43 protein-coding genes and 1 pseudogene (2 of these 44 running past the window's edge) are annotated in these 57,671 nt (G+C 48.5%); 9 read left to right on the forward strand and 35 right to left on the reverse strand.

Annotated features, from left to right (window positions below; all coding sequences use genetic code 11):
- Positions 1 to 360 carry the beginning of an aminotransferase-like domain-containing protein gene (locus SK066_RS20740; protein WP_320542834.1) on the reverse strand. It extends 1,083 nt beyond the left edge of the window, so only the first 360 of its 1,443 coding nucleotides appear in the window; its start codon is at positions 358 to 360; its stop codon lies off the left edge, out of view.
- A gap of 333 nt (positions 361 to 693) precedes the next feature.
- On the opposite strand from SK066_RS20740, the gene SK066_RS20745 reads away from it, so the two are divergent.
- The gene (locus SK066_RS20745) at positions 694 to 1,686 is read left to right on the forward strand and encodes a DMT family transporter (protein WP_320542835.1); all 993 of its coding nucleotides are present in this window, start codon (positions 694 to 696) and stop codon (positions 1,684 to 1,686) included.
- 112 nt (positions 1,687 to 1,798) lie between these two features.
- The gene (locus SK066_RS20750) at positions 1,799 to 3,085 is read left to right on the forward strand and encodes a hypothetical protein (protein WP_320542836.1); all 1,287 of its coding nucleotides are present in this window, start codon (positions 1,799 to 1,801) and stop codon (positions 3,083 to 3,085) included.
- 308 nt (positions 3,086 to 3,393) lie between these two features.
- Here SK066_RS20750 and SK066_RS20755 read toward each other — a convergent pair whose 3' ends face one another.
- The 5 genes from SK066_RS20755 to SK066_RS20775 all read right to left on the reverse strand — a co-directional run bounded on the left by SK066_RS20755 (position 3,394) and on the right by SK066_RS20775 (position 12,897).
- Positions 3,394 to 7,134 (reverse strand): DUF5695 domain-containing protein, encoded by a 3,741-nt coding sequence (locus SK066_RS20755; RefSeq protein ID WP_320542837.1) that lies wholly within the window; start codon positions 7,132 to 7,134, stop codon positions 3,394 to 3,396.
- Positions 7,135 to 7,848: 714 nt separating this feature from the next.
- Complete coding sequence (locus SK066_RS20760) at positions 7,849 to 9,012, reverse strand: glycoside hydrolase family 88/105 protein (RefSeq protein WP_320542838.1); 1,164 nt, start codon at positions 9,010 to 9,012, stop codon at positions 7,849 to 7,851.
- Positions 9,013 to 9,452: 440 nt separating this feature from the next.
- Positions 9,453 to 10,304: a carbohydrate ABC transporter permease gene (locus tag SK066_RS20765; RefSeq protein WP_188776050.1), complete on the reverse strand. Its 852-nt coding sequence runs from the start codon at positions 10,302 to 10,304 to the stop codon at positions 9,453 to 9,455.
- Between the two features lie 51 nt (positions 10,305 to 10,355).
- A complete protein-coding gene (locus tag SK066_RS20770) occupies positions 10,356 to 11,255 on the reverse strand; it encodes a carbohydrate ABC transporter permease (protein ID WP_320542839.1) in 900 nt (299 codons plus the stop codon).
- A gap of 343 nt (positions 11,256 to 11,598) precedes the next feature.
- Positions 11,599 to 12,897: an ABC transporter substrate-binding protein gene (locus tag SK066_RS20775; protein WP_407673714.1), complete on the reverse strand. Its 1,299-nt coding sequence runs from the start codon at positions 12,895 to 12,897 to the stop codon at positions 11,599 to 11,601.
- 450 nt (positions 12,898 to 13,347) lie between these two features.
- Here SK066_RS20775 and SK066_RS20780 point away from each other — a divergent pair, with 450 nt between their 5' ends.
- On the forward strand, positions 13,348 to 13,833 hold the full coding sequence (locus SK066_RS20780) for a copper amine oxidase N-terminal domain-containing protein (protein WP_320542840.1): 486 nt from the start codon (positions 13,348 to 13,350) through the stop codon (positions 13,831 to 13,833).
- A 103-nt stretch (positions 13,834 to 13,936) separates the two neighbouring features.
- Complete coding sequence (locus SK066_RS20785) at positions 13,937 to 14,383, forward strand: copper amine oxidase N-terminal domain-containing protein (RefSeq protein WP_320542841.1); 447 nt, start codon at positions 13,937 to 13,939, stop codon at positions 14,381 to 14,383.
- 191 nt (positions 14,384 to 14,574) lie between these two features.
- Here SK066_RS20785 and SK066_RS20790 read toward each other — a convergent pair whose 3' ends face one another.
- From SK066_RS20790 to SK066_RS20830, 9 genes are all read right to left on the reverse strand, one after another.
- Positions 14,575 to 14,760, reverse strand: a complete 186-nt coding sequence (locus SK066_RS20790; protein WP_320542842.1) for a hypothetical protein — start codon at positions 14,758 to 14,760, stop codon at positions 14,575 to 14,577.
- Between the two features lie 252 nt (positions 14,761 to 15,012).
- Positions 15,013 to 16,572, reverse strand: a complete 1,560-nt coding sequence (locus SK066_RS20795; RefSeq protein WP_320542843.1) for a response regulator transcription factor — start codon at positions 16,570 to 16,572, stop codon at positions 15,013 to 15,015.
- Positions 16,547 to 18,328 (reverse strand): cache domain-containing sensor histidine kinase, encoded by a 1,782-nt coding sequence (locus tag SK066_RS20800; protein WP_320542844.1) that lies wholly within the window; start codon positions 18,326 to 18,328, stop codon positions 16,547 to 16,549. Before SK066_RS20800 ends, SK066_RS20795 begins: the two co-directional genes overlap by 26 nt.
- A gap of 571 nt (positions 18,329 to 18,899) precedes the next feature.
- Complete coding sequence (locus tag SK066_RS20805) at positions 18,900 to 20,318, reverse strand: SGNH/GDSL hydrolase family protein (RefSeq protein ID WP_320542845.1); 1,419 nt, start codon at positions 20,316 to 20,318, stop codon at positions 18,900 to 18,902.
- A gap of 169 nt (positions 20,319 to 20,487) precedes the next feature.
- On the reverse strand, positions 20,488 to 20,766 hold the full coding sequence (locus SK066_RS20810; protein ID WP_320542846.1) for a hypothetical protein: 279 nt from the start codon (positions 20,764 to 20,766) through the stop codon (positions 20,488 to 20,490).
- 245 nt (positions 20,767 to 21,011) lie between these two features.
- Entirely contained in the window at positions 21,012 to 21,872 is an 861-nt protein-coding gene (locus SK066_RS20815; RefSeq protein ID WP_188775692.1) for an inositol monophosphatase family protein, read from the reverse strand.
- 157 nt (positions 21,873 to 22,029) lie between these two features.
- Complete coding sequence (uvsE, locus tag SK066_RS20820) at positions 22,030 to 23,031, reverse strand: UV DNA damage repair endonuclease UvsE (protein ID WP_320542847.1); 1,002 nt, start codon at positions 23,029 to 23,031, stop codon at positions 22,030 to 22,032.
- Positions 23,028 to 23,357: a hypothetical protein gene (locus SK066_RS20825; protein WP_188775694.1), complete on the reverse strand. Its 330-nt coding sequence runs from the start codon at positions 23,355 to 23,357 to the stop codon at positions 23,028 to 23,030. The genes uvsE and SK066_RS20825 overlap by 4 nt, the downstream gene beginning before the upstream one ends.
- Positions 23,358 to 24,404: 1,047 nt before the next feature.
- The gene (locus SK066_RS20830; RefSeq protein WP_320542848.1) at positions 24,405 to 25,496 is read right to left on the reverse strand and encodes a D-alanine--D-alanine ligase; all 1,092 of its coding nucleotides are present in this window, start codon (positions 25,494 to 25,496) and stop codon (positions 24,405 to 24,407) included.
- 452 nt (positions 25,497 to 25,948) lie between these two features.
- Between SK066_RS20830 and SK066_RS20835 the strand changes: the two genes are divergently transcribed.
- Positions 25,949 to 26,563, forward strand: a complete 615-nt coding sequence (locus SK066_RS20835; RefSeq protein WP_320542849.1) for a hypothetical protein — start codon at positions 25,949 to 25,951, stop codon at positions 26,561 to 26,563.
- Between the two features lie 497 nt (positions 26,564 to 27,060).
- A complete protein-coding gene (gene acnA / locus SK066_RS20840; RefSeq protein ID WP_320542850.1) occupies positions 27,061 to 29,790 on the forward strand; it encodes an aconitate hydratase AcnA in 2,730 nt (909 codons plus the stop codon).
- Positions 29,791 to 29,983: 193 nt separating this feature from the next.
- Here acnA and SK066_RS20845 read toward each other — a convergent pair whose 3' ends face one another.
- The gene (locus SK066_RS20845; protein ID WP_320542851.1) at positions 29,984 to 30,568 is read right to left on the reverse strand and encodes a hypothetical protein; all 585 of its coding nucleotides are present in this window, start codon (positions 30,566 to 30,568) and stop codon (positions 29,984 to 29,986) included.
- Positions 30,569 to 31,198: 630 nt separating this feature from the next.
- Positions 31,199 to 31,942 (reverse strand): IclR family transcriptional regulator, encoded by a 744-nt coding sequence (locus tag SK066_RS20850; RefSeq protein WP_188775700.1) that lies wholly within the window; start codon positions 31,940 to 31,942, stop codon positions 31,199 to 31,201.
- 293 nt (positions 31,943 to 32,235) lie between these two features.
- Here SK066_RS20850 and SK066_RS20855 point away from each other — a divergent pair.
- Positions 32,236 to 33,213 (forward strand): annotated as a pseudogene (locus SK066_RS20855) (alpha/beta hydrolase); the annotation flags it as partial.
- A gap of 1,095 nt (positions 33,214 to 34,308) precedes the next feature.
- Here the strand turns inward: SK066_RS20855 and SK066_RS20860 are convergent.
- From SK066_RS20860 to SK066_RS20900, 9 genes are all read right to left on the reverse strand, one after another.
- Positions 34,309 to 34,479, reverse strand: coding sequence for a hypothetical protein (locus SK066_RS20860; RefSeq protein WP_188775701.1), 171 nt, complete (start codon positions 34,477 to 34,479; stop codon positions 34,309 to 34,311).
- A 185-nt stretch (positions 34,480 to 34,664) separates the two neighbouring features.
- The gene (locus SK066_RS20865; RefSeq protein WP_320542852.1) at positions 34,665 to 35,567 is read right to left on the reverse strand and encodes an SDR family oxidoreductase; all 903 of its coding nucleotides are present in this window, start codon (positions 35,565 to 35,567) and stop codon (positions 34,665 to 34,667) included.
- 111 nt (positions 35,568 to 35,678) lie between these two features.
- A complete protein-coding gene (locus SK066_RS20870; protein WP_320542853.1) occupies positions 35,679 to 36,824 on the reverse strand; it encodes a GNAT family N-acetyltransferase in 1,146 nt (381 codons plus the stop codon).
- Positions 36,802 to 38,190, reverse strand: a complete 1,389-nt coding sequence (locus tag SK066_RS20875) for a F390 synthetase-related protein (protein ID WP_320542854.1) — start codon at positions 38,188 to 38,190, stop codon at positions 36,802 to 36,804. The genes SK066_RS20870 and SK066_RS20875 overlap by 23 nt, the downstream gene beginning before the upstream one ends.
- Positions 38,187 to 39,263, reverse strand: coding sequence for an MBL fold metallo-hydrolase (locus tag SK066_RS20880; protein ID WP_320542855.1), 1,077 nt, complete (start codon positions 39,261 to 39,263; stop codon positions 38,187 to 38,189). Before SK066_RS20880 ends, SK066_RS20875 begins: the two co-directional genes overlap by 4 nt.
- 39 nt (positions 39,264 to 39,302) lie before the next feature.
- Positions 39,303 to 40,307, reverse strand: a complete 1,005-nt coding sequence (locus tag SK066_RS20885; RefSeq protein WP_320542856.1) for an NAD-dependent epimerase/dehydratase family protein — start codon at positions 40,305 to 40,307, stop codon at positions 39,303 to 39,305.
- Positions 40,308 to 40,309: 2 nt separating this feature from the next.
- A complete protein-coding gene (locus tag SK066_RS20890) occupies positions 40,310 to 41,947 on the reverse strand; it encodes an ATP-grasp domain-containing protein (RefSeq protein WP_320542857.1) in 1,638 nt (545 codons plus the stop codon).
- A complete protein-coding gene (locus tag SK066_RS20895; RefSeq protein WP_320542858.1) occupies positions 41,937 to 42,935 on the reverse strand; it encodes a beta-ketoacyl-ACP synthase III in 999 nt (332 codons plus the stop codon). The genes SK066_RS20890 and SK066_RS20895 overlap by 11 nt, the downstream gene beginning before the upstream one ends.
- A gap of 120 nt (positions 42,936 to 43,055) precedes the next feature.
- Positions 43,056 to 43,916 (reverse strand): lipoate--protein ligase family protein, encoded by an 861-nt coding sequence (locus SK066_RS20900; RefSeq protein ID WP_320542859.1) that lies wholly within the window; start codon positions 43,914 to 43,916, stop codon positions 43,056 to 43,058.
- Between the two features lie 761 nt (positions 43,917 to 44,677).
- Between SK066_RS20900 and SK066_RS20905 the strand changes: the two genes are divergently transcribed.
- Both SK066_RS20905 and SK066_RS20910 read left to right on the forward strand, forming a co-directional pair.
- Positions 44,678 to 45,832: a serine hydrolase domain-containing protein gene (locus SK066_RS20905; RefSeq protein ID WP_320542860.1), complete on the forward strand. Its 1,155-nt coding sequence runs from the start codon at positions 44,678 to 44,680 to the stop codon at positions 45,830 to 45,832.
- 78 nt (positions 45,833 to 45,910) lie between these two features.
- Positions 45,911 to 46,759 (forward strand): MurR/RpiR family transcriptional regulator, encoded by an 849-nt coding sequence (locus SK066_RS20910; RefSeq protein WP_320542861.1) that lies wholly within the window; start codon positions 45,911 to 45,913, stop codon positions 46,757 to 46,759.
- A gap of 153 nt (positions 46,760 to 46,912) precedes the next feature.
- Here SK066_RS20910 and SK066_RS20915 read toward each other — a convergent pair whose 3' ends face one another.
- The 9 genes from SK066_RS20915 to SK066_RS20955 all read right to left on the reverse strand — a co-directional run.
- Entirely contained in the window at positions 46,913 to 47,080 is a 168-nt protein-coding gene (locus tag SK066_RS20915; RefSeq protein WP_188775710.1) for a hypothetical protein, read from the reverse strand.
- Between the two features lie 428 nt (positions 47,081 to 47,508).
- On the reverse strand, positions 47,509 to 48,033 hold the full coding sequence (locus SK066_RS20920) for a phage tail protein (protein WP_320542862.1): 525 nt from the start codon (positions 48,031 to 48,033) through the stop codon (positions 47,509 to 47,511).
- Between the two features lie 33 nt (positions 48,034 to 48,066).
- A complete protein-coding gene (locus SK066_RS20925) occupies positions 48,067 to 48,570 on the reverse strand; it encodes a phage tail protein (RefSeq protein WP_320542863.1) in 504 nt (167 codons plus the stop codon).
- Between the two features lie 22 nt (positions 48,571 to 48,592).
- Entirely contained in the window at positions 48,593 to 49,132 is a 540-nt protein-coding gene (locus SK066_RS20930) for a phage tail protein (RefSeq protein ID WP_320542864.1), read from the reverse strand.
- Positions 49,133 to 49,286: 154 nt separating this feature from the next.
- The gene (locus SK066_RS20935; RefSeq protein WP_320542865.1) at positions 49,287 to 49,739 is read right to left on the reverse strand and encodes a GNAT family N-acetyltransferase; all 453 of its coding nucleotides are present in this window, start codon (positions 49,737 to 49,739) and stop codon (positions 49,287 to 49,289) included.
- A 201-nt stretch (positions 49,740 to 49,940) separates the two neighbouring features.
- Entirely contained in the window at positions 49,941 to 55,415 is a 5,475-nt protein-coding gene (locus tag SK066_RS20940; protein WP_320542866.1) for an Ig-like domain-containing protein, read from the reverse strand.
- Between the two features lie 710 nt (positions 55,416 to 56,125).
- The gene (folE, locus tag SK066_RS20945; RefSeq protein WP_188775716.1) at positions 56,126 to 56,722 is read right to left on the reverse strand and encodes a GTP cyclohydrolase I FolE; all 597 of its coding nucleotides are present in this window, start codon (positions 56,720 to 56,722) and stop codon (positions 56,126 to 56,128) included.
- 52 nt (positions 56,723 to 56,774) lie between these two features.
- On the reverse strand, positions 56,775 to 57,053 hold the full coding sequence (locus SK066_RS20950) for a YneF family protein (protein ID WP_229685766.1): 279 nt from the start codon (positions 57,051 to 57,053) through the stop codon (positions 56,775 to 56,777).
- A 146-nt stretch (positions 57,054 to 57,199) separates the two neighbouring features.
- Positions 57,200 to 57,671, reverse strand: partial view of an HD-GYP domain-containing protein gene (locus tag SK066_RS20955; protein ID WP_188775717.1) — the end only. It continues 563 nt past the right edge of the window; only the last 472 of its 1,035 coding nucleotides appear in the window; its start codon lies off the right edge, out of view; it ends in the stop codon at positions 57,200 to 57,202.

The raw sequence follows: 57,671 nt of genomic DNA on the forward strand, positions 1-57,671 counted from the left end.
CGCAGTTCCATACGTGAATAGCTGATCTCGATACAGCTTCATCGCTTGATTCAAACAGCCCTGAAAATCATCGAATGGAAACAGCTCTGCCGCCGGTGCCGCTGAAGCGATATCGATCTGCTCCCCTTCTGCAATCGCAGGCGCAGTCTGATGCTGAGCGGCAACATAATACCCACTACGATCAACCACATACACAAAATGCTCGCGAATCAGCTGCTCATAGGCGCGAATCACAGTCGCGGCACTGCACGAATGCTGCTCTGCCATTTTCCGAATCGAAGGCAAGCGTGCCCCTGCTGGACGAATACCGGACACGATCTGGCGCTGTAACAATGCGGCTAGCTGTTCATGTTTACTCATAGTTGGTTCCTCCCTTGAAGTCGGCTTTTAATGAAATGGGCTTTTATATCACATCGAACAAACTAACGCCGAATCCGTTCTATTTACGCTTATTATAATTCTTTTACATGCTGATCTGCTCACTACAGTTCACATTCTGTACCGGTACAGTTTCAAAATAAAGCGGTTGTTGCCTCCTTGTTACAACGACTATATTGAGAAGGAATCAACACCCGGCAAGCAAACACATTGTGCACATGTGCTATGTTTCCGTTATCCAATTAATTATCTATATAGCACGGAGCATCGTACAAAAATCGATACGCTTCCGTCGTAATGGAGGGATATCACATCATGACAACCGAAGCTTCAACCCAGCGCTCTGCATCCAAGCAGACGCTTCATTCATCCGACTCCTCAGCCAGCCGTTCTCGTGGATGGGCTTACGCTGCGGCGCTCGCTTACGCGCTCATTATTGGCTTTTCCTTTTTATTCGTTAAAATTACTGTTGCCGTTGCCCTGCCACTTGATGTGCTCGCTCATCGTTTTCTACTTTCCGTACTCGTGATGGCAATTCCAGTAAGTCTGGGCTGGATTCGCGTGTCGATTCGGCTTGCTGATCTGAAGCGCATTTTACCGCTGGCCTTATTATCACCTGTACTCTTTTTTAGCTTCCAAATCTTCGGCTTACTGCATGCATCATCCGCAGAGGCGGGTATCATTCAAGCGACGGTGCCGATCTTCACGATGCTGCTTGCTGCCTATTTTCTCAAAGAACGCACACGGCTTATGCAAAAGCTCTCCCTGCTTCTTTCCGTGTCTGGCGTCGTGCTCATCTTCGCACTGCAAGGTGGTGCAGGCTGGTCAGCCGATCATCTCGGCGGCATGCTGCTGCTAATGGGCTCAGCATTATCGTTTGCAGGCTATGGCGTGCTGGCACGTCCACTCACGCGCATGTACAATCCGCTGGAGCTAACGTGGGTAACGATGATCGTCGCTGCGGTGCTATTCAATATCGCCGCTGGTACCATGCATCTGGTGCAGGGTGATATGAGCGGCTACATCAAGCCGCTGGCACAGCCAGATTACTGGATGTCACTGCTCTATCTGGGCGTACTGTCCTCACTGGGCACGACACTACTGTCCAGCTATGCGCTGTCCATTCTCAAAGCAACACAGATGAGCGTATTTAGCAATTTTGCTACGATTACTTCGATGATTGCTGGAGCCGTCATTCTGCATGAACAGCTTCGGTACTATCATGTGATCGGAGCGCTTCTAATCATCATCGGTGTGCTCGGCACGAACTGGAATCGTCAGCGCCGTCAGACAAAGCCCACTAGCTAACGATGTATAGACTTCCTTTCTCCCTGCTTCCGAATCGGGTATAGTAGAGATAGAATTATATTGTATACCTAAATAAATCTCCATATTCCCGATTCGGAAAGGAAGAAGATAGATGAAGCCATCTCATTCACGCGTCCTAGCCCCAGCCTTATGGACGCGGCTGCTCATCGTTCCGCTATTACTTTCCAGTGTTCTGCTGCCAGCAGGTAACTATGCTAATGCAGCTACGATAACTGGAACATCAGATGTAATGGAACACGCTACCGCTTCACATACAACCGCACAGCAGCTAGCTTTGAGTACCGTAACCAATGGATCGTCAAGCCACTCAGCCACACAAGCGACCGATGCGCCGATTATTAATTCCAGACCGATCACAACGGAGCAGCAACAGCTTTCTTTTCCCCAGGACTTCTGGATTGAGCAGGATATCGTAGCGCTGCCTCAGGATCGTGTTCTATTCGTGGATCGCTTAACCGGTGATATCTATCTAAATGATCTGCAAACAGGAAGCAATCTGTGGTCGCATCAATACGAGCATATTTACAGCTATCGAGCGCTGCCTTCAAGCGGCAAGCTGGTGCTAATCATCCAAAATAAGCAGCATTTGCAAAAGCTTGTGCTCGGCTCTAAAGGCGAAACGCTATCCACCTTCAACTATCCTGCTTCGCTGCTAGGCTCCTTATCCGATCATCAGCTCTCGTCATATCAGATCAGCTGGTCGGCTCCCTTACAGCAGGGGGAAAAGGAACGGATCGCCATTCAGCAACAGGATGAGGTTCGCATCTATGAATCTCCCTGGAAAAAGCCGCTTCGTACCTACAAGCTCAAGGCGGTACAAAGCAATACTGCGGAGGACATCCATAGCACGCATATGGAGTATCAATCCGACCGACTGGTCATTCAATATGCAGCAGGTAGCTTGATGCAGACCGAACAGATTTTTGAAATGCTGAATACGAGCAGTACATCGTACCAGGGCAAAGTCGTCGAGATACCGTGGAATCTACAAAGCGACTTTCAACTGGAAAATGGACAGGCTGTCATTTACAGCTACAACACGAAACGTCCACCACTTGGTCCGAATGGAGCGACTTCTTATCCGATCTATCGACGTTATGATGTAGCAACAGGGAAGTTACTGGTCGAGAAAACGTATGTCTTTAAGGCTCAGGAGCCGCTCTGGACCACCGAATACAGCAATGGTCAGCTGCTGCTATCGGATCGTGATGAAAACCGTATGTCTTTGTATGACAAGCATGGTAAGGAGCTGTGGCAGCTACCACAACTATCCGATGACATCAGACTGCGACTGATCAAATATGAGAATAAACTGCTGTATCTACTGATCGAAACGAAAGATCGTCAATTCAAGCTGGTCAAGCAGCCTTTAATCTAGCATGTACGGTTATCGATAAGCGGATCGTGGATCGCCTGTCATCTTCACCTCTTTTCACTGGTAGGTCTTCATTTATTAATGGAAGAGTGCAAAAAGAGAAGGTTGAAAACGAACAGAAGAAGCGATACTCACGCTTGATCCGCTTTAATGTACATGCGGTTACCCCTTGGATTGGTAGCAATCATTCATCATTGTATGGAGTAGCAGCGAATGGGACGTACCTGTGATACGGTCGCTCATTCGCTGCTTTTGTATGCTATGAAAACAGAATCGTATCGTGTGGCTGATGGGCTTGGCGTCTACCTCAGTTACTGCCGCTTGCTATCTGAATGTGCCAGAGCTGCGATTTCTCTAGCATCCAGTGCGCGGCTATACATACGGAAATCATCCAGCAGCCCATGATACGGCGGATCATCGTAGCGCGTTTTGCCCATATAATTTTTTGTCGTATGGCCAAATGTGGCAGGGTCAACGGTAATCTGCTCATTCCGTCCTACCTCTACCCCGTTCACATATAAAATGGCGGTAGAGCCAGACAGCGTGACGGCGACATGATTCCATACGCCTGTCTGCATCACAGGTGCCTGAATCGTCTGCTCTCCATTGGAACCGTTATTCGTAATGCCAAATTGCATATGTCCTTCTACCTGTGGTGCCAGATATAGATACAGGAACTGATTCGGACCGATATCGAACAGCGAGCTGTAATCCTGTAATGATTCTGCTTTTGTCCATAACGAGAGCGTCAGATCATGACTGCCACCGAGCACATCATCCGGTAGCTGTACATAGGCTCCCTGTCCATTTAGCGATACAGCGTTACCATGTATGCCCTTTGCCCATGCGGCTCCATTTTGTAAAGAAGCCGGCTTCTTGCTACCATACGTATTCGCTGCCACCGTTCCGCTACCCTCATCAAATGGATAATCCGCAAGTAGCTTCGGTAATGCGGGTGGAGCGTACACTTGCACTGTCACCGTATCGCTGCTGCTCAGACTACCATCGGTTGCAGTTAAACGGAATGTATACGCACCATAGGTGCTTGTCGTAACGGTAGTACGCGCTGCATCGGCATTATAAAATGTAGCCGTTGCATCCTTCGGTGCAGCTACAACGCTCCAGTGTGCACGCGGCGGGCCAGCTGGCAGTCCATCATCTATCACGGTTCCTGTTAACGAGACTGGCTCTCTTGCTACCCCACTTTGATCGGCTCTGGCATCGACCTGTGGAGCTACATTACTACCTGATGTCGTTGCCGCTAGCTCAATCGTATAATTCGCCTGTGCAGGTGCATATACGTTCAAGGTTACGCGATCTGCAAAGGCATTTAGCGTTCCAGCCGCCTGACCGTTCACCTTGATGCTGTAAGCAGAACGCTGTAGCCCGCTTAGCTCGATCGATGTCGGATGAACCTGAGACGGGAACGTATTGGTCATTTGAAGTCGCAGACTGCGCTTGTCCTTACTGATCTCGGCTGCCCGGTATTGATCTCGTGCCAGCTCCATATTGAAGCCGAGCGGTAAAATATGCAGCTTCCTATACACTCCGTCCGTTGGAGTGATCTGATATGTTCTTCCGGTATCCTTCACCTCTGCGCCATAACCGATCAGACCGAAGATAGGGTCATCTGCCACATCTGCGCTAAGTATACGCAGCGCACCGAACAGTCCCAGATCCGCTTCACCGGTCATGCTGCGCCAGCCGTTCATCAGTGGCACATCGTGCCCACCGCCTGTACCGTTGGTGCCTTGATTCCCCTTTTCCGCTTGATACGTCCACGAAGCAGCGCCAATATTAGCAGCATCTGTACTCATCTGTCCGCTATTGATCGCGCCCACATTGGCAAGCTTGGAGGCATAGGCTAGACGCAGCTGCTCGGCAGCAAGTGTCGGCTGATCAGCGACCAGATGCTGACGAATCCAATCATCCATCGTATAGCCTGCCAGTGAGGTAGTGTACTGAAAGTTAAACCAGTTATCCCCCGTATTCGTCACCGGATCAGCGTAGTAGTACCAGACTGGCATTTGCCCACGGCTGGCTCTCGTTTTCGAATTGATCTCGCTCATCATACCCAGTGCCTTATCGGTATTCTTCCCGGCTTCCCATTGGGAACGAGCGAGTGTGTACACCTCTTCTTCGCCTGTATTGTCATAGGAATATTCAGAGCCATACGGGTACTTATTACTGCTAAAATTCGCGAATTTACGCTCCATCTTATCTCGGATATCATCCGCTTCCTTCACATAGCCTTCGCGATCCAGTGCAGCGATTAGCTCTGGCGTCGTCTGCCCACCCATCAAGCCTGTAGCCAGACTATAATTCACTGGGCCATCATAAAGGGTCTTCATCATATGATAGGCACGCAGCAAATACGTGTCTGGATCGTGCTTGTACGCGATCAAGCCCGGATAATCACGAGCAATCTGATACATATCAAAGTACGTATTGTACACATGCGGATACGCATAGCCGCGATCGGTCAGTGTCGCTCCCTCGTCAGCCGTCAGGAAGTTGCGCACCAGATAGTCGTCATGATGATCCTTCATTAGCTTGTTCCAGACTACAGTCTCCAGATAATCATCCAGCGACTGCACCTGACGCGCGACCGGCTGTAATCGATTTTGTTCGGCAAGGAAAAGACCATGCGTCAATCCCCAATCATCGCCCCAACCCCAGCCCCACGGCTCCGGTGTATCAAACACATTGCCGTTAAAGGCATTGCGCTTCTGCTTCGTGTGCATCATCCAGTCATCGTACACCTTGTCCCGCAGATCGCCCGGTGCATTCCACTGCATATGATCAACCATAAAGCTGGCATGTGCGGACAACGCCTTATCTACAGGATCAATGCCATAAAATTGCATCACCGTTCGCTTGCCATTACCATACTGAATCGTGACATTTTGCGGGCCCAGCTGATCCAAACACCAGCGGTATAGATGATGATCTCCCGTCTTTGTTCGATCCAATGCAATGGTACGCCCCTTGCCATCCTTCACGCTCCGAATCGGCTGACGGGTACGCAGGTCAAATTGAATCGGCTGATTAGTCGGCACGATCATTCCTGGTACAACGGTCATATCGATCAATCCATGCTCGTATAGCGTCTGCTTCATCTGCTGCTCGTCCTTCACCGCTGCAAATGTAAATCCATATCGACTGCTTGCCTGCGGATTCAGCACCAGACTCGTATTGGGCAAGTATCCTCGATTCGTAGAACGAATAACCGCCGAATGCGGGTAAAAGACGTTCAGTCCTTTGATCCATTTGCCTTCATTCGCTGGATTCCATGCCCACTTGCTGCCAGGATGCTCCTCAATACGCCAGCGATCCTGATACTCTAGCCCTGCCCCTGTATCTGCATCCGGCATAAAGAGCAGATACGGCCCTAATCCACTCGGACGACTCGCCGTCAGATACGAGCTATCGTTAGCGATAAAGGCATGGGTGACGACCCGTGTCTCATAAATCTCGTCTCCATAATTCCACTGCTCGTTAAATGGCATCGGTAGACCGTAATCACCGATCTCCAGCTTCTTACCGCTCGTATTCTCAATGCCAATCGTCCAGCCGAGCGAGCCATCCGACTTGATCGCATACGTCTCCGTCAGGCGAAAATCACGAATGCCCTCAGCATGACGGGAATGCTCATACGTAACCTGTACCTGCTGTCCGCTCTGCTGAATGTGACGCACATCATCTGATTGGTTGGTCGATGCCCTGCGCCATTCGCCCCCATCCAGACGATAGGTGAATAACAGCTCACCCATCCACTGATGATCATATGTATCCTGTTCAGGGGTGACCGTTTTGTTCATCACATATTCCGTCGGGAACAGATCATTGGTCAGCTTGAGCGAGGATATCTCTCCATATTGCCCGATCTTCACCTGCACCTGACTTCCTGATAACGAGATGCCTGTTGAATCTGTTCCTTCATCTGCGGCATAGGTAAAGGTAGGTAGCTGCACGAATAACAGCAGCAGGGCACAGCATAGAGCCCATCCTTTCTTCCCGATTGTTCGCCATTGTACATCATCATTCATCATGTTGCGCCTCCTCAGCTCATATCGTTTTTGTCATGTGGATGGTCTCTTATATGCTGTACATAGCAGTACAGTTCTAGCATACGAATCGACAAAAACAGCCCCTTGATTACAAAACATATCGTATTAAAAATAGCTTGTTAGACGAATAACAACCTCGATATCTTTGTTGTTGGTACATTCGTTATCTAACGCTTTGCTGCTCTGCATGCTGCGACATGCCCCATCATGACGCGTTATCGACTCGCTACTCACCTGATTTCAGATCGCATTTGGGCAATCGAATACTTGTCATTAACAAGCAATTTGCTTATTCGCATTGGTTATAGCATCCATATCACAAAATGACAAGTCCTTATTTTAGGAATCAAAAAAGAGGTACTTTGGATACAAAGTACCGGTTACGCTCAATCTATTTCATGACCAGATCAGATCGGCACGGCAAAAAGCCGCTTTATCCATAAAGGAGTAAAGCGGCCTGCAACATGTACAGTATCTCAACTGATTTGCGTAAAACCTAGTGGATAGTGAGCAGATTCCACTTCGGTAAGGAAGATGGGAACGGAATCCCCTCTCGCGCAGGAATCCATGAAGCAGTAGAACATGCAGGTTCGCGTGCTACTCATAACATACGTATTAACGTAAATTGACATGCGTTCATATTCTTTTATACTGATCGGTGCAATATAGCTTGCGGTGCGGACTACCCATGCGTGCTTAATGCGTCTCGATTCCTGCTTCATCGGGAGCGTTAGTCGTAGCCAGCTCATCGCGCCCGGAGGTATGCCCCGAGACGGACTCAGTATGGGATGAAGCCTCGATATCGCCTGTCGTTTTGCTCGTCATTTGTCCGTATACATCCTGTTTGGTACGCAAAAGCTGCGCGAGAAAAGCGAGTGTCAGTCCCTGTCCCCAGCCCTGAATGCGCTTCTCAGGAACCTGACGGTAGCCATCGATATCGTTCATCACCGCGGTTCCTGCGGATACACCGGTGACTGTGCCATCCTCTTTAATACGTGCAAGAATGCCGTCGATCGCCTTTTGCGAATATTTATTATACAGTCGTCCTCTCATAAGCAGTGCCGTGGCAATACCTGCGGAGCCAGACGTTTCCAAATAGGATGTCTCATCATCTAATACCGTATGCCATAGCCCTTCCGGTGCTTGCAGACGCACGAGCGCACTTAGCTGATCCCGTAACGAACCATCGATCATCATATAGGATGGATGCTGCACCGGGACATATTGCAGTGCCTTGGACATCGTTAATGCCGCCCAGGAATTGCCACGCGCCCAGTAGATTGAGGACATATGATTCCCCTGCACATTGTCCCAGCCATGATAATACAGATTCGTATCTGCATCCTGTAGCAGCTGCTCATGCCCATGATACTGGCGTAGTCCATCCTCAAAGTAACGCTCATTCCCGAGCAAATGCCCGATACGTAGCAGATAATAGCCCGCCATAAACATCGTATCCACCCACGCCTGCTCCGGGAAAATATCTGTCTCCGAGTTAACGGTATGCTGGAATACTCCCTCAGCAAAGCGCTCTGCCTTCGTATCCAGAAACTCTGCCATTTCCTTCGCGATCTGCAAATATTGCTCTTCTCCTGTCGCTTCGTACAGGGTGAGTAGTCCGTGACCAATCGATACACCATTCACCGACAATGGCGGCAAGCCATCTGCAATATTCTCGTCTACCCATTCACGCAGCTTGTCCAAATATTCACGCTTGCCTGTCGCTTCATATGCTTCACATACGCCGTAAAAAGCTACGCCACCGGGCCAATCCCAGTTGAAGTCCATATTAAAGGTGCGTTCTACAACGCGGTCGATGATTTGCTTGATGTGTTGCTCGTCGAAATGCAGTGCTGGCATGGTGGAGCCTCCTTATTTTGATGGTTTGTTTGTGTAGGACGTAGGTGGGGTGAGCAGAATCCACTCCGGGAAGGAATAAGGGGATGGACTCCCCGTCTCGCACAGGAATCTATGAAGTAGTAGAACATGTAGATTCCCGTGCTCAAAAGTCCGTCCATTTCCCTTATTTCCTTCCCTCCGTTCCGTGCTGCTCATAACATACGTCTTTACGCAAATTTTTAGTGGCATTTTTGAAAGATTTTTAAGGGCTTTTAAGAGCTTTTTGTAGGTCTTTTTAAATATTTTAGGTTGTTTTGAAAGTCTTGTTGGACTGGGCTTTATCTACTCATCTTCTGCTCTTCCTAATCCATAGATTCCTGTGCGAGACAGGAGTCCGTCCCCCTATTCCTTCTCGAAGTGGTTGATGCCCTACAACAACAGTTTGCTCAACCGCTCATCAATCACCCTTTAATCCCACTACTACTAATCCCTTCAACGATATGCTTCTGGAACAGGAAGAATACAAGAATAACCGGTAACAGACTTACCATGGACATGGCGAACATGCCGCCCCAGTTGGATGCGGATTCGCTGTCTAGGAACATTTTGAGGCCCATCGACACGGTGTATTTGTCCGGTGAATTAAGGTACAGTACTGGGCCGAGCAGGTCTTCCCATCTCCAGTAAAAGGAGAAGATTGCTGCGGTAGCAAGCGATGCTTTAATCAGTGGCATGATGATTTGTAGAAATAATCTGAACTTGCCGCAGCCGTCGATGGTGGCGGCTTCATCGAGTTCTTTTGGAATAGTACGGATAAATTGCACCATTAAGAAAATGAAAAATGGTGCGCCGAAAAATTGCGGTACGACAATCGGCCAGATCGTATTGAGCCAGCCAAGCTTGGTGAAAATGATATATTGCGGCACCAGCACCACATCATGTGGTAGCATCAGCGTGACCATCATCACACCGAACCAGAACGTACGGCCGACGAATTGAAGACGGGCGAAGCCGAAGGCGATCAATGCAGATGAAAGGACGACACCGAGCGTGGACAGTACGACGATAACGAGTGAGTTCCAGATATAATGTCCAAATGAATAGCCGCCAATGCCCTTCCAGCCTGTTACATAGTTCGTCCAGATCCATTCTGCTGGTAGCAATGTAGTCGCTGTTGTGAAGATCGTGCGACTTTCCTTGAATGAACTGAAAAACATCCAGATGATCGGGTACAGCATCAACAGGGCGAGCGCACCAACAAGGATGTGGTAGAGTGGCCATTTAACACGACGCCACAAGGTGCCGCGCTGCATGCCTGTACCTGCAATCGTGCTATATTGCTGTGCTTTTGGTCCATCCATCGCTTAACGGCCTCCTTCCGACTCGTAAAATACCCAGAGCTTTGAGGTTTTGAACAAAATGAAGGTGATCACACCGATGAAGATCAGCATAATCCATGCCATCGCAGACGCATAACCCATATTGTTAAACATGAACGCCTGACGGAACAGATAGAGCGAGTACAGCATCGTGCCATCCAGTGGGCCACCCTCGCCTTTGGAAATGATATAAGCAGGCACAAACGTCATAAATGCACTGATCGTCTGCATGATCAGATTGAACAAAATAATCGGGCTGAGTAGTGGCAGTGTGATGCTGAAAAATTTGCGAACTGGCTTTGCACCGTCCACACTTGCCGCCTCGTACATTTCCCCGGAAATATTTTTAAGACCTGCGAGGAAGATAAGCATAGACGAGCCAAACTGCCATACCGACAGTGTAATCAGCATACCGAGTGCTGCATTGGGATCGCCAAACCACTGAATCGGTGCAGCACCAAGCGCCATTAGCATGCCGTTCACGATCCCCTGCTCACTGAAAATATTACGCCACATAATCGATACCGCGACGCTACCGCCGATGATCGATGGCAGATAATAGATCGTACGATAGGTACCGATCATGCGTGAGCCTGTGTTCAGAATCATCGCGACAAACAGGGCAAAGGTCAGTCGCAGCGGCACACCGATAAACACGTAATAGAGCGTGACCTTGACGGAATTCCAATACTTCGGATCATTCGTAAACATCTTCTCAAAGTTAGACAATCCGACCCAGCGTGGCGGGCTAAACAGGTTGTAGCTCGTAAAGGATAAATACAGTGATATGAACATCGGAATCAGCGTGAACGCCAGAAATCCGATAATGAACGGACTAATAAACGTATAGCCGGTCAGATTGGCTTTGAGCGAATGGTTTCGCATACGTCCATGCACCTCCCGTAATAGATAGCGTTGGTTTAAAATAACGCAGCCTGCTCCAACATCCGAGACTATGCGGCGGCTGGTATGAAAGGCTGCGTTGATGACGTGTTAAGATGGTTGTTGATACTTGTTGATGGTTGAACTGATCGGTTGGAGCAGACCCAACTTTGAGAAACACTAAGCGAACGGACTTGATGCAGTGACGCAAAATCACTTGTATCGCTCCCCGTGTTAGAGTATCCCTAATATTTGAAATCATCCTTTTCCGTTCGCTTTTTCCTTCGCCGGGTTCCTCTGCTCACGATAAGGCTTACCGATCAAACAGCCATCCTGCTCACAGTGATTATGGCTGGTTATTCGATAGAATCGAGTTCGCATCTGCACGGAATTTGGTAGCAGCATCGGCGGCTGTGATCTGTCCGAAGTTAATCTGTTCCACATAGTCGGACAGACTGGCGATTACCTCAGCAGAGCCGACTGGCGGTGGTGGACTCATTGGCGAAGCGATCGGCTCCATTTTGCTAACAAAATCGAATACCTGCTTCTCGGCATCGGTCAGCTCTGGCGTGATTGCTTCTTTGATCTTGGAGGAGATCGGTACACCACGCTCGCCCTTGATCAGCTTGTTGGCTTCTTCGTTGTTAATCCAGAAGTCGATGAATTTAGCTGCTTCATCCTTGGATTGGGAATTTTTCGAGATCGCCCAGTACATACTTGGCTGCATGTAAATGCCTTTTTCCATATCAGGTCCGAGCATTGGGGCGAGTGCCATCGGGCGATCCGATACCTTTTGCAGCGCGACAAACTGGTTTGACCACTGCCATGTACCGATCGCTGTTCCTTTGACCACCGCAGATTCCTCCAGAATGCCTTTGTTCTGGCTCAATGTTTCCTGCGAAGGGGTAGCGCCTTCCTTCATCAGCTTGGCTAGACGACCAAAGAAGTCAGCGAACAGTGCATCATCCTCATAGCCAAGCCCAGTGCCCTGCGCATTGTAGAGCGAAGCGCCTTTCGTTCTCAGGTAGTAGTTGAAAAATACATCTGCCGTCATCGACTCATCAAAGTAGATGCCTTTATCCTTCGCTTGCAGAGCAAGCTTCTCATAATCGTCCCATGTCCAATCGGCTGGCAGCTCGTTAATGCCCGCCTTTTTCAGCAGCTCTGGATTGTACTGGTAACCCAGCACGTTCACACCTGCCGGAATCCCGTACTGTGTGCCGCCGATCATGCCTGTGCTAATGACGCTCTCGCTCACATCGTCCAGCTTGATGCCGTTACCGATGTATGGCTTCAGGTCTTCCAGCTGACCATTTTTCGCATACTGGCTAATGTAGGAGATGTCCATCTGAATAATGTCGGGTAATTGATTCGCTGCGGCTTGCGGAGCAAGCTTTTTCCAGTAGTCATCAAAGGAAGCATACTCCACATCAATGTTCACGCCCGGGTTCTGCTTTTTGTACAGATCGATCACCTGCTGCGTATAGCTATGACGCGTATCCGAACCCCACCAGGCGATCCGAATCGTCTTGCCTCCCTGATCGCCACCGCTTGCGCCTGTACTGCTACCGGAATTACCACACGCTGTAATCATCAGCAAAATGGCTACCAGTACGGCGATCGCTGCTGTCTTTTTCATCTTCATGCTTGTTATCCCCTCTCGTTATGAACCATCTAATCTAGCGATGAGTCTGATGTAGAAGTCGTTACTATGTGTTTTTGTTAACGCTTACATTATGATCGTGTTTTTATTTTCGCAGATGCGCAGTGTCAAATGAATACACAAATCCGAGGTTTTGGTGTAAAAAACAGAGGCGTGGGGTAGCAGAATATGTACGAGAAATCCCTTAAACCATGATAAATTGTACTGTACTCCTACCTAACTGTTCGGAAAAAAGCACATTTCAATCCTTCATCGTATGTTGACTTTTTCATAATGAGATTGTAATTTGATTCATGTAATTACAATAAAAGGAGGGTTGTTTGTTTTACTATGCCGTTTATTTTTAGTAGCCTTTAGACAGCAAAAAAGCTCGAAACTACTTTATAACTACTTAACCTAGCAGTTGATTAACAACATGATGGAGGCCAAAAAATGAAGCTTTTCAAATGTTTATCTTCTCTTGCAATTGCAGCAACCCTTCTACTCCCCATTTCCAATATTGCCAGTGCTTCTCGTGACTTTCCTAAGATTTATGTCAATCATGAGAAATTAGATATTTATGCTGCTGTTGCAACAATAGGTGTTACGTATGTCCCTTTTCGTCCGATCTTTGAAAAGCTACAAATGACCGTAAACTGGGACAATATTAAAAAATCAGTGACTGCTACGAATGGAACGACAACGATTATACTAACAAATAATTCTTACATAGCCTACGTAAACGATAAAGAAGTGCAATTGCTTAATCCGCCATCCTATAATCCTGAGGACGGCATCTTCTACGTCAACCTGCGTTTTGTCGCTGAATCGACAGGGGCTACCGTCAACTGGTCCAAGGACGATCAAACAGACAGCGCCACGATCAATATTACCGACCCCAATCTGTCCAAGCTCCCATCCGATACGACCAGCCAATAATCCATTGCAGCTACGCTCCATTTTGGTCTCCATCTGTTCATTTTCGAGTCACAGTGTATACTATAAGCGTATAACCATGAGATTGAACAATGGAGGCTACTACATGAAACTCAGTAAATCCATATATATTCTGGCAGTTCTAATGCTGTGTATGCTCCTACATGCCCCTCAGGCACACGCATCCCTAGAACAGCCAGAAGTGTATGTAAATAACGAAAACGTAGACATGCACGCCGTTGTCTCGGCAGCAGGCATCACCTACGTTCCCTTTCGTACCGTATTCGAAAAACTACATATGAACGTCGATTGGGACAACACCAAAAAATCCGTGACCGCCACCAACGACCATACCGCCATCACACTAACCGCCTATTCCGACAAAGCCTATGTCAATGGACAAGAATTCGACCTGCTCGAACCCCCAATCTACAACCAGGACGACCAGCTCTTCTACGTCAACCTCCGCTTCGTAGCCGAAGCCTCCGGCGCCCAGGTCACCTGGATCACAAAAGACTATAACGCTCGCATCTATATTAAAATTCCAAATTGAGACACCATCAAACTAAGATGATCGATCACCACAACAAACGCTTATCTCCAATTCGAGTTCATTTGGAGATAAGCGTTTGTTTACTGCTTCTTCCCCCACAGGAGCAAATGCCTACCCCCCTCCCAGTGATCCAGTGATCGCATCAAGCCTCTTTTCCTTGTTATCATTTGTGTTTTCAATGCTCTTAAAACTTATACCATTCTAAATGCTCTTCTTGCTTTTAATGCTTTTAATGCTTTTAATGCTTTTAATGCTTTTAATGCTTTTAATGCTTTTAATGCTTTTAATGCTTTTAATGCTTTTAATGCTTTTAATGCTTTTAATGCTTTTAATGCTTTTAATGCTTTTAATGCTTTTAAAAATGATGCGATTAGCACGGAACGCAGGCAAGGAAATAAGGAAAAAGGACGACTTTGGAGGGGCGGGAATCTTCATTTTATCCTACTCCAAAAGATTCCCGCGGCTCCACCCGAGTCCGTTCCCTTATTCCTTGCCGGAGTGCTTGATGCCCCATCCCAACAAACTCCCTAAACATTCCACGCAATTCAAAAATTTAGAGATTTAAAGATTTAGAGACTCAGAGATTTAAAAATTTAAGAGCACAAACCACTTCACTCCCCCCAGGCATCTTACTCCCCACACCTACGATATTCCGTCGGCGTCATCCCCGTCACCTTCTTAAACACCTGACTAAAATACTGCGAATTCCCTCCAAACCCAAACAGCTCCGCCAATTCAAACACCTTCACATCGCCACTGCGCCGAATATGCTCCATTGCCCGCTCGATCCGATACCGATTCACATAATGTGAGAAATTGTCTCCGGTCACCTTTTTGAAAATTTTACCGAGATAGTCCGGGTTCATATACAGCATCTGATTGGCTACACCGTTCAGCGATAGCTCGGCATTCACATAATTCTCCTCGATAATCCGTAGCATTTTATTCACGACCGATGACTGGCGGTTCATATTACTGCGGTAGTATCCACCCGTTAGCTCCACAGCAGCCTGGCGGATAAAGTCATGCAGCCCGGTCAGTGTATCCAGTCGGGACAGCTCCGCCAGCCTTGCGGTTGGCGCGCTTCGTTCATCCTCCGGATACAGACGCAGCATCACCGCATACAGCTGTAGCACATACGAGCGTGTCACCGCGATATCATGGCGTAGCTCGCCTAGTGTAGCGAACAGTCCAGCAATCTCTGCCTCCACCTCCTGCACCTGCCCTGACCTGATCATCATCGTGAATTGCTCTTCATCCAGCTCAAAGCCGCTATGTTCCCGTCCATCGCTCAGCGCCACATCCTGACGTGTGATCAGACTGCCGCCGCCCACATAGAAGCGCTGGGTCATATACTGACGCGCATTGCGATACAGCCGCCGCAGCTCCTCCATCCGTCCAGCCTCGCTAACGGCTGCCGTGAGCTCTAATTTATAAAAGCCTGCGAATATATCCTTTACTTGATTTAGCCCCTCCATCAGCCCGGTCACCTCACCGGGATCATCCATAAGCAGCAATAGCTCATCGTGAAGCTGAATCGTCGTTCCCATGAGCACGCCCTCCAGCACATCCTCAGCGATATTTTTGAGGGCAAATAAGTGCTCGTACTCGTTGGAATTCTCCGCACGTAGCAGCACCAGGCGCACGCTGCGATTACTAAGCTGCATATGGAATAAGCGCTCATAATAGGCAAGATCGCGACTACCATACATTTTATTAGAGATAAATTCCTTCAAAAACTGTTCCTTTACCTGAGGTAGCATCCGGCTAAACTGCTCGCGCATCCGACTGACGAATAGCTCGCGCTCCTGCTCAGCCGCACGCTCCGACAGCAACTCCGCAATCGCCGCTTCGATCTGCTGCTCATTGCATGGCTTGACCAGATAATGCTTTACGCCATATTGCATCGCTCGTCTGGCATAATCAAAGTCCTTATAGCCCGACAGCATAATAAAGCGTACATCTGGAAATTGCTCATACGTCTTCGCCACCAGCCCAATCCCATCCAGACCCGGCATGGAAATATCGCTAATGACGATGTCCGGCCGCTTCTCGGCAATCCGCTCATACGCTTCCAGCCCGTTACGTGCCGTGCCGACCAGCTCTGTTCCGCTCGCCTGCCAATCGACCACACTGGAGATACCCTCCAGAATCATGCGCTCATCATCCACCAACAGCACTTTGTACATCGTATAGCTCCCCTTTGTTATATGGAATACGAATATGGAACGCCGTGCATACATCAGGCTCACTCTGAATCTGTAGCCCATAGTCCGAGCCAAAGGTCAGGCGAATCCGCTCAATAATATTCGTTAGACCGATGCCTTTCCCACGCGTCTGTACCTGCCCCTGATGCAGACGCTCCAGAAATTCTACCGTCATACCTGGCCCATCATCCTCTACCACGATATGCACCGCATCCTGCTCCCTCCATGCTCTGATGCGAATATGGCATGCCTCGATCTTAGGCTCCAGTGCATAATGGATCGCATTCTCAACGAGCGGCTGTAGCGTCAGCTTAGGGATCAGCGTATCTCCTAACTCAGGCGGCACCTCAATCATAAAATTTAGCCGTTCTTCAAATCGCATCCGCTGAATCGTGACATAGCTGCGCACGATGTCCAGCTCATCCTCCAGCCGAATGACCTTGTCCGTCATATTGACCGAGCTACGAAGCAGAAAGCCTAGCGCCTCGACCATCCGCGAAATTTCCGGTTGCTTGTTCATTTTCGCCATCCAGTTAATCGACTCCAGCGTGTTATATAGAAAATGAGGATCGATCTGCGCTTGCAGTGCCTTCAGCTCGGTTTCACGGATGACGAGCTGCTTGGCATAATTTTCATCAATTAGCTCCCGAATACGGCGCAGCATTCGATTAAAGGTACGATGTAGCAGCCCTACTTCATTTTGCGCTCTTGTCGTCGCTGGATCAGCAGGTAGCTCGCCCAGTTGATCCAGATTGCCCGTTTCCACGGTACGCATCTTTTGTAGCAGTCGTTCCATCGGATGGGTGATGCTACGAGATAGCTTCGTACCGAGCAGCAATGCCAGCAGGAAAATACCGATAAATACAAACGTCACTAATTGCTTGATCCAGATCACACGCTGGAACATCGAATCAAATGGCGTCATATGCAGATACGTCCAGCCCGTATACGGGGACTGAATGCGCGCGGAGAAGTAGCTTTCCGAGTTCCCTGCGATCACACCGTACGGCTTGCTGCCTCCTAGTCCCTCGTCGATTATCGTGCGACTGAGCGGAAGCTGCTCGGGATAGAGAATTTTCCCACCATCTGAGATGATCAGCTGACTGCCTGAGCTACTTTCCACCTGCTCCTGTACGATGCGATCGATCCGTACTCGAATCATAATCGTGCCCAGATCATGCAGCGTAAAGGTGGAGCCACTGAACTGCTTGAACTGACGAACAGCGATTAACTCGCCCTTATCTCCGGCATACCAGGCATTTGAGCCGCTATGCTGCTGTGCTAGCCGAATCAACTCAGGGCGCATGCCTGCTGGTACACCTTCTCGATTGCCAGCAAACATCAGCTCACCTTCACGATCTAGTGCTAGCATCGAATATACGAACTTCTCCGAGCCAGCGAAGGCGACCAGCCGATTGGTGATTTTTTTGCGAATGACGTTCTTTTCGTAAATGGACGTCTCCTGCTGAAGCTGGAATAAATAGCGCTGGAGTTGCTCATCGGTTACAACGCGAAAAGATAAGTTCTCCATATCCTTGAGCTGATTTTCGATCTCAAATGAAGACATATTGAGCAGCTCCGATGTCTTCTCATACATCTGATTGTCGTACGTGTTATACACCATATTCAGCACAAGCAAATAGGAGGCAAAGCTGCCCAGCATGAGAGCCGAGATAAGCAGCAGCATCTGACGATGAATGCCCAGATTAATGTAAGCGCTTTTAAATCGAGCCAGCATATGATCTTCCCCCATAACCGGATTGGGATTGGTGGTATGTTCACCGGATTACGTGACTGTAGTGCTTAGTACATTAGTCACTAGTATATTAGCAATTGGTACGTTAATGATTGATGCGTTCATAAATGCGACTTTCTTGATGACGTATCTATATAATCCTGATGGAGCTGTAATCACAACATATTGCGATAGCGCGGAGAGAGATGAGAGGCATGAATGGATTGTAATTTAATGTATATTATAGCGAGGATTATTGAAAAATACAGCGATTTTAATGGAAAAGAGTCCTGACCCATAGCGAAGAAAGCGTGTATCACAATGCCAAATAGCCGAGATGCAGAGGGGACTCTACTGCATTTCGGCTGTTTGAATGAGACATCAATTTATCCATTTTAATTCAGTGATGAAGGTATCAACAAATGTGCAATACAGGCGGTGATAGTACTCGTACTATTGTCCATAGTCCATACTACAGCTCGCACACTTCTATCAGCTCGATACATTCGCTACATCTCCACTAACCGAATACACTGACAATTCTATGCTTACTATTACTGGCGCAAGATTGCTATTACTGACGCACAAATACCGCTTTCCAGCGCTTCACATATTGCACATCATAACCAAGACCGTCTGCGAGTATAGCCAGCGGCACATAGGTTTTGCCTTTTTGGACAAAGGCAGGGGCATCGGTCGGAACATTTTGTCCATTTACCCGAATCGCGTTACCGTTAAGTGGAATGATGACCTTGCTGCTTCCCGTTACCGTCGCTTGCTTCGTCTGCTCCGACCATACAACACGCGCTCCCAGTGCAGTAGTTACATCGCGCAAAGCCACATAGGTACGACCATTACGGACAAGCGGTGGTGTAGAGCTATTCAGCAGTCGTCCATTCGTATAAACGATGGTACGATCGGTAGCATTAACCGAGGTAGGGGGCGTACGGTAGCCATTTTCACCCCAGATTGCACGGCTAAAAGCAACTGCAATCGACTGGTAGCCGCTCGCATTCGGATGAATATCACCCTCGGCAATATGTGTCATGCTCAGCTCATTACCTTTGAATGCTTCAGCAATATGGGCGACGCGAACATCCTTGCCCTGTGCCTTATAGCTGGATGCCGTCTGACTTACAATCTCACTGAATTGAGCAGCCAGAGCATTCAGATTGCTATACAAGCCTGCACCGGACACGGCAGGTACAGGTTGGTATTGGTCAGCGATCACAATCGTTGCCGATGGATTCAGCGCGATCAACTGATCAACAATTGCCTTGAGGTTCGTTTCATAGCCGCTAATAACTGGCTCCAGATTCAGACCGGACAGATCCTGTGGCAATGCGGTCAGTGAGCCGAGTGCATTGAGAAAATCATTACCACCGATCGTAATCGTGATCAGGTTGGCGCTGCGAATCTGCTTCGCTACACTCGCACCATCCAGCGTACGTGCAGCACCCGGCAGATTGCTCTGAATATCGCTTGTGCTGACCTTCTTGCCTGCGGTGATTGCATTCAGATAGTTATGCAGACCACTGCTCGTTAAGCCGAGAATCCCTTCATTATCGACTGTCGCTCGCCCGCGGAATAGCTCCTGCTCCTTCAAACGAACGGTAAAGCCATCATAGCTGGACGCCTTGCGATCTGGCTCATAGCCTACAGTCAGCGAATCGCCTAAGAAGACGATATTAGGATATGCTTGGTTGCCACCTTTGGCGATGGTAGAGCTTGGTATAGACGAAGTGCTGGCAGCGGTGACCGTTGCTGCTCCGTTTATAGCACCTGCTCCATGTGCGATAGAGACTGGAAGAGTGCTACTGCCCAACAGCAATGCAGTCACAGCACCGGAAAGGAGCATGTGACGCCACATCTTTCTTTTATTCTTCATTACTGTTAAAGACGAGATGTGGTCGGTTACGGTTCGTTGCTGACGAAACATTGACGGTGACTGGGTAGCATCGTTACGGTGGGGCTCAGGCTTTATTTTATTCATAAGTCGCTCCTTTTTCGCTGTTCGCCTAGTCTATTGAGGTGGTCAACATCTATACAAAAAACTAAAAAACGGCTGCGGTAGCCAGATTGCGGACTACGGCAGCCGTATGGCTTTGATGTGGATATCAATCGGAATTCAGGATAGACAAACAGATTCAATTCCGCTCTAATTATCCTTCATTTGCTCCCGATTCTTTGGCGTTTTCGTGATTCGTCTGCTCCGGGTGCTGCGCTCGCTTCAAATAATCATCATAACGATCATCCAGCTCACGAGCGATTTTGCGGTATTGTAGCGTCTCTTCGACGATCGGGTCATGCTCCATCTGGATGCGCACCTCATACTTCGGTGGAATCATTCGACGCTCACGACGATCACGTTCCTCCTCCACCATCTCCCCGTCGGTCAGACGCTCACTCAGTTCACGTTCCAGTTCGTCGGATGATGACATATACGCTCACTCCCCTGCATCGTAAGGTTTGGTAGTCTTTGCTATTAGCTTTCACATGTGTAAACGCCATCTCAGTTGTGCCAGCACTGCGTATGATGCTACACCTTCGCATAACGATGTAACGCATAAAGCTGTATCATCGTACGACCATGCAGTGGATCGCCTGCTACTGAATCTTAGTTGACTGTTAGATGACTGGCTGACTACTGTTTATTTACCCGTTTGCCCCTGTATAAAATCAGTTCTTACTTCGGCAATGCCGTCAATCCAGACGCGTGCAGCTCTTGCAGCAGCTCTTCATGGATATGTCCATTCGTTGCCGCGATATTGCGTACAGTAATGTCATAATCGGAACCTGAAATATCACCGATGCGACCACCGGATTCAGTAACGAGCAATGCACCTGCTGCCAGATCCCATGCGTTCAAGCCCACTTCCCAGTACGCATCAAGGCGACCTGCTGCCACATAGGCAAGATGCAGCGCTGCCGAGCCGCCGTTCCGAATACTGCGTACCTTTGGCAGCAGATCCACCAGCGACTTCGTATTGCGCTCTACGCTGTTGTTGGCAGGAAAGCCTGTTGCTACCAGGCATTCAGACAGCTTCATATGATCTGCAACCTTCATCAGATTACCGTGTACATAGGCGCCTTTACCCTTTTCTGCTACGAATAGCTCATCATGGGTTGGATCATAAACGACACCAACGATCACCTCACCCTTATGGGCAACCGCAATCGAGACACAGTAAAATGGGAAGCCATGCACAAAGTTCGTCGTCCCATCAATCGGGTCTACAATCCATACATATTCCTCATCCTTCACCGCTTCGACTGCACGAATCGAGGCTTCTGCACCGACACCAGCGCTTTCTTCACCAAGAAAGGCATCGCCTGGGCAATACGTCTGCACCAGCTTGCGAATCATCTGCTCTGCGCCTTTATCCACTTCGGTTACGAGATCCTGTGAGGAGGTCTTCGTATCGAGCTGACGATAGCTGCCTAGCTTACTCTTGATCCATTCGCCTGTTTTGGATGCTGCATTGATCGCTACAGCGACACGACTTTTACTGCTGACAACATAGGGCTGCTTTTGGTTATCTTCCATGTTCAATCCCCCTGGGTATATTAGACCGACAGCTTCTGCTGCGATCTGGTTTTCAAGCTTGCATGTGAATATTCATTAAGTATGGACACAGACCGCTGAGCGTATCCATTTGGAATGACTCGCCTTGCCTGCATCAGTTTAGACATATCGTCTGTCTTTAAGGTAACACTTCGATACTGGCTTTGTCGATGATGCGTACCCCATCCCCTTCAAGGGCGCGCAAATCGTTCATTAATTGCAGCAATGCCAGATCCTTATGCTTCGCCTCCAGCATCACATCGAGATGACTGGACGTACGGGCTGCCTGACGTAAAAAGTCGAGTAACGGCCCGGCCTCCACCCCATCTGCATGACTGCGGCGATCGGTCGCGCTGCGTGGGCTAGACGCATGAATCTTCGGTGGCAAATGACTACCCTCCGGTACGTCTGTACGCGCCAGCGGTGATTCCCACGTACGCGCAATATCCGGCCAGTACAGCGATGCTGGCTCACCCTCGCAGTTCACCATATGATGGTGAATATCGAGCACCATCGGCAATCCGGCACGCTGCGCGATATCCAGCGTCTCAGGTGTCGTAAACGTCTTGTCGTCATTTTCAAGTGTAATGCGGCAGCGAATATCATCATCCAGTGTAGCAAATTGCTCTACAAATCGATCACCTGAGGTCGGCTTATCGCCATAGGCACCGCCGACATGAATGTTATTTTTCGATCTCGCGTCCAGTCCCATCGCCTCCAGCATACTTACATGGTGACGCAGGTCGCGTACAGCGGCTTCCAGCACCTCAGGCTTGGGCGTATTAATGACAGTAAAATGATCCGGGTGAAAGGATACCCGTAGATTATGCTTGCGTACATATTCACCGATCTCGGCAAACTCCGGTTGCAGCACAGCTACCGGGTCCCAGTCCTGTAGCTCGGCATGGGTAGCCAGCGGAATGAGCTTGGAGCTCATGCGGTACATATGGATATCCTCTGCTACATTATGCTTGAGCACGCGCAGTGTCGTTTGCAGATTAGCGCGTCCGATCGCTTCTAGTCTGCGCAGCGCTGCATCCCGGTCAGGTAGCTTGCGAAAATTGGTCATCGTCATCGTCTTAGAGGGAGAAGCATCCTTGAGCTGTAATGAGATGGCGACGTAACCAAAGCGGACGATCATACGTCCAGCTGCTCCTGCTCACCAAAAAACATTTCGTGTGCCAGCTCGGTTTGCACGCGTGATTCCTCCGGTGTTAGCTTACGAATCAGCTCCATCTCTACTTCGGTCACCTCTTGACCTTGAAAGTTGATCTCAGCGATGCAGCCGGTAATTTTTACGATGGCGATGGCTGTATTTTCCGGAGTGTAGGCGATGACCTTTTGTCCGGTGGGAAATACGCGGAAGCCTTGTTTGACCATTTTGCCTTTGCCATATTCGAGCATGTCCAGTAGCTCTTGCTCGCTTTTGAATTTGCAGACGGAATTGAATTCAGTTTGAAAGCCCATATTGTTGCCTCCTTGATAAAGTGGTTGGAGTGGTGTTGTAGTTGGTTATTGTTCGTGGTTTTCCTTATTAAACCATAAACCGTTTAGTGGGTGGGTATAACAGGTGGGCTGGTTGGTTTTACTGGTTTGCAGCTTGAGATGATGGGTTGTGGTTGATATGGGGCGTTGTTGAGCAGAGATCACTGCGCGTTGTTGAGTAGGGACCACTGCGCTTTGTTGAGCAAAGACCACTGCGGGAAGGAATAAGGGGACGGGCTCAGTGGAGCCGCGGGAATCTACGGATTAGGAAGGAATGTAGATTCCCGCCCCTCCAAAATCGCCCTTTCCCCTTATTTCCTTCCCTCCGTTCTGTGCTGGATCAGCATGTGAGTTTTCTAGACTTTAAAGTCTTACATTTAAAAGTTGCACAGTCGCTTGGTCGTGCATTTTTATTTACAAGCTCATCTATCCAGCAGCACCTAGCGCCTAACAACCAACACCTAACACCTAACACCTAACACCTAACACCTAACACCTAACACCTAACACCTAACACCTAACACCTAACACCTAACACCTAACACCTAACACCTAACACCTAACACCTAACACCTAACACCTAACACCTAACACCTAACACCTAACACCTAACACCTAACACCTAACACCTAACACCTAACACCTAACACCTAACACCTAAGCAATTGTGATGTGAACCAGCTAGAATTAGGAAGACATAATAACTCAGTGACCTATTTTGCCTTTATACAGCTATACGGCAATTATAAGGCCTCATTAATATATTGAATGTCCAAGTTAGCTACCAACAGCTTAACTATGGGTAAAAGGAAGCTCACCTCACCTGCAATAATTCGGAACATTTCAAGTCAATGCATCAACTACAATAACTTCACTGCAAGCAGAGTACCTTCAATGAAGTAAGCTGTTATCACCATATTAGCGCTGATCCTTTACTAGCAATCGCAAATTCAAAAGCGAATTAAATATAGCCCCGATCACATTAGTGTGACGGGGCTATATGGCGAGCGCCGTCTGTCAGACAAGGGCTTAGTCGCGCTTGAATTGCAGGGTGTGACGCTTGTTGTAGCGATCTAGACCGAGCTGGATGAGCTGGTCGAGTAGTTCTGGGTAGGATTTGCCGGTTTCGCGCCACAGGAGTGGGTACATGCTGTATGCGGTGAAGCCTGGCATGGTGTTGACTTCGTTGATCATGATTGCGCGGTCGCTGCGGCGGACGAAGAAGTCGGCGCGGCATAGACCGTTACCATCGATCGCTTTGAAGGCACGCAGGGCGAGCTCGCGCAGGTTTTCTGCCAGCTCGCTGTCGATCTCGGCTGGGATGATCATGCGGGAATTACCGTCGATGTATTTGGCATCGTAATCGTAGTAGTCGCTGGAGGATACGATCTCGCCAGGTACGGAAGCAAGCGGCAGCTCGTTACCGAGTACGCCGACTTCTACCTCATGCGCGTCTACGGCTTCTTCAACTACGACTTTCAGGTCAAAGCGCAGGGCATATTGGATCGCGCGTTCCAGCTCGGCGCGGTCTTTTGCTTTGCTGATGCCTACACTGGAGCCGAGATTGGCTGGTTTTACGAAGCATGGGAAACCAAGATTGTGCTCAATCGCGCCGAGAATATCATGTGCATTCGCTTCATATTCAGCCGCGATGAACGTTTCATATTTACATTGTGGCAAGCCTGCCTGAGCAAATAGACTTTTCATAATCGCTTTGTCCATACCTGCGGAGGATGCGAGTACACCCGCGCCCACGTAAGGCATATCCATCATTTCAAACAAGCCCTGAATTGTACCGTCTTCTCCATATGTACCATGCAGTAATGGGAACAATACGTCGATCAGACTTTCCTGACCACTCAGCTTGCGCCATAGTACGCTCATCGCCTCGGCTGTAGCGGATTCGCCGCCGTTCAATTGCAATGCTTCCAGGCTTGCTGGTGCCGAAGTATGCGTCTCTCCCATATTCCAGCGTCCCTGCTTATCGATATATACCGGTACTGCGTTATATTTGCCATAATCGAGTGCATTCATTACCGAAAATGCTGTTTGTAATGATACCTCGTGCTCACCGGATTTGCCGCCGTAGATCAATCCTACGGTCAATTTTGCTGCTGTCATGTCGGAACCCCCGTTAATTGTTGTTCATATTTGGAATTGTCATCTGAAAGTAAGGTCAAAAGGTACAGTCGTCGTTGCTGTCCGCATGCCAAAATCCGTTTTTTTTACGATACAATAGCCATACGCGGCAAACGAACAGGCAGGCTGTGTGATGGCCTTTATTCAGTATAAATGTTCCGAAGGATGGCTGCAAAAAAAGTTTGGTTATTCACCTAAATTAACAGCTCAGAATACCTATACATCTCAGATATCCTGCGAATAGCTCTGACAGGATTTATAAGGGAGATCATTTATTAAGGTATATAAGGTATAGATGAAGTAAAAGAATATATTCTGCTTCAATCTTCATGAACGTTATGGACCTACTGCACCCATCGCTTAAGATCGACCGATACGCTACGATTTTATCTATCATTTAACTGCTGTTAGAACACGATCCGAAAGGAGACACTATGCTCAAACGACTCGTTTGGAAAGAACATGATCTCTACTCTATTCAATTAAAGAACGATTTGTACATTCTCGCACAGCTTCTACATAAGCCGTATGTTGCTTTTTTTAATATTCAATCTAACATTGGCGATTTTACAGACGAACAGCTGGATCTCATTCAGACCGAGCCGCTTGGCGTATGCTGTGTTTTGAAGGACTTTATCAAAACCTGCGCTGAACGCAAAATAACTGCTACCTATGCTCCTAATCTACACATTCAGCTACCAGAATTATTTATTAGCGAAGATCCTGAGCAGTGGATGCAGCGCTCCAGCATTGCAGACGTAGCTCGTATCTACAATCTTGTTCACATCGACCCTTTGCTTGGTGATCAGGGGATCCTCACCAACCCGATTCAGGTGCGCGATATTCAGAACAATGCGCCAGATTGCTGGGATCGCTACGAGCTGGTAGGGCATAATACTGGCTATGAGCTGATTAGGCGGCTTCTTTTATCGATCCAACACGGGCAATGGATCGATCCTGAAAAAGAAAAGCGTCGCACGGGTAGCGATCCTTATCCGCTCCAAACGCTCAGTGAGTTGTGGGCGGCAGGTGTACCCCGTTATAAATAGAAATGATCGTAAGTTTATGATATTCACTTTGATGCTAGTGGTTCTAATTCGACTGCAATAGCAAACGATATACGTTATGCAGCTTCTAGTGTTAATTTGATTATCCGACCTTTCATATGTAGCTTAGATTACACGTATACATATTTCTGCGAATTGATGACGTACATCATTGAAATTCTCTTTCGAATTTACCAGTTCAACTTCTTTCACAAAACTATAAATCTTTAAAACAAAACAGGTTGCTGACAAAGGAGAACCTGTTTTGTTGTTATACATTTTTATATTCTACATATTCCCAAATTCTCCCCAAAAAGACCTTTACGATCTTCCATGTAAACGGTATACTTAATAGTAGTGATCAATTTTGAAATCAAGTTTCATTCTGTGAAACACTCATTCTGTATATACACGATTGTTTCTGTCAGATTGAATCTTTTTCACCACTTCCATCTTTTGCTGTAATTTGTAAGCCGTATTTCATTCAAGGAGGTTCATCTATGTCCGTTAAAGATTCATTTTCCGTTGGCCGTGAACTGAAAGTGAAAGACAAGAGTTACCGCTATTTCAGCCTTGAAGCGCTGAAAGAAAAAGGCTTTACCAGCATTGACAAGCTGCCATTCTCGATTCGCGTGCTGCTTGAAGCAGCCGTTCGTCAATTCGACGGTCGTGCGATTACCGAGGAGCATGTAAAGCAACTCGCGGGATGGGCTGAAGGCCGCGAAGAGAAAGAAATTCCATTTATCCCTGCACGTATCGTATTGCAGGATTTTACTGGCGTACCGGTCGTAGTAGACCTTGCCGCTATGCGCGATTACGTGAAAAGCCAGGGCGGCGATCCAAAGCAAATCAACCCGCTCGTACCGGTTGACCTCGTTATCGACCACTCTGTTATGGTAGATGCATTCGGTACTCCTGATGCACTTGAATATAATGTGAACGTTGAATTTGAGCGTAATGAAGAGCGTTACCGTTTCCTGCGCTGGGCGCAAACGGCATTCGATAACTTCCGCGCTGTGCCACCTTCGACTGGTATCGTGCACCAGGTTAACCTGGAGTACCTCGCTTCTGTAGCGGCTACCAAAACCGTTGATGGCGAAACACAGGTCTTCCCTGATTCCCTCGTAGGTACAGACTCCCACACGACCATGATCAATGGTCTTGGCGTTGTTGGCTGGGGTGTTGGTGGTATCGAGGCAGAAGCAGGTATGCTGGGACAACCGCTGTACTTCGTTATGCCTGAGGTTATCGGCTTCAAGCTGACAGGTAGCCTGAGCGAAGGAGCAACCGCAACTGACCTTGCACTGACCGTTACCGAAATGCTGCGTAAAAAAGGCGTAGTTGGTAAATTCGTAGAGTTCTATGGTCCGGGCCTTGCTAATATTAGTCTGGCTGACCGTGCAACAGTAGCGAATATGGCTCCTGAGTACGGTGCAACGATTGGTTTCTTCCCGGTTGACGAAGAAACACTGTTCTACATGCGCAACACCGGTCGTTCCGACGAGCAGGTTGAACTCGTTGAAGCGTACTACAAAGCGCAAAACATGTTCCGTACTTCCGAAACACCTGATCCGACCTTCACAGATGTGATCGAGCTGGATCTGGCTTCGGTTGTACCGAGTCTTGCAGGTCCGAAGCGTCCACAGGATCGCATCGAGCTGACCAACATGAAAACAAGCTACAACTCCGCAATCCGTACACCAGTTGAATCCGGTGGCTACGGTCTGTCCGATGCGAAGATCGCTGAGAAGGTTCCAGTTCAGCATCCAAACGGCAAGAAGAGCGAAATGAGCGCAGGCGCTGTTGTTATCGCCGCAATCACAAGCTGCACGAACACCTCGAACCCGAGCGTTATGCTGGGTGCAGGTCTGCTCGCGAAAAAAGCCGTTGAGCGCGGACTGAGTGTTCCAGGCTATGTGAAAACAAGTCTGACACCAGGTTCCCTCGTTGTTACCGAGTATCTGCAAAAAGCAGGCGTAGATACCTACCTGGAGCAGCTCGGCTTCTACCTCGCAGGCTACGGCTGTGCAACATGTATCGGTAACTCCGGTCCATTGCCAGACGAAGTGAGTCAGGCGATTGCAGACAACGACATGACTGTTGCTTCTGTACTGTCTGGTAACCGTAACTTTGAAGGTCGCGTACACGCTCAGGTGAAAATGAACTACCTGGCTTCTCCGCCACTCGTTGTTGCCTACGCACTGGCAGGAACGGTAGACATCGATCTGACGAACGACCCAATCGGTCACGACCAGCAGGGCGAGCCCGTTTACCTGAAAGATATCTGGCCAACTGCGAAAGAAATCCGCGATGCGATCGCACTGTCGATCAATCCGGAAATGTTCCGCAGCCGCTATGAAAATGTATTTACAGCGAACAAGCGTTGGAACGAAATCCCTGTACCACAGGGCGAGCTGTACGAGTGGGATGAGAAATCCACGTACATTCAGAACCCACCGTTCTTCCAGAACCTGGGCGACAGCCTGAATGATATCGAGGATATCCGTCATGCACGCGTACTCGCACTGATGGGCGATTCCGTAACAACTGACCATATCTCGCCAGCAGGTAACATTTCCCCATCTTCACCAGCGGGTCAATACCTGAAGGAGCGCAATGTTGAGCGCAAAGACTTCAACTCCTACGGCTCCCGTCGTGGTAACCACGAAGTTATGATGCGCGGTACATTTGCCAACATCCGTATCCGTAACCAGGTGGCTCCTGGCACTGAGGGCGGCGTAACGAAATATCTGCCAACCGACGAAGTGATGTCCATCTACGATGCATCCATGCGTTACCAGGCAGAAGGCCAGAATCTGGTCGTTATCGCTGGTAAAGAGTACGGTACAGGTAGCTCCCGTGACTGGGCAGCAAAAGGTACGTTCCTGCTCGGCGTGAAAGCCGTTATCGCTGAAAGCTTTGAGCGTATCCACCGTAGTAACCTGGTCGGTATGGGCGTACTGCCACTGCAATTCCAGGAAGGCTATAGCTGGAAACAGCTGGGTCTGAACGGTACAGAAGTATTCGATATCGTAGGTCTGAGCAATGATGTAACACCAGGTCAAACCCTGAACGTTACAGCGAAGCGCGAAGACGGCACAACATTCGAATTCCCTGCAACCGTTCGTCTGGACAGCGCGGTAGACGTAGACTACTACCATAACGGTGGTATCCTGCAAACCGTTCTGCGTCAGATGATCCAGAACACGAACAAGGGTGAAACGGTTTAATTCGTTTTCGCTAATGATGTAATAGCCTCACATGCTTATACAACGCAATCGTATTGCTAGTAGAACAGCATGATGATCAAAAAAAACAGCCTGCTACTCCTGATGGAGTTAGCAGGCTGTTTTGGTTTATATATGGATCGATCTTGTGCCTTACTTATTGAATACACAAGAGTTAAATACATACGAGCTTTGCTTATTTCATTTCGCGGTGACGGCGACGATGGCGCGATATCCAGAGCGAAGCCCAGATGATCACTACAGCAGATACAAGGATACCCACATATAGTCGGTATCCATTTAACCATATATTACTCCCAGCCAATAATGGAATACTTGCTACCGTACTCAACCGTTTAAGCTCCGCTGCACCGTCTGGACTACTTAGCTTATAATTGCCTGAGCATGCACTGGTTGCAAGTGCGCCGCCCTCGTTATCATATGCATACACAATATAACTGCTTCCCTTTTCGAATGTATAACCGCAAGCTGCTGATTCTCCACTTGTCTCTACTGACATACGTTGATGTACGCCTTCCGACCATCCTTGCTGCACATCCAGCGTCACCTGCTTTGCATTCCATTCGGACGATATCATCGCTGGACGAATCGCGATGACTTTACCAGAAAATACAGCTTCTGCACGCTTTAGCTTATCTGAGAAGGAAGACTCCACCGCACAGCTACACGCATATGCCGATTTGGCTGTAAGCCCTGATATGGTGAATAGAATTCCCGTACACGTTAATAATACAAGTAGGGTATGAGCGATTCGTTTCATGATAACCTCCTTGGATTGGGCATCTGTACATTCTGTGAGTTTGTATCTTATAAGTAGTTCGACTTTCTAGTTGTATATGTATGTATATATTGAACACATATAATAAGGATAATGTTGCTTTAAAACCTTTTTATTCCATTTTTAATTTAGACTTTCTGTTCTCTGTTCTCTGTTCTCTGTTCTCTGTTCTCTGTTCTCTGTTCTCTGTTCTCTGTTCTCTGTTCTCTGTTCTCTGTTCTCAAGTATGCGATTGAATCGATCTGCATTTCAAAGAGATATTTTATACTCTAGATTTATTTGCTATACATTCATTTAAGAGACACTTTTACTCTAGTTAGTGATCATAATGGCTGTAATCAATTTACGTAAAAACATGCTGTTCCACCTCAAACAGCACAATAAAAAAGCAGCCCCAGCGATACGGGATGTACTATCTCCGAATCATTCAGACTGCTTTTATCATGTCGATTACTTGCTTTATACGATTTTGCTTACAATACGATATGCTTTTCTGTTAGAACGAGACGATTCGCTCATAATCATGTACACAATTTTGTAAATGAAGTGGATCGGCATTTATACCTTTTAACAGTGCTACTTCTCATTTCGCATCTAACTCTAATGCCACATCTACCGTAGCTTAATCCCCATATCATGCGCCACCTCAATCAGAATCGGCGCATACTCATGCAGCTTATCCATCGACAATCGGCTCACAGGCCCCGATAACGACAGCGATGCACGTAGCTGACCTGCACTATCAAAGATCGGCACAGCTACCGCCGCCGCACCCGGCTCACGTTCCTCATAACTTGTCGAATATCCACTCTGATGCACCTCATCCAGTTGCTGACGATACATATCTGGATCGACATTGGGCGGCCATTCGGACATACCGAGGATATGCTCACGCTCCTGCTCGCTGGAGAAGGCGACCAGCACCTTGCTGGATGCACCTACCGTCAATGGCAGACGGGCGCCGACTGGAGCAACACGTCGAATCGCCTGATTGCTCTGCACGGCTTGAATACGCAGACGCTCCGCACCATCGCGGATGTACAAACTGATCGTTTCGCCGAGACGGTCGCGCAATTGTTCCATATCTGGCAGTAGCATCGTTGCTGGATCGTCACTCTGAGATAGATGGGTAGACAGCTCCCAAATTTTAATACCGAGGCGGTATTTATCGGTTGCGCTATTCCGCACAACGAAGCCCTTTTCCTCTAATGTGGCGAGCAGGCGATGCACGGTGCTTTTGTGCAGTCCAATCTCCGATGCGATCTCGGTGAGTCCCAAATCGCCAGACCGGGTAAAACAAAGTAGTATATCAAGCGCACGCTCCACGGCGCGCACCGTTAACTTGCGATCTTCCATTATCATTCGCCTCCACTGGCTGCTTCTATAGGGGCAGCCGTTCTATGCTGCGATTGCTTGTGAATCTAGTTTCACGGAATGAAACCTGGTTACATAAATTATATCGAAGCTATGTGTAAACGTAAAGCAAAATAGACCGATAATGTATGTAAGGTTTGCGCTTGACGCTGGATACCGACTCAGGTCAGTGATACAATGATTTATTATGAAAACGGCTTGTTCCCTTGCTGAATATTGCCGTGTACTCCATGTATTTACCAAATTTTTTCATTTTCAGGAGGGGCCTTATTCCTATGTCTACCACTGCTGAACGTAACAACAGGACCCCGTCTTCCCAGCCGGACGAAACGCCCATTATGCTGACGCGGCAATTGCGCTTCAAGCATATTATTGTAGCTTTTTTATTGTCTATCGTATTTTTCTTTCTGTTTTGTTTTGTGGCGTTGCACGCGTATATCGCCTGGGTGCTGTCCTATCCGACAGTCGCCAATGTATACTCTAATCCGATGCAAGCGAAAAACATGCCGTACGAGGACATTTCCTTTCCCGCTCGGGATGGTAGTCGGATGATGCAGGGCTGGTATATTCCAGCGGAAACGAAGTCGAATAAAACGATTATTTTCAGCCACGGCTATGGTGCCAATCGGGAGGAAACGTGGATTCCGATGTACGATCTGGCTCATTTTGCACACAGGCTTAATTTTAACGTGATTATGTTCGATTATGGCTTTGCCTCTAAAACGAATAAAGAAGTCGCTACCGGCGGTAAAAAGGAAGCCCAGCAGCTACTCGGAGCGATCGATCTCGCCAAACAGCGCGGTGCCAAGGAGCTGGTCGTCTGGGGCTTCTCGATGGGTGCAGGTACAGCGTTACAGGCTGGGCTGCTCACCGATCAGGTGGATGCGATGATTCTGGACAGTACATTCTTGCTGGAGCCGGATACGCTATACTACAACATCCGTCAGCAGCTCGATCTGCCACAGCATCCAACGATTGATATTATGGAAATGCTACTTCCGATCGTAAATGGAACGAGCTTGAATCAGATTCCTTATCCACAGGTAAAGAAAAAGGATTATCCGTTCCCGATCTTCTTTATCCATGGTACGCAGGATAGCAAGGCACCTTACCAGATCGCCGAGCTGCTCGCTGCCAACCAGACGAATCCGAATTCAGAGCTATGGGTTATTCCAGGCGCACACCATGAGCTGGAATTCCGCGAGCATCCGCGTGAATACCTGCGTAACGTATCCAACTTCCTTAGCAAGATTAATCTGGCTGCTTCGGAAGATGTGAAAAATGAACCGATGCTTGGTGATACGAACGGGGATACCGATGCAGGCTCGACTACCAACTCCACGCCAATCCCTGCGTCCGAGGCTGGAAAGCAGAACAACGGTGCTAGCATCGACAAGAATGGTGTGAAGAATCCAGATCCTGATCTGGATACGAACAATAGCAGTAGTCAGGGTACGCATAGTAGTACAAGTAGTGATAAAGGTAGTTCTGGTAGTTCTGGTAGTTCTGGTAGTTCTGGTAGTTCTGGCACTACTAATTCTTCTAAGACTTCCACTACCTCTACGAATGGCACTGAGCCAAGCGCCACAGGTACCGGACAGAAATGAACACAATAACCGATCGGTAAGATCATTTTCCAAGTTAGCTATACTCATGCAATATCATAAGATCGCCCCTTCCCTTGAGCGTCTGGTGCTGTAACGGGAAGGGGCGATTGGTTTATTTACGATGGATAGCTGTAGCCGATCTACAATTATTGTACACTGCATCGTTTATTTACACTTTCTAATCTTTCTCCTGCTTAGATAAGATGAGAGTCGTTGTATATAATATATTGCTCATATGCAGGCTACGGCTATATTTGTATGAATACGTGTTGGCTGTATTCATCTACACGCCTAGCTATATTAGCGTTTTGCTTATCCTTTGGCTTTATATGTAGACTCGACCAGCTATAAGGTATCCATAGCTGTCCTATCCGCTTTTCATACAGCTTCCGTATGATCTGGTCATTCCTGCTCTCCTCCATTTCCAGTACAAGCAAAAAACGCCTCCTTCCACGATGGAAAGAGACGTTTTTTGCTCGTTAGAGATATTTCGTTTAGATCGATACCATTTGAACATAGATACGATGCAGCCAAGCCCAGCGCTGTAATACAGTCATATACGACATTACAGATGTACCTACGCGATATCATGTATGTTTTTGTACGATGTACAAGTGCGTTATATTTAGAATGTAATCAAGTTCGAATTTGTTGTAGGTGCGCCTATTCGTCCAATGCTGTTCATTCATCCAACGGATCGAAGACTCGTGTCGTTCCCTCGTTAGCTGAATGATAGCCCTTTCAGGAAGAACGCTTCAATTCCATATGCACAGGGCTCATCTGCTCCGGTGCTTCGGCACAATGCTGACAGTGACCATGTAGTACGTACTTCACATGCTCCAATACATTCTCAATCTCATGTCCACACTTGCTGCATACGACAAAATTTTTGCTCTTGTATGTGTTGTTCATGTTGTCCTCACCTTTGTCTACAGAAGTTGTTCTAGACAGATATTCGGGCGGAGTAGCCTGCGCTACCAACCTGTCCCATCTAGTATTAACCCTGCGAACGACAAGCTAATCACGTAAACCTGTACAGAGCATGTAATATTTTGGAGCTACACTAAGGAAGCAAGTCGGCTATCTTGCAACGAATGTTAACGAAGCACCCGATCAATGATACCCTCTAGCAGCCCCCACGGAAGGATGCGTTTTGCCCATACAAGTATGCCTGTCCCTTGCCCTACGGCATAGCGAAGACGAGGACGACGCTTGTTCACCAGTCGCCCGATCAGCTGTGCCACCTGCTGTGGATCAGGCGCATGCTGTGAGCTATGACGCGAGTAGGCTAGCACGGCTTCCAGATGATCTTTATACGGCGAATCCTCGGTTGTATGAATCGCCGATAAGCCCTTATTCCAGATCGCTGTTCGATAAGCACCCGGCTCCACCAGTACGATATGCACACCATAGCGCGCCATCTCCTGCCGCAGGCTTTCGCTAAAGCCCTCAACGGCGAATTTTGAGGTCGCATAGGGTGCATAGCCTGGAAAGGCAGCGATGCCGCTAATGCTGCTCATATTAATGATCATACCGCTACGCTGCTGGCGCATGATCGGCAGCACCGCACGCGTGACCGCAATCATGCCAAACACATTCGTCTCCAGCTGAGAACGCCATGCTTCCATCGGCACATGCTCAATAAAGCCACCTGCCGCATAGCCTGCATTATTAATCAGCACATCCAGCCGTCCATACTGCTGGACGATACCAGCAATCGCCTGTGCAATCGAGTGATCCTCGTTCACATCCAAGCGTACATAAGCGATCTGCGCTTGTAGCCCTTCCTGTATCGCCTGCTGCTCCAATTGCTCGCGGCGGGATAGATCACGCATCGTTGCAATCACCTGCCAGCCCTGTCTGGCGAGCACGAGCGCAATGAGTAGCCCGAATCCGCTGGAGCTACCGGTAATGAGTGCCACGCGCTTATCGGAATGCCCCTGCCCAGCAGTAGCTTGCTGTGGTGAGGAAGAATGCAGCGTTCTATTTGCTTTTGCCATGCGAGCGTCTCCTTTCCGTGCTATCTTTACTAATTTCATATGTAGAGGGATATGTGATCTACTATGATACTGCACATATCCTGTAAAAGACGACAATCGATATTAGCAGTATTACAGCTTTAGCTTTTGAATGAGCGGTACACCGATACGGTACAATAGCTGCTCCAGCAGCCACCAGCCGCTGCGAATGGCGACTGAGCCACTGCGATCATACACAGCAGAGACTTCTAGTACACCGTAGGCACCGCGATTACGCTTGAATTGACCGACACCGGAGCTTTCGTGTAGTAGCTGTCCACGCTTTTCAGATAGATCAATCAGCAGGATCGATAGCATACGATACAGCCCTGTTTCTGCCGGAAGTGTCGTATCATAGCCGAATAACGGCGTGGTCATCACGGCATCACGTCCAAAAAAGCCAAGCACCGCATCCATGCGTCCATCTTTGCGCAAGCCGTAGATGTGCAGCAACCGCTCACGGAGCGCCAACCGGAAGAATGGCTCGGTAAATTGCGGATTGTATGCCGAATATTTATCGATGTACAGCATCCGATACAGCTCGGCAATACGAGGAATATCCTGTTCCTTGATTGCATCGGGCTCTACTACTTCGTATTGCCCCGAATCGATCAGACGGCGATCGCGCTTGATCACCCAGCGCGTACGTGAGTTCACACCGGTCTGATGATCGAATAGATAGATTTGCCGACTCGGAATAAGCCGACAATGAAGCTGCTTCAGGGTCGATTGTACGATCGGAGTCGTCACCTCGTTCAGCGAACGCCAGATCACCACATGCTTCGGATAACGAAGCTGTACCGCCTGCTGCACTGCCTCTACCTGCTCCGCTGTTAGATGCGGATACAGATTGGTGGAGACGAGCCAGTTATTGATTTGTACCACCCGGTTAAAATGAATCCGCCGCAAGCACCAGCCGATACCGCGTAACAGCAGGGCTAATGCCTTTTCCAAGCGTGGACGCTGGAGCATCGCCAGCTCCTCCTCCGCATACGATACATAATGCGTGTAAGGTGAGCACACATACGAATTCGTATACTCCGCTTCGTTAACCGTGATCGGCAACGGAATGCCGTCTACAGTAAGCACCAACAGCTCCGTTTGCACATTGGCTACATAAGGATGCACACCCTCCTGTAGCATCGGGAGCAGATATCGTCTGGCATAGCTGCCGTACGCATCCTCCGGCCATACGAGCTGGTGTATATTTTCGGAGCTATACCAGACCACGGTCGCCATCTGGCTTCCATCTCCTTTCTACGCGTCTAAGCTTCACCGGCCCTGGCTCGAACGCATACTCGCCAAATCGAATCGCTGGCAACGCTCCGTGAAGCCCCGCACATAGCTGCTTGAGGCGTTCGCGAATCTGCGCTTCCACTGCCGCACGGGATTCCTCTCCGCTCAGACGATACAGAATTTCTAGCCGATCGCTATCATGCTGGATCACCTGATAATGCTCAATCTCCGGTGAAGCGGAGATTACTGCACGCGTAACCAGATCAGGGAACAACGGCACGAGCGGACGATCCAGCTCCTGCTGTTCATGCTCCTCCTGCCAGTCCTGCTCATCTTCATCCAGCTGACGAATATATAAAATATCATCACAGCGCCCTTCAATGCGCTCCACAGCCGTAAACGGTGAACCACAAGCACATGGCTGCTCTGCCAGCGTCAAAATATCATTAAGTCGATAGCGTATAATTGGCTGCGCCCGGCGTGAAAAATCCGTAATAATCGGTACAAACCGCCGCTTATCCTCATCGATATATTCCCGATCAATATGCACGATATCCTCATTTAGATGCAGTGTCCCATGCTCACAGGTCGCTCCAAGAAAGCCCTCTGTGCACTGATACACCTGATGCACACGCTGCTGAAAGGCATCCTCAATACGCTGGCGATCCAGCGGATCGAGCACCTCAGCAACTGAGATAATGCGCCACGGCTTCACCGTTAATTTGCCTGCATGGGCAGCATCCGCAAGTAAGCGTAACAAGGAGGCTGGCGCTACCCAGATATCTGGACGCTCCTGCTCCAATACCGTAAGATGCTGCTCCATCGGTACCGTCAGATCAAAATAACGAAATTCCAGCTTTCCCTTACGCACCGATTCGTACAAATTGCTATTCGCACGCAGGAAAAAAGCAATCCGGTGTGACTCACGCAAGCCGCCTGGTAGCAGCTTTGCCAGTACGGTCCCTGTCCACGCGTCCTGCTCCTGCGGACTGACCAGAAATAGCCCTCGATTACCCGACGTACCCGAGGACAGCCCAATCGTCACCCCATGTAGCTGTGGCTCAAAGTCCCTCGTCCGTTCCGCCTCCAGCGCAACATCCTGCGCCTGTGTGCGAGATAGCCCCACCGTATTCAATTCATCAAATTGCTCCATCATGACGCCTTTATCAATCATCGGAAATTGACGCCAATCCGCGTCTGCTCGCCCTTCCCACCACTGACGATAAAAGGCAGCGTGACGACGCACCCATTTTACATGGCGTAGCACCTGACGCTCCTGCCAGCGCTCCAATGTTGCTCGATTCGACCAGCGCTGTGCTCGTCCTCGTGTTCGTAAATAGTGATACAAAATGCGCAATGTATTGGTCATCCGTGCCATTCTCCTCCCCATGCGTCCAGTGCCTCCCGGCAATGACTCGGTACAATTCGTAGCTGCGGATGACGCAGATGCCAGACGCGTAACCGCTGCATATTGGTCGCATATTGCTGCCTGTTCGACATGATCAGATTCGCTGCTGGATGCGGCTTACGATCCTCCATAAACGCTCGGCTCGACCAGACCGTATCTGCACATAATAGGTACTCCTGCTCCCCCGCCACCACCAGTAGCCCGATCATCCCTTCCGCATGTCCTGACAGCTCCAATGCCAGCACACTTCCATCTCCGAACAGATCGTAGCAAGCAGCCTGGTGCTCTTGGTGCTCTTGGTGCTCTTGGTGCTCTTGAAGACCATAACCACGTGAATCATTCATCAGTGCTTGTTCACTTGAAGCATCATGCTCATGCTTCTTCAGGTGCTCTTGATTCTCTTGGCGATTACGACTATCCGAATCACCCATTAGCGTTGCCCCACTTGAAGCATCACCATCAGGCAGATAGCGATTCTCCTGTCGCTCCGTCATCGCTCGACTCCAGCTCCCCGGCTCGTACCTCACATTCCAATCCTGACGAGTAAAAGGCAACGACCGCTTTTCAAAATCTTCAGGCAATAGTCCACGCAAAAAGCCTGCCTTCACCGCACGAATCGATCTCAGCCCTCGCACCGCATCATACGCCTCCTGCAAATAAATAAACTGCGCCTGCGGAAAATCCCGTACAGCCGCAATATGATCCCCATGAAAATGAGACAAAATCACATACCGAATCTCGTCCGCGCGTACTCCAGCTTGTTCGAGCTGCTGCACAGCATGATCCTGCTCGGTATACACCACAGGTGTCGTATAGCGATATAACGACTCGGGCAACGAGGCCGTTTCCGCAAAAAAGCGACGACTATACCCTGTATCAAACAAAATCGGTCCAAGCTGCGGATGGCGAATACAGGCAAAGCCCGCCGGAAACGCGACCGGTCGCAAGCTCCCACCGCGAATCGTCAAAAATTCAGGATGTGTACAATATCCTGCTGCGCCGATCCATAGCGATACCGGCATACGACTTTGCATCTTATTCTCCCCCTATCGATTATGTATTTCATCGTTCGTCTATCTATTGTTTTGTTCTGCTTTCCACCACTCGGCAAACTGACGCAAGCCCTGCTTCACAGTCACCGTTGGCGTATAGCCCAGCTCATGCTGTGCTTTGCTAATATCCAGCGTGTGAGGAACCGCGATCGAGCTAACTGTATAACGGGTTAGCGTAGGCTCCCCTTGTAGCGGTAATAAGCGATACGCAGCTTCCAGCATCGTCGCCACCCCATAAGCAGCACGATAAGGAATCTGTCTGGTTCGCAGCGGCAGATCCAATAGCTCGAACAACTCACGCACCAGCTCGCGAAACGGTAGTGCCTCTCCATTGGAAATGTTATACGTTTGCCCCAGCGTGGATGCAGAAGAATCGCAGCATAACAGCATCGCCTGTAGCAGATTGTCCACACAGGTCAGATCAATCTCCGCCTCACCGCCGTTTAACAGCGGTACACCGGATTGTTCACTCGCGCGTAGCAATCTCGGCAATAGCGCCTGCTCCTCTGGCCCAAAGATCGCACGCGGACGCAGCATAATGACAGGCAACTGCTCCTCTTGCCAGCGCTGCTCCAGCCATTGCTCTGCGATCCGTTTGGTTGCCGCATAGTGATTAGCAGCACGCGCAGGCAATGGATCGCTTTCCTTGATCCGATAACGTGGCTTATAGTCAAAATAAACGCTTGGGGTCGATACATGGACAAGGCGCTCTACATCCTCACGCTTACAACCCTCCGCTACATACTTCGTGCCCTCTACATTGCTATCGTAGAAGTCACGATACCGTCCCCAGGGTGAAGACAATGCACCACAATGAAATACGAACTCCTGACCACAACAAGCACCCAGTATGAGCTCCCGATCACGCAGATCAGCCGCAACAAATCGTATCCCTTCTGCCATCAGCTGTCGTCCAGCCTGTTCATTTCGTCCGGTTGCGGTTACGTCCCAGCCCAGACGATGTAGATGCCGTGCCAGATGCCCACCGAGAAAGCCTGTCGCTCCAGTCACAAGTGCCTTTTTCATATCTAACTCCTTTCCGATCCTGCATCGATCCCATTCCATTCGATATCGTGTGTTAACGCCTCGACGATCGATATCCGTTCGCGGCGACTGATTCGCCATGCCGCCCACAGTAGACGTAGCTGTCCATACGCAGGCATACGATCATAATGGCGATATATCGCATCCTCTGCACTACGAAGTGACTCTCGCCATTGCCTCCACTGCTGTCTGCTCCAGCGTCTGCCCAGTCCGCTCACAAGCATAGGCAGTGTGAGCATAACGCGTCTACCCGGCTGTGGTTGAATGATCGTACCGTTTGCCACCAATTCAGCAGGATGCAATAATGCCTGCTCCAATCCATCCTCCGGACGGAACAAATGTACACCGCTGGTTGCGCGCGGATTGCATTCCAGCGGATAGAGCTTGCCTGTGTACTGCTGTTCGATTAGATCAAAGCTGAGCTGTCCGTTAAAACGATGGAGTCGCCGTAACGCGTCAGAACTACGCATAACATCTTCATCATCCTGTTGCTCATTGTCCAGCTCATTCCAGCGGCTCATCAACGTCTGCACCCATTCCAGCGTATCTGGACGCTCCAATGCTTCAAAATGCACACTCGCTCCAGCACGACTATTGCGATACCGACATCGATATGTCGCATGTGCTACCACAGTACCTTCATGCACAATGCTGTAGGTGCATATCTGCTCACCTGCGATAAACTGCTGAGCAATCCACGGCTGCTGCTTAGACAGCGTAGCAGGTGGAGGAGCATGATAAGAGTTCCATCTGCCTGAATTCGATGCATTCAAGCTGGGCGAAGCAGTAGAAGAAGTATGGATTCGCTTTACTTCTGGGTTTATTTTTGGGTTTATTTTTGGGTTTATTTTTGGGTTTATTTCTCGCTTTGTTCCTGATTTTCTCCCTGTTTCTGTTTCTACTTCTATTCCAGTTTCTGATCCTAGCTCTGTTTTCAATCCGAATCTGTGTCGTGCTTCTGGTTTTAATTCCAGTTTGAGTCCTTGTTCTGCTTCTTGTTTTACTCGTAACTCTGAAAGACTTCCTTTCTCAAGCTCTCGCTCAGCGCCTTTTGTAAGCTCTGCTTTCCTCGTCCCTCCAGTATATGATTCCGGTGGTAACCACACCTGCGAGGCAAATCGCGAATACGCCGGCTTTAACACAATCGGTCTTCCGTCCTGCCAGGCTTGCAGCTGCGTCTGCCGCCATTGCTGTTCATTCTCCAGCAATACCGTATCCGGCAATAGCAGTCCGGCTGCACGTACCAGCTCAATAAAAGCTCCTTTGTGGTGCAGACGATGCAGCTGAGTAAGCATTGGTGAGATGACCCGTACATGCTTCGATAAGCTCTCCAGCCCACCAGCAATATGAAAAATCTCCTCACAGGTCGGTAGCAGTAGATCAATTTGCTCCTGACACACAATTCGCTCCAATTCCGATAGAAAAGCAACCGTCTGCTGCCTTGGCGCAGGTACGCTATAGCAGCGTCGCACCGTATTGGAATACCGACAGAGCGGCTGCGGGAAGCTCTCCGCCACATACACCTCATGCCCGGCAGCATGCAGCAGTCGGCACCATTCCAGCGCTACAGGTGCACGACCGCCGGTGATCAGAATACGCAGCGTTTGCTGATCAGTAATCAAGCACCATGCCTCCCAGTGTCAGCCCCGCCGCTGTACCGATCAATAGCAGACGATCGCCACGTTGAATCCGTTTTTGCACAATCGCTTCATGCAAGCCCATCGGGATCGATGCTGCAATCGTATTGCCATGATTAGGCGTAATATTCATAAACTGCTGCTCAGCAATCCCTAGCTTTCGCCGCAATACACGCATCGCCATTGCGCTCCCCTGATGCGGAATAACGAGCTGGAAATCCTTCATCGACGTATTCGCTCCGCTTAATAACTCATCCATAAAATCAGGCAACAACCGCGATGCCATTTTGAAAATACCTGTACCATCCATCTGGAACGTAAACGAACGCTCCGATGGCTGTGGTCGTTCTGGTGGGAAGCGTGTTCCGCCACCCGGAATCTCGGAATATCTGGCTCCACGACTGTACGTGTGAAGAGAAGTATGTATAATAGCTGATGCTTCATCCGGTTCAGCAGGTCCAATCACAACAGCCGCTGCTCCATCTCCAAATAAGATCGCACTCTCTTTGTGACTCCAATCCAGTCCAGCAGAAGCCACCTCTGTAGCGACAAGCAAAATATACCGATAGCGTCCAGCCGTGATCATATACGACATCGTGTCCAGTCCCACGAGAAAACTCAGACAGGTCGCATCCATATCAAATACAGGCACGCCTGAATCCTGCGCACCAAGCGCCTGCTGAATAAAGGAAGCGGTGCTTGGTAGCGGCTGCTCCTTCGTTCCGCTTGTACATACAAGACAGTCGATATCGGTAAATTCAAGCCCTGCCGCTTCTAATGCCATACGTGCCGCCGCAGCGCCCATCGACGATGCCGTCTCGCCTTCGCTCACATAATAACGCGTACCTACGCCACCTGCTTTGGCAGCCCAGCCGGGCTTCACACCAAGACGACGATCGACCTCCTCATCGGTTACCGCCATCGATGGCATGTATTTGCCTGTTCCCAAAATTTTCACCTTACGATATTGCATAGCTATCCCTCTAATCTGTAATATACTGGTGTTCGATTCCGTGCTGGCGCCCCCTTTTACATCCCATGCTCCAGCACGGCAGTGCTTTATTTTCCGAATACATTCCGCTCTACAGGTCCATTAATCATCATAACGACTACGTAATTCCTGCATCATTTGCTGGATGTCCTGCTCATCGATTACGCCATGGATCGAATGAAGCGGTGCAGGCTTGCCGCCATTCAGCAGCTTTTGCAGCTCCAGCATATAATCAGCCACCGATGGCACGCCAACCAGCTCATTCAGACCGCCCATCGTACCTGGACGCACAATCGGATAATTTTTATCCGCATCCTGTGGCCCGGTTGCCAGATCATAAAATCGCTTAATCTGTGCAGCCAGCTCTTCTCCATTGCCTTCGACAATCACAAAGGCGGTGATCATATACGCCTTTGCCTGACGGCGCTGCGCAATCCCACAAAATTTACGACCATCGATACTAATATCATAATCGCCCGGACAAAAGGCTCCATCCACCTCACCTGTATGCACCTGCACACTCCACGGATGCACCGCCCGGCTGATCCATTCCGCCATAAAACGAAAATCGTCATGGATATTAATCCGTTGCTTCGGATTCGGTAGCATGATCGATAGATTCAAAATCCCCGGCTTTAGCGGTACAGCCGCTCCACCGGATGCACGCACTGCCACCGAGGTTCCTTCCTGACGAAACTGCTCCATCGCCTCGACCGCGCCGCTCAAACGTCGATCACGCAATCCGATCGTCATCGCATCCTCATGTGTCCACATATGAATCACAGGTGGATGACCTTGCCCAACACGGCGGCACATCAGCTCTTCCCATGCCATCGGCTCCAAAATCGACACATCCCGACCGAACGTTGGTGTAAAATACCATACCGCTCCCTCCAGCACTTCGGGAATAAACGACATGCCTTCTCCTTGTCGATGCCCTTGATCTGCTTGCTCCATCGTCATCTTACCGCCTCCTGCCTTTTGCTCCTGCTTAGTCTGTATGGTGTTATTTACCACATGCATGTTCATCATGTATCATGCTGATGCTTACATTTCATCTACGTATCTGTATAAAAGAGAGGTATATCCAAATTATCATTTCTCAAATCATGTTATTATCCTTATTCAGTCTGTTTATTATACCAGTTTTTATACGAATTTTTTGACAGGATATGCGGATGTCACTAGATCCAGCATATAGGAACCCTATAGCCCACATTAATTCAGCTAACATAGCGTGAATGGAAGATGAGCGTACATATTTTCGCATATACTTTTATGTAGTGATCTGGTACATTTTATATCATGAATATAGCATTATGAGCTTCGTATCTAGAAAAACCTAACATAATGAACGGTTTTCTAACATATTTAACAATAAAAAATACGCATAATTAGATTAATCTTAGATTTCCTTAGTTTAATGTAAAATATACTTCCAAATAAGCTCCCATCAAATCATTCATTGATGTAATGCATACTGCCCCGTCTAATTACTCTTATAGCATAAACAAACAGCTAGCATCATAAGCCATCTAGCACCACGCACCGTTTAGCACGATTAACTATCGAAATAGCAATACATTATGGATCGATCCTTGCTTTCATGAATAGCCAAATCGTATATATCTTATATATGCACTCTCAAGTACATGCAATCTCAAGCCTTGCAGCTTAACCATCATCTATCCATCGTTATGAACCGTCAAAGGAGTCGTTCTTGTATGAAGTCATTCCCTGTTGCCAATGAACAGATCGATTATCCAGCAGTCACCGAAGCGGCGCTCCAGCATGAAGTACAGGAGCAGCTCTGGCAGCCTCTGCGTCAGGCGATTCATGAACGAATCCTTCCCGGTGCAGTCGCTGCGATCAGCTATCGTGGACAGCTCTATCGTTATGCTGGTGGCTGGGCAACCGATACGCCAGCGCTTCGTATTCCGGCTACGTTCGATACGATCTACGACTGCGCTTCATTAACAAAAGTCACGGTAACCTTACCGCTCATTCTTATTCTTGCTCAGCAGGGTAGTCTTTCCCTTGATGATCCAGCTTCCAACTATGTACCCGAGCTCCAGCATGGAGCACATGCGACGATCACGATTCGTCAGCTACTTGCCCATATCTCTGGCTTGCCTGCGATCATCGATTGCTACAGTCATAGCTGGACAATGGAGGAAGCGATACAGCATATTGGCCAGCTGGAGCTACAGTCTGCGCCCGGCTCAGCGCGTGCTTATAGCGATCCCGGCTTTATCCTGCTCGGCTGGCTATTTCAGCAGATTAGCGGAATGAGCCTGGATGAAGGCGCACAGAAGCTACTCTGGCAGCCGCTGCATATGAATAACAGTATGTTTTGTCCGCCTTCCTCACTCGTGGCGAATATAGCATCCACCGAGTACGATGCTGTACGTGCCGATTGGCTACGTGGTGTTGTGCATGATGAAAATGCAAGGCAATTAGGCGGGATCGTTGGACATGCTGGTTTATTTGCAACAGCGAATGATCTGCTGCGCTATGGTCAAAGCTGGCTGACAGGCGTGAATGGCAGTGGCTGTGAATGGCTTGCTCCAGCACAACAGAGTATCATGCTGCTTCGCTCTGCTATTCAGTGCCAAACGCCTGCACTGCCTCAGACTCACCGCAGCTTAGGCTGGGTGCTGGAGGGAGATGAAGCAGATGTATCCGGTGGCTTGCTATCCTCGACTGCCTTCGGTCATACCGGCTTTACGGGTACAAGTCTATACATTGATCCTGAGCTAAAGCTAGTGATGGTGCTGTTAACGAATCGCGTACACTATGGCAGACAGCATTCAATTCAGCAGGTACGGCGAGATTTTCATCGCGCGATTGCCGCTTTTATTCGAGCGCATATGAAGTAGAGCCTGGATCGCCGATCACCTGATCGTTAGAGCCTGTACACTCAATTGCAGGTATTTCATCATAAAGGAGCCATGACTATGAATGGCGGATTGGTCCGTTTACGGGAAATTATTCAGACGATTACGCCGTCTGAGCGCAAGGTAGCCAGCTATATTTTGGAGCAGCCCCAGCGACTTGTCGGTATGTCGGTGGCACAGCTTGCCGAGCAAAGTGGCGGTAGTCAGGCAGCCGTCATTCGACTGTGCAAATCCGCTGGCTTCAAGGGCTATCAGGAGCTAATGCTCAAGGTGGCAGGTGATCTACAGGAGGAGCGCCAGCCTCAGGGAGGCTATCAGGAGATTCGACCGAATGATTCGATTGATCAACTCATCGATAATATCTCAGCCAACAATATCCAATCGATCCGAGATACGATCAAGATTCTGGATTCCGGGCAAGTGAAGCAGGCGATCGCTGCCCTGATGGAGGCAAAACGCATCTTTTTCTTCGGCATCGGTGTGTCTAATCTGATCGCTACCGATGCGCAGCATAAGTTTTTGCGAATTAACCGTCCCTGCTTCGCCTTTACCGATGCAGACCTACAGCTCATCTCCTCTGTGATGCTCACACCGCAGGATGTTGTGGTAGGCATTTCGTATTCGGGACAGACCCCGGTTACGGCTGAGTGTATGCGTCTGGCACGCGAAGCTGGAGCGTGTACGATCTCACTTACTCGCTATGGCAACACCCCGATCAGCATGCTAGCCGATATCGCGCTGCACACCTCATCGACGGAAAGTAACCTGCGCAGTGGTGCTACTTCCTCACGAATCGCACAGCTCAATGTGATCGATATCTTGTATCTCGGTATAGCGAGTCAGGATTATGAGCGTTCCCTGCAAGCGTTGGATCGGACGCATAATGTGATCCGTCGTAGCAGAAGATAACGCCCCGTCGTTACCAGTTCTCCAGATAGCTCTCTTGCTGTGTATAAACCAAACAGAGCATACAAGCCGTCCGTATCCCATGCAGACCGCCTGTATGCTCTGTTTTATTTTATCTACTAGCTATAGGATGGACGTTGACGCCCACGATACCCCTTATTCATACACGCCAAAGCGCTGAATAATCTCCTTAATCTTCGCCCGCACGATCAGATCGGAATTGTTGCGATTGTGCATGATCAGGCAAACCTGTCTAATAAAGTCCGTTTTCTGTTCCTCTGTCATCTTCTCCAGACTTTGATCCAGTAGTTCACGAAATTCCATCGGCTTCCCCTCCGTAGTTCAAATTCAGCCAGCCTACATTAATCAACGTCAGCTAACCTAGTCATGCTCAGCTATTTTGTTATCTATCTGTAAACATGCTGCTTGCTGAACAGTCTAATACATGTAAGCATATGGAAGCAACCATATCGGTCACTAGAACATCTGTTTTTTCAAAAATGACGTATTCTTGTATCGAAAAAGTAGTCTAATTCGCAATTAAAAATCAATAAAAGACGGTATCCATGTAGATACCGCCTTTTATTAATTCAAAAGGATGGCTAAGCTCCTATTCTTCACCTCATATACACAACGATCATAAGCTAAAGGAATAGAAAATTGTACAACGGCAACCATACTGCCTTACCTGATGTTATGTATATATGATTCAGGCAGTTCATGGGAACACTCAATTGCCAGTTACAAGCAGATTAATTACCGAAATCAGGGTAAATACCCTCCCAGCAAATAATATAATTAATAGCTACAAAAGGCTGCATATTATTATGAGCACCACCTGAACCGCTTGCACCTATTGCTAATGGCCCCAATGTAGCATTTGCAGCTTTACTATATGCAAAAACTGTTCCGTTTCGCGGAATGCTTCCCCATGTCTTATTTGTAGGGTCCATTGCAGTTGCAGAGGCTGCTGCCTGCACAGTATGGTTATGCGAAGGCATTTGATTAACAACAAGCGTTTCATTTATCGTGCCGCCTGCAACAGCAAAATTCCGTGCAGTCAATCCAGGGCCTGCTCCACGATGAACAGGTACTTTTCCTCTCATATCGGGTACCTTGAATTTTTGGCTTTGAACGGAACCGCCAAATGTTGTACTAATCAACGCATATAATAGTTGATATTGAGACATATTATATTCCGTACCATCACAAAATAACCAGCCTTGAGGTGCATAGTTGCCTGCAAATAAACGAATCTCACCAACGTAAGGATCCATAGCGTATACCTTCCTTTCTGAATAAGAGGATAGTTAAGGATGCGGAGGAAATAATCCTGTGGTAGCAATACAGAAATTAAAGGTTAGATAAGGCTGCATGTTGTTATGAGCGCCTCCAGCACCAGCGGTACCTATCGTCTGCTGAGCCATCTGAATATTGGGTTGATTGCTCGAATATGAATTAGCAGTTCCCGTCGCTCCTAAAAAATTATCCGTCGCTGGCTTTTCCGTAGCGCCCGCACTATTGACGCCCATCGTATGATTATGCGCAGGTATCTCACCTGTAGTAAGTGCATGAGCAGCCTCACCTGCAGAAGTCCCTCGATTGATGCCTGTGCCTGGATGAAGCGGCACGCGTCCACGAAGATCGGGAACAGCAAAGTCATTCACTCCATCCCCACCATAAGTAGTGGATAATAAGGCAAACAGCGCTTGATTACTGCGGATAGGTAACTTCTGACCATTACAAGCAATCCATCCATTTGGGATCGTTCCAAAAGCAAAGATTCTGATTTCGCCAACAAATGGTTCTGCCATCGATATTCAGCTCCTCTCTATATTATGAAGGTGTTGGGAAGAACCCTTCCAATGCAATAATGAAGCCTATTGTCAAATAAGGCATCATATTGTTATGCGCTGCATTTCCGCCCGTATACGACATACTAGCTCCCATCGCCGTCGTTGTAGCTGGATCGCCATACAGATTAATACTGCTGAGCGCTGGTACTGCATTTGCAGGACTAGGAGTTGTCGCCTGGCCTGACGTACTTAGAGCAGCTACAGAGTGTGTGTGTGAAGGCAATTCGGAAGCAGCAACAACTACCGATTCACTACCACCTTTATTACCAAGATTGTAGGTAATAGGCGTCGGAGAACCTGTAGTTAATGTTCCTTGATGAATAGGAACGCGTCCGCGTAAATCAGGTAAGGCAAAGTTCTGCGAAGGTGTACCTCCATAAGTATTTCCAATCAAAGCATATAATGCCTGGTTTTGCGCAACAGTCAAAATAGCACCGTCACAAAACGCCCAGCCAGCAGGAACTTTTGTTCCAGCAGCAGCTACAAACATACGAATCTCCCCAAGATACTGATCGCTCATCGTATAAACTCCCCTCTGTTCAGTTTGTGCAACTTTGAATAACTGTAGTCTGTTTGTTGTCTCACTGAATATTTGGGCCTGATACGCGCCTGATCGCTATTCGCAGCAACGCATTCAGCTGGCCTCTCCCCCTCTCCAGTCTCCAAGCGCTTGCTTACTTTCGTTGCCACTGCATGATGACATACGGTGTTGCTTGGGACTGCTCAGTAAAGCCTAGCTTGCGATATAACTGTCTGGCAGGATTCTGCTCCGCAACCTGTAATGAAATAACCGTTGCTTTATCCTTCAGTTGTTCAAGTATAGCTGTGCCATACCCTTGATTACGGAAGTCAGGCAATAATGCGATAAAGACAAGTCGGATCTCATCCCCATGTTGATCCGTGATTATGTATCCCGCCTGCTGACCATCAATAGTAATGATCCCATGATGCGCTGACGGGTAATGACTTCGATAGGACATTTGCTGTGCACGGAACTGCATATGCAGCAGCATTTCAAGCTGTTCCTCTGGCATATTCATCGGTATAAATTCTTCCATCTTCGTGCTTTTGAATACCTCAAATAAGAAAACCTCATCCTGCTGTGTTGCTTCTGTGAATACGAGCATATGGTTCCCCCATTTCCCGTGATCAGGTTTATTACAATGATCGTGCGTATACATTCCCGTCTGTCCAAGCAAGTGAAAGCTACTGTATCCAGCCTGGAATTGTAGTAGCTTCACCTGATTAGCACTTCGTATTTATAACATAAGCCTGACAGCTTGCTTGAACAGACAGAAGGATGTATAGCCAATGATCAAAACGATGGATTATTTACTGATATATTTCTCGGTTCCATTGGACTGCACCTCATAGCTATGAGCCAGCGAAGCTTCCTCTATATCGCCAAATGCCCAGTGCGTTGCTGGAACGTCATTCCATGTTGGTGTGGTTACACCGGTAAGCGGCCCACGCTTGAGCAGACGGTTCATCATCGTTACTAGCTCTGCTCGAGTGACACCTTCATTCGGACGGAATGTACCATCCGAGTAGCCTTTAACGACGCCCGTTTGTACCAGAATGGCGATACTGGATGCAGCCCAGTGTCCATCTACATCGCTAAACGAGGTTGTCGCTGTGCCCGTTGGCATCAGCTTTTGCCAGCGTACTGCCAGCGTTGCAAACTCGGCGCGTGTGAGTGGACGATTCGGTGCAAAACGGTCTGCCGATACACCCAGCATAATTTGCTGTGCCTGCAATTGACGAATCGCTTCCGATGCCCAGTGTGTGCTTGGCACATCGCCATAGCGTGCCGATGTGGACGTTACCGCAGAGCTACCATTCGCCTGCATAACACGCCATAGCATTGCAGCCAGCTCTGCACGAGTAGTCGCCTGTGAAGGACGGAAAGTGTGATTCGGATAACCGTTAATGTAAGCAGTATGCTCACCCGTTGCTCCGGGTTGTGCTGGAGTAGATGGCTGAGACGGTGTCGACGGATTACCTGGTGTTGGTGTAGGAGTCGGTGTTGGCGTTGTACTGCCACCACCGCCGCCTCCACCGCTGGAAGAACGCTTCGGCTCGACATGCAGAATTGTAAATGTACTGAACTTGCTCACATCGACCGTGATTCCTTCTACCTGACCGTTCGCTGTCATTTGTACCATACCCCGTTGTAAGGCAATTTCGCCGTCACTATGCTGAATGTACACATACAGTCCAGCCACATAAGCTGCCTGCTGAGCTGGTGTTCCTGCTGGCAGATTCAGCTTCGATGCTGGAAACAACAGCGTAGTGTTGTAGGAACTATAGTTTGTTTCGATCGTCATCGGTGTACCGACCTGAGCGACTGTACCTGTAGATACAGCTTGCTTGACCAGCGGATCTGCCAGCGCCTGCTCAGTCACCTGCGACACTTCACTTGCACTACGAATCGGTACAAAACGGAAGAACAGGCTCTGTCCAGCCGTTTGCAGTTGCGACAATGTGTTTTTGCTCAGAATCACCTGTGCAAATTCGGTATCCAGATTCAAGTCAACCTTGTTCGCCAGTGTATCGTACGCGGTTGACGGTACATCAACCGTCACTTCACTTGCCGGATCATTAGGCACATCGGTCACAACAACACGCACTTTATTCTCATTGTTCGTCATTGCTGCTTGCAGTGCAGAGTTCAATTGAGACGCTCCCGCTACGACCTTATCGATCTTGCTTCCATCGGACAATACTTTACGCGTAATTGGTGTTTGCTCAACATCGGTACCTTTATCACCGATGCGAATCGGTACATTACGCGTCACTTCCGAGCTGACAATATTGACGCCCTGCGGCTTCACGATAACGAGGAAGGTACGACTAAGCTGTGCACCATTGTGCTGAATCGTAGCGGTTAAAATGACCGTCTCATCGTCACCGACAGGTCGTGTGACTGAGCCGTTGCTTTGTACGATCTGCGACAGATTCGAGCTCCATGTAACCGGAAGTCCATCTTGCGTTGCTGGCAGAATCAGATCGCTAGTCACGAGTTCCCATGAATCATTGCCATTGTAGCCAATCGCGAGATTACTGAGCGCATTCCGCACTTCAGCGAGTGCATCGGCACGGATGACATTGACGGTGTACGTCGCCGATGTCTGTCCATCCTGCGCGGTCACTTTCAGATTGATCGTGTTCGTGCCCACTTGCAGATTGGTGCTGTACAGGCTTGTGCTGCTATCATAGGTTGCCCCTGTTACAGTCAATGTTGATAGTGGATTATACACATCTGCCTGAACGGAGTACTGTTCCACGTTGTTGGCAACATTAACGGTATACGTTGTAATGGCCGGGTCAAAGGCAGGTGTGAATGCGGTTGGTGTACCATTTAATGCTTTGAGACGCGCATCCTTGCTTGGCTCGCGCATAACTTGAATCGTGTACGTCTTACGTGTTTGTCCATCAGCTGCTAGCACTTCGATCGTGACGGTGTTAGTGCCTGTTTGTAGCTCGATCGGTGCAGAAGCAAGTCCACTTTGAACGGTATTGCCATTAATACGAATCGTTGCGTTGCTATCTACCGTAGTTGGTGTGAAGCTAATGCGATAGACATCATTTTGTACGGAAGCCATATAGCTTGTCTGTGCTGGTGTAAAGATCGGAATCAATGCACCCTCGGACAATTGTAGTGACGACAGACTGGCATCGTTGGATAAGAAATTAACATTGGCTGTCTGACTCAGTGTGATATTTTCATTCAGCACATTGGCTGTATAGATTACATTTTCCGTTTTTGTATTCGTAACCGTAAAGCTAGCCGCCCCGTCTACATTCGTTGTCGCTTGCGCAGGGGTGATGAGCGAGCTTCCACTTCCTTGCTGTAGCTGCACATTATGACCTGCGATCACATTGCCATTCGTATCCTTAACGATGACGGTAATGGTAGACGAATCGGAACCATTCGCCGAGACACTAGCTTTGGATGCAGTGATCTGCGATGTGGCTGCACTGGCAACACCCGGTGTAAAGGTAACCGGCACAGGATGCTGTGTTAAGGTAACATTACCAGCGATAGCAGTATACGTGATACTTTCTGCCTTCGTGCTCTTCACGGTAAATGTAGCAACGCCGCTGGCATCACTTGTGCCCTGAGTGGCTGTGATGGTCGAGCTGCCGCCTCCCTGCGACAGGGTTACTAGTTTACCGCTAACCGGGTTGTTCTGGCTGTCACGCAGGGTGACGGTAATGGTCGCCATATCCGTATTATCTGCGGCTACCGAAGTTTTGGAGATGGTTACGTTCGATAGTGCACCATCTACCGCACCCGGGTCAAAGGTTACGGTTTTCGTTGTAGTGAGCGTTATACTATCGGTTACATCCTGCGCCGTATACGTGACAGTTTCAGCCTTCATACTGGTCACTGTAAATGAAGCCTGACCATTGGCATCGGTCACCGAACCGCTGGCTGGCGATATAGCCGAGCTGCCGCTTCCTTGCGACAACGTTACATTTTTTCCACTGATCGGGTTATTGTTCGCATCGGTAAGCGTTACGGTAATCGTACTGCTATCTGCTCCATCTGCCGATACGTTTGCTTTGGATACTTGAATAGTGGATACTGTAGCGCTTACCGCTCCAGCCTGGAACGTTACACTAGCTGTTTGTGCGACTGTTACGCCGCCTGCTGTTGCGGTATAGGTGACACTCTCTGCTTTCGTACTTTTCACAGTAAAGGTAGCTACACCGCTGGCATTCGATGTACCTTGTACCGCCGTAATCGTCGAGCTACCTGATTGACTCAACGTCACAGGTCTTGCGCTGATTGCATTACCATTTACATCCTTCAAGGTGACGGTAATGGTCGAGCTATCTGAACCATCCGCACTCACATTCGCTTTGGCTGTAACCACTGTGGATGTGCCTGCATTTACAGTACCTGGAGTGAAAGTAACTGTGCCTGTCTGCGTGATTGTAAGGCTATCGTCGGCATCGGTCGCTGTATAGGTTATCGACTCTGCCTTTGTATTGGTTACCGTAAAGACTGCCTGTCCAATCGCATTGGTTGTCACTGCGGTAGATGGAGTAATTGTAGAACTGCCGCTTCCTTGACTAAGCGTTATGCTTTTATTACTGATCGGATTACTGTTACTATCCTTCAGTGTTACAGTTATAGTGCTGCTATCTGTTCCATCTGCAAATACACTGTTTTTAGATACACTCACAGTAGATTGTGCAGCGCTAGCCGCTCCTGGCTGGAAAGTAACACTTGCCGTTGGTGTGATCGTCACATTGTCAGACGTCACTGCTGCGGTGTACGTAATAGTTTCAGCCTTGGTGCTTTTGACGGTAAATGTAGCTACACCACTGGCATTACTTGTTTGCGAAGCTGGAGAAATCGTCGAGCTGCCACTACCCTGTGACAGTGTCACCGATTTATTACTTACTGCATTATTATTGGTATCTTTCAGGGTGACGGTAATCGTAGCACTATCGGTATTATTAGCGATCACATTCGCTTTGGATGAAGTGATCGTGGATAGTCCTGCATTGATTGCTCCGGCCTGGAAAGTTACAGTTGGTGTCGTTGATAAAGAAACACCATTTGATGTTGCTGTATAGGTGACTGCTTCTGCTTTTGGACTCTTGACGGTAAAGGTCGCAAGGCCGTTAGCGTCTGTTGTGCCTTGTGTTGCCGTAATAGTAGAGCTGCCGCCTCCCTGACTAAGTGTTACAGCCTTTCCACTAATGACATTATTATTAGCATCCTTCAGTGTCACGCTGATCGTAGCACTGTCAGAATTATCGGCAGTGACGGTCGATTTAGAAGCCGTTACGGTTGATGTGGAAGCACTGATTGCTCCCGGTTGGAAGGTTACATTGGTCGTCTGACCAATCGTTACACTATCCGCTGCGACGGATGCAGTGTACGTTACAGTCTCTGCTTTGGTGTTAGTTACGGTAAATGTAGCAACACCGCTGGCATTGGTCACTTGTGAAGCCGGGCTAATAACGGAGTTGCTTGAACCTTTAGAAAGGGTGACCGTTTTGCCACTAAGTAGATTGTTGCTCGCGTCTTTCACGGTGACCGTGATCGTAGAACTGGAGGCTCCATCAGCTGTTACAGTTGCTGGAGATGCGGTTACAGTTGAATTGCTAGCACTAGCTGGAGCACCACCAGCAACTTCCGTCAAATAAGGAGCATCGGAAACAGAGATAACGTTTTGATTAGATGGAGAAGTTGAGCTTGCTGGTCCTGTGATCAAAAACTGAATATAGCTACCCGCTTTTGCCCTCACGGCGCTATCTACATCGAATTGCAATACTGCTCCTGGCGTGATTGCGGTTGAATCTTTGGTATCAAGTAAGGTATAGTTCGAACTGCTTTGTACTTCCTGCATGCTTTGGGGCCATGAGGAATTATTGGTAGGATCAAATGGTGTAGAGCCTGTATACTGCCACACCTTTAAATTAGGCTGAAAAGTAGTATCTGCCCCTGCACTTTCGTAATTGTCTATGGTATTAACTTTAAGCGATAATACTGCTTTTTGACCCGATGAAGGAAAGCCAGCTGGTATATTGTATCTTGCAAAAGCATGAGATACTTTGGCTGAACCTGAGCTTCCTCCAATGTAGAGTGGAGCATTTTCAGGGTATGCATAGTAATACGGAGGACCTGCAAAATCATGGGATCCCAACTGCCCACCTGATCCATCGGTATAATTAACGATCTGGGCTGCGGCATATGAGGTATGCGCTGACACCGGGAACGTATTGATGATGAGCAACACACATAGCGCTCGCATCAATGATACCTTCAACCATTTTTTCATCTTTTTCTTCCCCTTTTGACTTCATATTATTTGATTTTAATACAAAAAATGGTTATAAAAAGCGCAAGATTATAAACTGTATAATGTTGAGCGTTCATACATAATAATCCTTAATGGAACAAATACCGAACAGGAGGGAAAACGTACTCACATAAAAGAAAATCATCGTCACACTACAGAAGAGAAGCTTCTGTATATGTATGATGTATAACGTAAGAGAATAGAACACTGCAAGCAGATGACTGAGCATCGAATGTGAAGGGTAGATCGAGATGAGTACAATGATAAAATCTGCAAGAAACAACAAGCAACCACGTGATTACTTAGTTCCTTTTTCGTGCAACTCTACAGGAATATATTACTACTTCATGACGTATATTTACAATAAAAATTGCAATAATGCATGAATTATTTTAGCAAATAAGCCAAATACAAAAAAATAAACCTTTTTCTTCTATCTGTGCTTTATTTTTATACGATTTCATCGACGATCTCAGCATGAATCACACGAGCTATAGCCTTTGCTATCGAACAATACGACTAGAAGCTATCGCTATATAACAAAAACAGACGACTGCCATAGCGGCAATCGCCTGTTTCTGGAATTTATAACCAAATCATGAAGCGATACCTTATTCCAGCATCGCTTAGTGACGTCCCCTTATACGGATATCTGCTTGCAACGGCATTCAGTGTATCCCTGCTTGGAACTAATGATTCCGAATCAGTGACATAAATTCTGCACGAAGTGGAGCATCATGACGGAAACCGCCACGAACAGCAGACGTGATCGTTTTGCTACCTGGCTTTTTCACACCGCGTGCACACATGCACAGGTGCTCGCCTTCGACAACAACCATCACACCAGTTGGCTTGAGCACTTCATCCAGAATATCAGCGATCTCGGTTGTGATTCGCTCCTGCACCTGCAAACGACGTGTGATCGCTTCAACGAGACGTGCGAATTTGCTCAAACCGGCAATCTTCCCGCTCGGTACATATCCGATATGCACCTTGCCGAAAAATGGAGCCATATGATGCTCGCACTGGCTGTAATAGACGATATCCTTGACGATCACCATCTCCTGATGATTCTCGTCAAAGGTAACGCCCAGCGCCTCACGCGGGTCCACGCTGTATCCGGCGAAAATCTCCTCGTACATGCGTGTTACCCGTGCAGGTGTTTCCAGCAATCCTTCGCGCTCGGTATTTTCACCGATCAGCTTCAGGATTTCTTTCACATGGTATTCAATCTGGTCGCGATTTTCTCCGACCTTCACATTTGTATAATCCTTAATGCCAGCCATGCTGACCTCCTTCTACACTCAAGGCCTTCATGTACTGACGCCTGTCATGTGATTATCTTCTGCGCTTGCCACCGCGTCCCATTGGAGGCATTTGTGGCTTGGCGCTACCCTGTTGTCCAGGTTTGCCGCCACCATTTTTCATCATCTGCTGCGCCTGTTGCATTTGCTTGGCGTTCAGATTATATCCCATCTGTTTGGCCATCTTTTGCAGCATTTGCGGATCATTTTGCATTTTCTCCAACTGTTTGCGCAAATAGTAGGCACCGATAAAGAATCCCCCGACCAGACCGACGATCAGAGTTACAATCGGTATGACCCAATTCCACCACATCATAAAGCCACCCCTGTATATTCATTGTCATTCGTCCACGAAAAAGCGCATTCATGTACTATGCGATCATTAGCGTGAACAGGAATTATCATACCATTTTCAGACATGCACAAGCAAACATTTTCCTATGAAGTAGCGCGTAAGCTTTAGTTCATCACCGCTTCAATAAATACGGTCGTTGCGCTGGCAAGATCGATCTCCTTGATCTCAATCGCATCTCCGCTCCCGTTAACGATTCGCACAACTGGACGCCCTGGCAAACCGCGATGCTGACGCACCACAACACCGGATTCGCGTGTGGACAGACGAACCCCTGTACCATTCGGATAAATAGAAACGATGCGATTAAACTCCACTAATAGCTCCCGATCCAGTGTTGTCTCGGACAATGCCATCATTTCCTCACATGCTTCATGAGGCAATAATCCTTTGCCGCCATGTTCTCTCGTTGTGATGAGATTGTCATACGTGTTGGCAATCGCCACGATCCGCGCATAGCGATGAATCTCATCACCCGGCAAACCGCGCGGTTGTCCGCTTCCATCCAGACGCTCATGATGCTGTAGCGCAATATGGGCGATCATTAGATTGAACTCACGCCGCGATTTGAGCAGCTCA

The sequence above is a fragment of the Paenibacillus hunanensis genome, from assembly GCF_034055775.1.
GTDB classification, from domain to species: domain Bacteria; phylum Bacillota; class Bacilli; order Paenibacillales; family Paenibacillaceae; genus Saccharibacillus; species Saccharibacillus hunanensis.

Bases quoted from the DNA above. Each gene is read 5' to 3' on its own strand.
- acnA (WP_320542850.1), top strand. From the start codon at position 27,061: ATGTCCGTTAAAGATTCATTTTCCGTTGGCCGTGAACTGAAAGTGAAA.
- SK066_RS20775 (WP_407673714.1), bottom strand. From the start codon at position 12,897: ATGAAGATGAAAAAGACAGCAGCGATCGCCGTACTGGTAGCCATTTTG.
- SK066_RS20895 (WP_320542858.1), bottom strand. From the start codon at position 42,935: ATGCAATATCGTAAGGTGAAAATTTTGGGAACAGGCAAATACATGCCA.
- SK066_RS20940 (WP_320542866.1), bottom strand. From the start codon at position 55,415: ATGAAAAAATGGTTGAAGGTATCATTGATGCGAGCGCTATGTGTGTTG.
- SK066_RS20860 (WP_188775701.1), bottom strand. From the start codon at position 34,479: ATGAACAACACATACAAGAGCAAAAATTTTGTCGTATGCAGCAAGTGT.
- uvsE (WP_320542847.1), bottom strand. From the start codon at position 23,031: ATGATCGTCCGCTTTGGTTACGTCGCCATCTCATTACAGCTCAAGGAT.
- SK066_RS20760 (WP_320542838.1), bottom strand. From the start codon at position 9,012: ATGCCAGCACTGCATTTCGACGAGCAACACATCAAGCAAATCATCGAC.
- SK066_RS20900 (WP_320542859.1), bottom strand. From the start codon at position 43,916: ATGACGATGGAGCAAGCAGATCAAGGGCATCGACAAGGAGAAGGCATG.
- SK066_RS20880 (WP_320542855.1), bottom strand. From the start codon at position 39,263: ATGCAAAGTCGTATGCCGGTATCGCTATGGATCGGCGCAGCAGGATAT.
- SK066_RS20870 (WP_320542853.1), bottom strand. From the start codon at position 36,824: ATGGCGACCGTGGTCTGGTATAGCTCCGAAAATATACACCAGCTCGTA.
- SK066_RS20765 (WP_188776050.1), bottom strand. From the start codon at position 10,304: ATGCAGCGCGGCACCTTGTGGCGTCGTGTTAAATGGCCACTCTACCAC.
- SK066_RS20905 (WP_320542860.1), top strand. From the start codon at position 44,678: ATGAAGTCATTCCCTGTTGCCAATGAACAGATCGATTATCCAGCAGTC.
- SK066_RS20795 (WP_320542843.1), bottom strand. From the start codon at position 16,572: ATGTACAAAGTGCTGTTGGTGGATGATGAGCGCATGATTCTGGAGGGT.
- SK066_RS20935 (WP_320542865.1), bottom strand. From the start codon at position 49,739: ATGCTCGTATTCACAGAAGCAACACAGCAGGATGAGGTTTTCTTATTT.
- SK066_RS20950 (WP_229685766.1), bottom strand. From the start codon at position 57,053: ATGTGGTGGAATTGGGTCATACCGATTGTAACTCTGATCGTCGGTCTG.
- SK066_RS20810 (WP_320542846.1), bottom strand. From the start codon at position 20,766: ATGTCATCATCCGACGAACTGGAACGTGAACTGAGTGAGCGTCTGACC.
- SK066_RS20785 (WP_320542841.1), top strand. From the start codon at position 13,937: ATGAAACTCAGTAAATCCATATATATTCTGGCAGTTCTAATGCTGTGT.
- SK066_RS20925 (WP_320542863.1), bottom strand. From the start codon at position 48,570: ATGGCAGAACCATTTGTTGGCGAAATCAGAATCTTTGCTTTTGGAACG.
- SK066_RS20805 (WP_320542845.1), bottom strand. From the start codon at position 20,318: ATGAATAAAATAAAGCCTGAGCCCCACCGTAACGATGCTACCCAGTCA.
- SK066_RS20830 (WP_320542848.1), bottom strand. From the start codon at position 25,496: ATGACAGCAGCAAAATTGACCGTAGGATTGATCTACGGCGGCAAATCC.
- SK066_RS20845 (WP_320542851.1), bottom strand. From the start codon at position 30,568: ATGAAACGAATCGCTCATACCCTACTTGTATTATTAACGTGTACGGGA.
- SK066_RS20910 (WP_320542861.1), top strand. From the start codon at position 45,911: ATGAATGGCGGATTGGTCCGTTTACGGGAAATTATTCAGACGATTACG.
- SK066_RS20755 (WP_320542837.1), bottom strand. From the start codon at position 7,134: ATGATGAATGATGATGTACAATGGCGAACAATCGGGAAGAAAGGATGG.
- SK066_RS20920 (WP_320542862.1), bottom strand. From the start codon at position 48,033: ATGGATCCTTACGTTGGTGAGATTCGTTTATTTGCAGGCAACTATGCA.
- SK066_RS20745 (WP_320542835.1), top strand. From the start codon at position 694: ATGACAACCGAAGCTTCAACCCAGCGCTCTGCATCCAAGCAGACGCTT.
- SK066_RS20835 (WP_320542849.1), top strand. From the start codon at position 25,949: ATGCTCAAACGACTCGTTTGGAAAGAACATGATCTCTACTCTATTCAA.
- folE (WP_188775716.1), bottom strand. From the start codon at position 56,722: ATGGCTGGCATTAAGGATTATACAAATGTGAAGGTCGGAGAAAATCGC.
- SK066_RS20930 (WP_320542864.1), bottom strand. From the start codon at position 49,132: ATGAGCGATCAGTATCTTGGGGAGATTCGTATGTTTGTAGCTGCTGCT.
- SK066_RS20885 (WP_320542856.1), bottom strand. From the start codon at position 40,307: ATGAAAAAGGCACTTGTGACTGGAGCGACAGGCTTTCTCGGTGGGCAT.
- SK066_RS20825 (WP_188775694.1), bottom strand. From the start codon at position 23,357: ATGGGCTTTCAAACTGAATTCAATTCCGTCTGCAAATTCAAAAGCGAG.
- SK066_RS20800 (WP_320542844.1), bottom strand. From the start codon at position 18,328: ATGCTGGCTCGATTTAAAAGCGCTTACATTAATCTGGGCATTCATCGT.
- SK066_RS20850 (WP_188775700.1), bottom strand. From the start codon at position 31,942: ATGGAAGATCGCAAGTTAACGGTGCGCGCCGTGGAGCGTGCGCTTGAT.
- SK066_RS20780 (WP_320542840.1), top strand. From the start codon at position 13,348: ATGAAGCTTTTCAAATGTTTATCTTCTCTTGCAATTGCAGCAACCCTT.
- SK066_RS20865 (WP_320542852.1), bottom strand. From the start codon at position 35,567: ATGGCAAAAGCAAATAGAACGCTGCATTCTTCCTCACCACAGCAAGCT.
- SK066_RS20875 (WP_320542854.1), bottom strand. From the start codon at position 38,190: ATGACCAATACATTGCGCATTTTGTATCACTATTTACGAACACGAGGA.
- SK066_RS20815 (WP_188775692.1), bottom strand. From the start codon at position 21,872: ATGGAAGATAACCAAAAGCAGCCCTATGTTGTCAGCAGTAAAAGTCGT.
- SK066_RS20750 (WP_320542836.1), top strand. From the start codon at position 1,799: ATGAAGCCATCTCATTCACGCGTCCTAGCCCCAGCCTTATGGACGCGG.
- SK066_RS20770 (WP_320542839.1), bottom strand. From the start codon at position 11,255: ATGCGAAACCATTCGCTCAAAGCCAATCTGACCGGCTATACGTTTATT.
- SK066_RS20915 (WP_188775710.1), bottom strand. From the start codon at position 47,080: ATGGAATTTCGTGAACTACTGGATCAAAGTCTGGAGAAGATGACAGAG.